This is a genomic window from Clostridium hydrogeniformans DSM 21757 (assembly GCF_000686705.1).
In the GTDB taxonomy this organism is placed as follows: Bacteria; Bacillota; Clostridia; order Clostridiales; family Clostridiaceae; genus Clostridium_Z; species Clostridium_Z hydrogeniformans.
Genome location: NZ_KK366004.1, coordinates 230,685 through 288,355 on the forward strand (window position 1 = coordinate 230,685; position 57,671 = coordinate 288,355).

Annotated in this window: 53 protein-coding genes (1 of these 53 only partly in view); 41 read left to right on the plus strand and 12 right to left on the minus strand. The window is 29.2% G+C overall.

Features of this window, described 5'->3' with window-relative positions; translation table 11 throughout:
* From BR69_RS0114360 to BR69_RS0114380, 5 genes are all read left to right on the plus strand, one after another.
* On the plus strand, positions 1-252 hold the 3' end of the coding sequence (locus tag BR69_RS0114360) for a transketolase family protein (protein ID WP_027633790.1). Its footprint begins 672 nt before the window's first position; only the last 252 of its 924 coding nucleotides appear in the window; the start codon falls outside the window, past its left edge; it ends in the stop codon at positions 250-252.
* A gap of 424 nt (positions 253-676) precedes the next feature.
* Positions 677-1,312 carry a pyrophosphatase PpaX gene (gene ppaX, locus BR69_RS0114365; RefSeq protein ID WP_027633791.1) on the plus strand — a complete coding sequence of 212 codons (636 nt, stop codon included), beginning with the start codon at positions 677-679 and terminating at the stop codon, positions 1,310-1,312.
* 282 nt (positions 1,313-1,594) lie between these two features.
* A complete protein-coding gene (locus tag BR69_RS20640; protein ID WP_051623633.1) occupies positions 1,595-1,939 on the plus strand; it encodes a hypothetical protein in 345 nt (114 codons plus the stop codon).
* A gap of 67 nt (positions 1,940-2,006) precedes the next feature.
* Positions 2,007-2,507, plus strand: a complete 501-nt coding sequence (locus tag BR69_RS0114375) for a GNAT family N-acetyltransferase (RefSeq protein WP_027633792.1) — start codon at positions 2,007-2,009, stop codon at positions 2,505-2,507.
* A gap of 135 nt (positions 2,508-2,642) precedes the next feature.
* A complete protein-coding gene (locus tag BR69_RS0114380; protein WP_027633793.1) occupies positions 2,643-3,179 on the plus strand; it encodes a GNAT family N-acetyltransferase in 537 nt (178 codons plus the stop codon).
* 43 nt (positions 3,180-3,222) lie between these two features.
* Here the strand turns inward: BR69_RS0114380 and BR69_RS0114385 are convergent, their stop codons facing one another.
* On the minus strand, positions 3,223-3,801 hold the full coding sequence (locus BR69_RS0114385) for a flavin reductase family protein (RefSeq protein WP_027633794.1): 579 nt from the start codon (positions 3,799-3,801) through the stop codon (positions 3,223-3,225).
* 259 nt (positions 3,802-4,060) lie between these two features.
* Here BR69_RS0114385 and BR69_RS0114390 point away from each other — a divergent pair, with 259 nt between their 5' ends.
* The 4 genes from BR69_RS0114390 (at position 4,061) to BR69_RS0114405 (ending at position 9,007) form a co-directional block, all read left to right on the plus strand.
* Positions 4,061-4,975, plus strand: coding sequence for a DMT family transporter (locus BR69_RS0114390; protein ID WP_027633795.1), 915 nt, complete (start codon positions 4,061-4,063; stop codon positions 4,973-4,975).
* Between the two features lie 406 nt (positions 4,976-5,381).
* Positions 5,382-6,863: a spore germination protein gene (locus tag BR69_RS20645; protein ID WP_160169957.1), complete on the plus strand. Its 1,482-nt coding sequence runs from the start codon at positions 5,382-5,384 to the stop codon at positions 6,861-6,863.
* A complete protein-coding gene (locus tag BR69_RS0114400; protein ID WP_027633796.1) occupies positions 6,847-7,935 on the plus strand; it encodes a GerAB/ArcD/ProY family transporter in 1,089 nt (362 codons plus the stop codon). Before BR69_RS20645 ends, BR69_RS0114400 begins: the two co-directional genes overlap by 17 nt.
* Positions 7,922-9,007 (plus strand): Ger(x)C family spore germination protein, encoded by a 1,086-nt coding sequence (locus BR69_RS0114405; RefSeq protein ID WP_027633797.1) that lies wholly within the window; start codon positions 7,922-7,924, stop codon positions 9,005-9,007. The genes BR69_RS0114400 and BR69_RS0114405 overlap by 14 nt, the downstream gene beginning before the upstream one ends.
* Before the next feature lie 119 nt (positions 9,008-9,126).
* On the opposite strand, the gene BR69_RS0114410 is transcribed toward BR69_RS0114405, so the two are convergent.
* A complete protein-coding gene (locus BR69_RS0114410; RefSeq protein WP_027633798.1) occupies positions 9,127-10,395 on the minus strand; it encodes a D-alanyl-D-alanine carboxypeptidase family protein in 1,269 nt (422 codons plus the stop codon).
* A 109-nt stretch (positions 10,396-10,504) separates the two neighbouring features.
* On the opposite strand from BR69_RS0114410, the gene BR69_RS0114415 reads away from it, so the two are divergent.
* The 8 genes from BR69_RS0114415 (at position 10,505) to BR69_RS0114450 (ending at position 19,021) form a co-directional block, all read left to right on the plus strand.
* Positions 10,505-11,107, plus strand: a complete 603-nt coding sequence (locus BR69_RS0114415) for an NUDIX hydrolase (protein ID WP_027633799.1) — start codon at positions 10,505-10,507, stop codon at positions 11,105-11,107.
* A gap of 135 nt (positions 11,108-11,242) precedes the next feature.
* The gene (locus tag BR69_RS0114420) at positions 11,243-11,932 is read left to right on the plus strand and encodes a Crp/Fnr family transcriptional regulator (RefSeq protein ID WP_027633800.1); all 690 of its coding nucleotides are present in this window, start codon (positions 11,243-11,245) and stop codon (positions 11,930-11,932) included.
* Positions 11,933-11,999: 67 nt separating this feature from the next.
* Positions 12,000-12,764, plus strand: coding sequence for a formate/nitrite transporter family protein (locus BR69_RS0114425; protein WP_027633801.1), 765 nt, complete (start codon positions 12,000-12,002; stop codon positions 12,762-12,764).
* Positions 12,765-12,776: 12 nt separating this feature from the next.
* Positions 12,777-13,796: an anaerobic sulfite reductase subunit AsrA gene (gene asrA, locus BR69_RS0114430; protein ID WP_027633802.1), complete on the plus strand. Its 1,020-nt coding sequence runs from the start codon at positions 12,777-12,779 to the stop codon at positions 13,794-13,796.
* A complete protein-coding gene (gene asrB, locus BR69_RS0114435) occupies positions 13,771-14,580 on the plus strand; it encodes an anaerobic sulfite reductase subunit AsrB (protein WP_034849959.1) in 810 nt (269 codons plus the stop codon). Before asrA ends, asrB begins: the two co-directional genes overlap by 26 nt.
* A gap of 16 nt (positions 14,581-14,596) precedes the next feature.
* Positions 14,597-15,559 (plus strand): sulfite reductase subunit C, encoded by a 963-nt coding sequence (gene asrC / locus BR69_RS0114440; RefSeq protein ID WP_027633804.1) that lies wholly within the window; start codon positions 14,597-14,599, stop codon positions 15,557-15,559.
* 441 nt (positions 15,560-16,000) lie between these two features.
* Positions 16,001-17,080 (plus strand): NADH:flavin oxidoreductase, encoded by a 1,080-nt coding sequence (locus tag BR69_RS0114445; RefSeq protein ID WP_242840700.1) that lies wholly within the window; start codon positions 16,001-16,003, stop codon positions 17,078-17,080.
* Positions 17,081-17,326: 246 nt separating this feature from the next.
* A complete protein-coding gene (locus tag BR69_RS0114450) occupies positions 17,327-19,021 on the plus strand; it encodes a M3 family oligoendopeptidase (protein ID WP_027633806.1) in 1,695 nt (564 codons plus the stop codon).
* Positions 19,022-19,407: 386 nt separating this feature from the next.
* Here the strand turns inward: BR69_RS0114450 and BR69_RS0114455 are convergent, their stop codons facing one another.
* Positions 19,408-20,313 (minus strand): DMT family transporter, encoded by a 906-nt coding sequence (locus tag BR69_RS0114455; RefSeq protein WP_027633807.1) that lies wholly within the window; start codon positions 20,311-20,313, stop codon positions 19,408-19,410.
* Positions 20,314-20,754: 441 nt separating this feature from the next.
* On the opposite strand from BR69_RS0114455, the gene BR69_RS0114460 reads away from it, so the two are divergent.
* A complete protein-coding gene (locus BR69_RS0114460) occupies positions 20,755-21,531 on the plus strand; it encodes a polysaccharide deacetylase family protein (protein WP_027633808.1) in 777 nt (258 codons plus the stop codon).
* 125 nt (positions 21,532-21,656) lie between these two features.
* On the opposite strand, the gene BR69_RS0114465 is transcribed toward BR69_RS0114460, so the two are convergent.
* Both BR69_RS0114465 and BR69_RS0114470 read right to left on the minus strand, forming a co-directional pair.
* Entirely contained in the window at positions 21,657-22,388 is a 732-nt protein-coding gene (locus BR69_RS0114465; RefSeq protein ID WP_027633809.1) for a type 1 glutamine amidotransferase, read from the minus strand.
* Positions 22,389-22,406: 18 nt separating this feature from the next.
* On the minus strand, positions 22,407-23,762 hold the full coding sequence (locus tag BR69_RS0114470; protein ID WP_034850060.1) for a Mur ligase family protein: 1,356 nt from the start codon (positions 23,760-23,762) through the stop codon (positions 22,407-22,409).
* Between the two features lie 304 nt (positions 23,763-24,066).
* Between BR69_RS0114470 and BR69_RS0114475 the strand changes: the two genes are divergently transcribed.
* From BR69_RS0114475 to BR69_RS0114490, 4 genes are all read left to right on the plus strand, one after another.
* Positions 24,067-25,857 (plus strand): tetratricopeptide repeat protein, encoded by a 1,791-nt coding sequence (locus BR69_RS0114475; RefSeq protein WP_027633811.1) that lies wholly within the window; start codon positions 24,067-24,069, stop codon positions 25,855-25,857.
* 443 nt (positions 25,858-26,300) lie between these two features.
* Positions 26,301-27,278, plus strand: coding sequence for a type I phosphomannose isomerase catalytic subunit (locus BR69_RS0114480; protein WP_027633812.1), 978 nt, complete (start codon positions 26,301-26,303; stop codon positions 27,276-27,278).
* A gap of 621 nt (positions 27,279-27,899) precedes the next feature.
* Entirely contained in the window at positions 27,900-29,489 is a 1,590-nt protein-coding gene (gene pckA, locus BR69_RS0114485) for a phosphoenolpyruvate carboxykinase (ATP) (protein WP_027633813.1), read from the plus strand.
* Between the two features lie 274 nt (positions 29,490-29,763).
* A complete protein-coding gene (locus BR69_RS0114490; RefSeq protein ID WP_084315515.1) occupies positions 29,764-30,477 on the plus strand; it encodes a superoxide dismutase in 714 nt (237 codons plus the stop codon).
* Between the two features lie 83 nt (positions 30,478-30,560).
* Here the strand turns inward: BR69_RS0114490 and BR69_RS0114495 are convergent, their stop codons facing one another.
* Positions 30,561-31,025 (minus strand): hypothetical protein, encoded by a 465-nt coding sequence (locus BR69_RS0114495; RefSeq protein ID WP_027633815.1) that lies wholly within the window; start codon positions 31,023-31,025, stop codon positions 30,561-30,563.
* A gap of 282 nt (positions 31,026-31,307) precedes the next feature.
* On the opposite strand from BR69_RS0114495, the gene BR69_RS0114500 reads away from it, so the two are divergent.
* The 10 genes from BR69_RS0114500 (at position 31,308) to BR69_RS0114545 (ending at position 39,880) form a co-directional block, all read left to right on the plus strand.
* The gene (locus BR69_RS0114500) at positions 31,308-32,144 is read left to right on the plus strand and encodes an undecaprenyl-diphosphate phosphatase (RefSeq protein WP_027633816.1); all 837 of its coding nucleotides are present in this window, start codon (positions 31,308-31,310) and stop codon (positions 32,142-32,144) included.
* Positions 32,145-32,506: 362 nt separating this feature from the next.
* Complete coding sequence (locus tag BR69_RS0114505) at positions 32,507-33,265, plus strand: serine hydrolase (protein WP_027633817.1); 759 nt, start codon at positions 32,507-32,509, stop codon at positions 33,263-33,265.
* A 341-nt stretch (positions 33,266-33,606) separates the two neighbouring features.
* Positions 33,607-34,530, plus strand: a complete 924-nt coding sequence (gene pyrB, locus BR69_RS0114510; RefSeq protein WP_027633818.1) for an aspartate carbamoyltransferase — start codon at positions 33,607-33,609, stop codon at positions 34,528-34,530.
* On the plus strand, positions 34,531-34,731 hold the full coding sequence (locus BR69_RS20650; RefSeq protein ID WP_027633819.1) for a hypothetical protein: 201 nt from the start codon (positions 34,531-34,533) through the stop codon (positions 34,729-34,731). It begins immediately after the preceding gene.
* An 11-nt stretch (positions 34,732-34,742) separates the two neighbouring features.
* Positions 34,743-35,945 carry a dihydroorotase gene (locus BR69_RS0114520; protein ID WP_027633820.1) on the plus strand — a complete coding sequence of 401 codons (1,203 nt, stop codon included), beginning with the start codon at positions 34,743-34,745 and terminating at the stop codon, positions 35,943-35,945.
* Position 35,946: 1 nt separating this feature from the next.
* A complete protein-coding gene (gene pyrF, locus BR69_RS0114525; protein WP_242840701.1) occupies positions 35,947-36,825 on the plus strand; it encodes an orotidine-5'-phosphate decarboxylase in 879 nt (292 codons plus the stop codon).
* Positions 36,826-36,860: 35 nt separating this feature from the next.
* The gene (locus tag BR69_RS0114530; RefSeq protein ID WP_027633822.1) at positions 36,861-37,619 is read left to right on the plus strand and encodes a dihydroorotate dehydrogenase electron transfer subunit; all 759 of its coding nucleotides are present in this window, start codon (positions 36,861-36,863) and stop codon (positions 37,617-37,619) included.
* Between the two features lie 10 nt (positions 37,620-37,629).
* A complete protein-coding gene (locus tag BR69_RS0114535; RefSeq protein WP_027633823.1) occupies positions 37,630-38,529 on the plus strand; it encodes a dihydroorotate dehydrogenase in 900 nt (299 codons plus the stop codon).
* A 66-nt stretch (positions 38,530-38,595) separates the two neighbouring features.
* Positions 38,596-39,153 (plus strand): orotate phosphoribosyltransferase, encoded by a 558-nt coding sequence (pyrE, locus tag BR69_RS0114540; protein ID WP_034849963.1) that lies wholly within the window; start codon positions 38,596-38,598, stop codon positions 39,151-39,153.
* Positions 39,154-39,373: 220 nt separating this feature from the next.
* Positions 39,374-39,880 (plus strand): GNAT family N-acetyltransferase, encoded by a 507-nt coding sequence (locus BR69_RS0114545; RefSeq protein ID WP_027633825.1) that lies wholly within the window; start codon positions 39,374-39,376, stop codon positions 39,878-39,880.
* A gap of 165 nt (positions 39,881-40,045) precedes the next feature.
* Here the strand turns inward: BR69_RS0114545 and BR69_RS0114550 are convergent, their stop codons facing one another.
* Positions 40,046-40,900, minus strand: a complete 855-nt coding sequence (locus BR69_RS0114550) for a formate/nitrite transporter family protein (RefSeq protein WP_027633826.1) — start codon at positions 40,898-40,900, stop codon at positions 40,046-40,048.
* Positions 40,901-41,397: 497 nt separating this feature from the next.
* Between BR69_RS0114550 and pflB the strand changes: the two genes are divergently transcribed.
* Together pflB and pflA are read left to right on the plus strand one after the other, a co-directional pair.
* Entirely contained in the window at positions 41,398-43,623 is a 2,226-nt protein-coding gene (pflB, locus tag BR69_RS0114560; RefSeq protein WP_027633827.1) for a formate C-acetyltransferase, read from the plus strand.
* Between the two features lie 62 nt (positions 43,624-43,685).
* On the plus strand, positions 43,686-44,423 hold the full coding sequence (gene pflA / locus BR69_RS0114565) for a pyruvate formate-lyase-activating protein (protein WP_027633828.1): 738 nt from the start codon (positions 43,686-43,688) through the stop codon (positions 44,421-44,423).
* Between the two features lie 264 nt (positions 44,424-44,687).
* On the opposite strand, the gene BR69_RS21590 is transcribed toward pflA, so the two are convergent.
* Positions 44,688-44,849 (minus strand): rubredoxin, encoded by a 162-nt coding sequence (locus tag BR69_RS21590; protein ID WP_084315518.1) that lies wholly within the window; start codon positions 44,847-44,849, stop codon positions 44,688-44,690.
* 519 nt (positions 44,850-45,368) lie between these two features.
* On the opposite strand from BR69_RS21590, the gene pdaA reads away from it, so the two are divergent.
* Positions 45,369-46,343, plus strand: a complete 975-nt coding sequence (pdaA, locus tag BR69_RS0114575) for a delta-lactam-biosynthetic de-N-acetylase (protein ID WP_027633829.1) — start codon at positions 45,369-45,371, stop codon at positions 46,341-46,343.
* 121 nt (positions 46,344-46,464) lie between these two features.
* On the opposite strand, the gene BR69_RS0114580 is transcribed toward pdaA, so the two are convergent.
* Both BR69_RS0114580 and rocF read right to left on the minus strand, forming a co-directional pair.
* Positions 46,465-47,079, minus strand: coding sequence for a 3'-5' exonuclease (locus BR69_RS0114580; RefSeq protein WP_027633830.1), 615 nt, complete (start codon positions 47,077-47,079; stop codon positions 46,465-46,467).
* Positions 47,080-47,181: 102 nt separating this feature from the next.
* Positions 47,182-48,084, minus strand: coding sequence for an arginase (gene rocF / locus BR69_RS0114585; protein WP_027633831.1), 903 nt, complete (start codon positions 48,082-48,084; stop codon positions 47,182-47,184).
* A gap of 423 nt (positions 48,085-48,507) precedes the next feature.
* Between rocF and BR69_RS0114590 the strand changes: the two genes are divergently transcribed.
* Entirely contained in the window at positions 48,508-49,455 is a 948-nt protein-coding gene (locus BR69_RS0114590; protein WP_027633832.1) for an L-lactate dehydrogenase, read from the plus strand.
* Between the two features lie 296 nt (positions 49,456-49,751).
* On the opposite strand, the gene BR69_RS0114595 is transcribed toward BR69_RS0114590, so the two are convergent.
* Positions 49,752-50,741, minus strand: coding sequence for a biotin--[acetyl-CoA-carboxylase] ligase (locus tag BR69_RS0114595; RefSeq protein ID WP_027633833.1), 990 nt, complete (start codon positions 50,739-50,741; stop codon positions 49,752-49,754).
* 108 nt (positions 50,742-50,849) lie between these two features.
* Positions 50,850-51,491, minus strand: a complete 642-nt coding sequence (locus BR69_RS0114600; protein ID WP_027633834.1) for a hypothetical protein — start codon at positions 51,489-51,491, stop codon at positions 50,850-50,852.
* A gap of 428 nt (positions 51,492-51,919) precedes the next feature.
* Here BR69_RS0114600 and BR69_RS0114605 point away from each other — a divergent pair, with 428 nt between their 5' ends.
* The 5 genes from BR69_RS0114605 to BR69_RS0114625 all read left to right on the plus strand — a co-directional run bounded on the left by BR69_RS0114605 (position 51,920) and on the right by BR69_RS0114625 (position 57,643).
* Complete coding sequence (locus tag BR69_RS0114605) at positions 51,920-52,114, plus strand: DUF1858 domain-containing protein (RefSeq protein WP_027633835.1); 195 nt, start codon at positions 51,920-51,922, stop codon at positions 52,112-52,114.
* A 294-nt stretch (positions 52,115-52,408) separates the two neighbouring features.
* A complete protein-coding gene (locus BR69_RS20655; protein ID WP_051623636.1) occupies positions 52,409-53,584 on the plus strand; it encodes an LCP family protein in 1,176 nt (391 codons plus the stop codon).
* 129 nt (positions 53,585-53,713) lie between these two features.
* Complete coding sequence (locus BR69_RS0114615) at positions 53,714-55,090, plus strand: PhoH family protein (RefSeq protein ID WP_027633836.1); 1,377 nt, start codon at positions 53,714-53,716, stop codon at positions 55,088-55,090.
* A 466-nt stretch (positions 55,091-55,556) separates the two neighbouring features.
* Complete coding sequence (locus BR69_RS0114620) at positions 55,557-56,609, plus strand: phosphodiester glycosidase family protein (RefSeq protein WP_084315520.1); 1,053 nt, start codon at positions 55,557-55,559, stop codon at positions 56,607-56,609.
* A 20-nt stretch (positions 56,610-56,629) separates the two neighbouring features.
* Complete coding sequence (locus BR69_RS0114625) at positions 56,630-57,643, plus strand: hypothetical protein (RefSeq protein ID WP_027633838.1); 1,014 nt, start codon at positions 56,630-56,632, stop codon at positions 57,641-57,643.
* Positions 57,644-57,671 lie beyond the last annotated feature (28 nt).

Consider the following 57,671-nt stretch of genomic DNA (forward strand, 5'->3'; position numbering starts at 1 on the left):
AAACCAATAGATAAGGAAATAATAATAAAAGCTGCAAAAGAAACTAAAGGAATAGTTACAGCTGAAGAGCATTCAATAATAGGTGGTCTTGGATCAATAGTTTCTCAAGTTGTAACAAGTAATCATCCTACAAGAGTTAAATCAGTTGGAATAAAAGATACATTTGGTGAATCAGGAACTCCTGATGAATTAATGAAAAAATATGGTTTAACAAGTGATGAAATAATAAAAGCTGTAAAAGAAATAATGTAACATATAATAAAATGGATATTTTCATTATGAAAATATCCATTTTGTCTACAGTCTGAGCTATGGATAAATCCATAGCCTTTTTTAAATTTATATTATATTTAGTAAAGATATTGAATAAAACAAAAACTATTATAACAATCATTAAAATACTGGGATTAAATGTAGGAACTACTAATTCTTCTAATATAATTATGGTTAGTATAGTTTGAATAATGGTATTTAATATAATATAATTAAAGCGTAATAAAGATAGGGAATAAAACTTAGAGTATTTAATATATTGCGTTATAAAATGTGACTTAGGTATCATGTTTATGAAATAAAAATAAGTGTAATTTACTATATTAAAAGTAGGGGAAACTATAAGTGATTTTTAGGAGTTATGGAATCATAAATAAAATGAGAATAATGGAGGAAATACAATATGATAAAAGCAGTTTTATTTGACTTAGATGGTACATTAATAGATACCAATAAATTAATAGCAGAAAGTTTTAAGTACACCTTTAAGATACATCACAATGAGGAAAAAAGTGATAAGGAAGTAAGTGTTTTCTTTGGACAACCTTTAGAGGAATCCTTTAAGGTTTATGGAGAAGAGTTATGTAATGATATGATTAAAACTTATAGAGAATATAATGAAAAAATTCATGATACTATGTGTATGGAGTTTGAAGGAACCACAGAGACTTTAAAAACTTTAAAATCAATGGGAATAAAAACAGCTATAGTAACCTCAAAAAGAAAGGTTCTTGCAGAAAGAGGAATGAAGATAAATGGAATTATAGAATATTTTGATGCTATAATAACACCTGAGGATACAAATGAGCATAAACCAAAGCCAGGTCCAGTAATTAAGGCATGTGAAATATTGGGTGTTAAGCCAGAAGAAGCATTAATGGTTGGAGATAGTCACTTTGATTTAATGTCAGGGAAATCTGCTGGGGCTAAAATCTGTGGAGTAAACTATACAGCACTTCCAATAGAGCTTTTAAAAGATTGTGAGCCAGATTATTTTATAGATTCAATAAAAGACATTATAACTATAGTAGATAAATAGATATTTATATCTATTTAAAAAATAATGGTTAAAATATAGCATATACAAGGGAACTCTTTTTTTAGGAGTTCCCTTAATTTATATCTTTAAAAGATTCTCAATAAAAATTATGAGTCAAAAACCATCACTGGTCATTCCACTTTTAATTTTTTACCATTTCTTTTTTATATGAACTTAAAAATCAGCTAGAATCAAGAGAGGTTATTGGATATTTATGTTAAATGTGATAAAATTAATGGTAATAAATTCAAGGGAATCCTTTTATAAAATTATAGGAGAGTTATGAAAAAATATAAAAGTATAGCATTATTATTTTTAATTGTAATTTCTATTATAGCCATTCATTTTATTACCTATGAAAGGGATTATAAAACAGTAATTAGGGGAGGAAGTCCAATATTTATATTGAAAAAAACAACAGTTAAGGATGGAGGAACTATTATTTATTATGGTCTTGGATATCAAATAATAAAATGGAAACAAATTTATATTGATGAAATCAATAATAAAGAAGGATATAAGGTGGGGATTGAAATATATAAGTTTTTTAATTATAGAGATTTAAAGGAAGATTGTAATCCAAGATGCCATCTTAAGTTTGTAGAAAAAAGTAATCTTATAGAGTGAAAATTTTAATTAAAACTTTACAAAGTAATAAAATTTATTTTCATGGTTTAGAGTTAGGAGAAGTTATATGGCAATAAAAAGTAATATTCAACCTAATATTATAGAGATAGATGATAGTTTAAGACTTATAAAACCAAATCATGATCAGTGGAAGGTAGCAATTTCTTGGTATGAAAATCCTAAGGTTTTGTATTATTCTGAAGGATTAGTAGATAAGGTTTATGATATGAAAATAATAGAAAGTATGTATAGATATTTGAGTAATAATGGGGAGCTTTATTTTATTGAAGTAAAAGAAGATAAGCAATGGAGTACCATTGGAGATGTGACCTTAAGTGAAGAGAACTTGCCTATAGTTTTAGGATATGAAAAGTACTTTGGACAAGGTATTGGTAAGAAGGTTATGAAAGTTTTAATAGAAAGAGCTAAAACTATAGGAATTAAAAAGTTAGTTGTACCAAAGGTTTATAGTTATAATAATAGGTCACAAAATTTGTTTGAATCCTTAGGATTTAAATTAATTAAGGAAAGTAAAAGTGAAAAATCTTATGAACTTATATTGGCTTAGCTTCAGATATTAGTTTTAGGGTTAATATTTTTGAGATAAGTTATATGAAAAATTTTATACTACATTGTTTATATGTAGTATATGTATAAAATATTATAAATAGTTATCTTAGTTATCTAACACATGAGATATAATATGGGGATTTTAGAAACAGAGAGATTAATAATAAGAAAGTTTTTTAGGGATGATTGGGAGGACTTATATGAATACTTGTCTAAAGAAAGTGTGGTAAAATACGAGCCTTATGATGTTTACACTGAAGAGCAATGCAAGGAAGAAGCAATAAACCGATCTAAGGAGGAGGAATTTTGGGCAGTTTGCTTAAAGGAAACTAATAAGTTAATAGGAAATTTATATTTTTATAATGGGGGACCTAAAGAATGCAGTACATGGGAAATAGGCTATGTATTTAATCCTATATATCATGGAAAAGGATATGCCATAGAAAGTGTAAGAAAAATTTTAGACTATGGATTTAAGGAATTAAATGCTCGTAGAGTAGTTGCAATGTGCAATCCTAAAAATACGGCCTCATGGAAACTTTTAGAATCATTAAATATGAGGCGAGAGGGTCATTTAAGAAAAAATATATTTTTTAAGTATGACAAGGAAGGTAATCCTATTTGGAATGACACCTATGAGTATGGAATACTAAAAGATGAATGGTTATAGATAATATTTTAAGTGTATAAAAATAAGGCTACTTATTATAGCCTTATTTTTTCTTTTTTTTCTTTTTTATAGAGTATCCAAAGGAGCCTAATGGTTTAGAATTTAATCCATAATATTCACCATGAGAATACGCAATAAGATTAGCTTTATCAAATCTTATTTTACCCTTTTCATCAATGATATCTTCATTAACTTTAACGTTTAATATATCAAGCAAAAACATATCATGAGTTCCTAATGGAGTAATAGATTTTACTCTACATTCCAATGCAACAGGAGAAATATCTAATGAAGGAGTATCTATTAAAGCACCAGAATCCAGTTTAAGCCCAAAATGTTTTATTTTATCAACTTTTCTTCCACTTTGAACACCGCAGAAATCAGTTATTTTCACCATATCTTTTGTAGTTAGGTTTACTACACATTCCATACTTTCTTTTATATATTCATAAGAAAGTCTTTCAGGTCTTATACCTACGGCTATTATAGGTGGTTTAGTGCATACAGTGCTTACCCACCCTATTGTAAAAATATTAACTTTACCTTCTTTATTTTTACATGTAACTAGTACAACGGGAGTAGGGTTTAACATCACACTGCCTTTAAAATTCTGTTTTTTCATAAAGTATCTTGTCCTTTCTTATACTGTAGTTATATAGACATACAGCTTCTATCCAAGAAATAATAAAAGTATTATTTTTTATTTATGTACTTCAGCAATTGTAAATATTACAAGAATAGAATTATACTATTTTTAAAATTAAATTAGTTATTATAACTTATTTAAAAATTACATTATATTATAACATTAACATAAGTATTCTTACCACATTTAATGTAGTATAATATTGTATATATTTTACTTTTTAGGGGGACTGATTATGAAGGGGAATTTAGGAAATCATTTATTGGCTCTTTTATGTATGGTAATATGGGGAGCATCTTATCTTGCAATAAAAATTGTAGTATCTGAAGTAGATCCAGCTTTAAGTGCATTTTATAGATTTGCATTAGCTAGTGTAATTTTATATATTATCCATAGGATTAAATTTAAAGATGTAAAAATACTAAAAGAAGACAGGATTAAATTTGTTTTAGGGGGATTTTTCGGAGTAGGCCTTTATTTTTTCTTGGAAAATTATGCAGTAACATTTACTACAGCATCTAATGTATCTATTCTAATTGCATCAATACCAATATTTACATTAATATCTCAAAGAATAATATTTAAAGAAAAGATTACATTAAATAAAACATTAGGGGTTATCCTTAGCTTCCTAGGTATAATCTTAGTGGTTACAGCAGAAGGAGGTATAGATTTATCTTCAAAACATACTTTAGGAAATATCCTCTCTATATTAGCAGCTTTAAGTTGGGTAGCTTATAATATTGTGACATCAAAGTTTAAAGGGAAATATAATAGTGTAACTATTACAACTTATCAAATGATTTGGGGAACCATATTTTTATCTCCAAGCTTAATATGGGCAGAGAAATCCATTCCATCAACCAAGGCTATAGTTGGGCTTTTATATTTAACTTTTTTCTGTTCCTTAGTAGCATATTTAATATATATACATGTGCTAGAAGCTTTAGGTGCAACGGTTTTAACTACATATATAAATATTCAACCTATAATAAGCTTAATTCTTGCATATATGGTTCTTAATGAAGATATAACATTAAAACAACTTCTAGGATCTACTATAATAATCCTTGGAGTTTTAGTTGTAAATTACACAAAGAAATCAGAAGAAGGTTATGAGGAAAATGCAGCTTTAGGTAGGGAGATTTAATATAAGATAAATTTTAAGAAAGTAAAGTTTAACTTATATTTAGTATTATATAAGTTGTAATAGTAAAACTTAATTAAATTCAGCTGAAACTTATTGATCTATTAATTAATGAAATGTAAATTATTTAATGAAGAATATATATTGTACATATATTTTAATTTAAGTAATTTAGAAATTTAGTAGCATTATTTTAAATAGGGGATTAAAATCACAAGGACTATAATAAAAACTTCATTATTAATTTTAATAGTAAAATCACTATACTTTTAAGAGTATAGTGATTTTTTATTATGTAGAATTCCATAAATATTATTTAGCTTTAAAAAAGCTATTCTATAGAAGTATTAAAAATCTTATTAAGTATAATTATTCTAGTAAGATTAATACTAATCCTAGGGTGATGCATGTGGAGAAGAGTTTATTAACAAAGAATTTTTTATATAACATAAATGAAATAGTTTTTAAATTTCAAGGTAATCCTAGTCTTATAAAAAAAGAGATTGTACTTAATGAAAATATTAAGGCTTTTGTTATATATATTGATCAAATAGCAGATTGTAAATATATAGAGGAAAGTATTATCCATCCACTTTTATTTTTTATTAAGAATCCATTAAATAAAGAGAAAGATTTAATTAGTAATATAATGAGCAGATATTTAGTATCTAGCAATTGCGAAGTAAATGATGATATAGAGATATTAAGTTCTAACATATTAAAAGGGAAAACTCTTATATTAATTGAAGGGTGTACTCAAGGAATATTATGTAATACGGTTAGCTCAAATTATAGAGCTATTCAAGAGTCTACCACAGAAAAGTCCATAAAAGCTTCTAGAGAAAGCTTTGTTGAAAATATTGAAATAAATTTAGCTATGATAGAGAGAAAAATTTCTAATAATAAGTTTAAGGTGGAAAGTTATGTGATAGGTGATATAACAAATACTTCGGTGTGTATCACTTATATAGATGGATTAGTTGAAGAAACTATATTAAATAATATTAAAAATAAAATAAGCACTATAAAGTCCCCATCTATGCTATCAATTGGGTTTATGGAGCAGTTTATTGAAGATTATAGTCTAAATATTTTTCCCACAGCTAAAAGTACAGAAAGACCAGATAAGGTTGCAGCAGATTTGCTTGAGGGAAAAGTAGCCATATTGGTAGCTGAAAATTCTTCAGCTCTCATAGTACCAACAACATTTGTAGAATTTTTTCAAGGGTTCGATGATTATTCTCAAAGAACAATTATAGCTTCTTTTTCAAGAATTTTAAGGTTTCTATCTCTTTTTCTAATTCTTTTTCTAGACTCTATTTATTTATTAGCACTAGCCTATAATTCTAATCTACTACCTTATAAATTAGTATTCCTTTTAATAGATTCTAGACTCAATATACCTCTTCCACCATTTTTAGAAATTCTATGTATGGAGCTAGCTGTAGAAACTTTAAGAGAAGGGGGACTAAGACTTCCAAGTCCCGTTGGAACTACATTAGCCATAGTAGGTGGCCTTGTTATAGGAGAAGCAGCCACAAGAGCAAACCTAGCTAGTTATACTACCTTATTAGTGGTAGCTGTAACTGTAATATGTAGCTTTTTAATACCTAATTATGAGATGGCTTTATCTATAAGAATATTGAGGTTTCCACTTCTTATATTAGCTCAGATATTTGGTTTCTTTGGAATTATATTTGGTTCTTATCTAATCCTTATTATACTTATAAAAACAGAATCATTTGGAGTACCTTACTTTTCACCATTGGCTCCCTTAAGAGAATCAGATTTGAAAGATTCCTTTATTAGGAGTCCTATAAAATATATACTTAGAAAACCTAATACATATAAAAAGAGTAGATGGGGGAAGAAAAATGAAAAAGATAAGTAATTCTATTACTAAAAACCAATATTTATTTTTAGTTCAAGGAGCCTTAATAGGAATAGGAATTTTATCTTTCTCTTCAAGTATCAGTGCTAAATCGAATAAGGCAGGATGGGTGGTCGTTTTAATTGGAGGATTATATCCCCTATTTATTGCTATAACTTCTCATTTAATTTATAAAAATTTAAAATATCCTAATTTTTACAATATGTGTGAAAAGCTATATGGAAAAGTTTTAGCTAAAATATTTACTACAATTTTTTTACTACATTATATTATTTTAGAGGCATCATTATTAGCTGGATTTGCTAATGTACTAGATTCATTTCTACTGTTTTTTATCCCATCATATTTTACTATAGGGATTACATTAATAATTATAGTTATAACTGCTAGTAATGGATTAAGGGATTTAGGACGACTAACAGAAATATTTTTTTATATAACTTTAGCTATACTTTTTATATTGCTTTTTTTTATAAATGAAATTAAGTCCAATAATATTTTTCCAATTTTTGATGGAATATATCCTATTTTAAAAGCTATACCAGGAAGTTTTGATTCATATATTGGTGCGGAAATAATATTTTTTTCTATTTACTGGGTAACAGATAAATCAAAGGTTCTAAAGGCTGGAATTATAGGGAGTCTTATTACTATATTTATATATGTGCTAACCACTTTTATTACTGTAGGATGCCTAGGATGGAATCTAGCTTCTAGATTAGAATATCCACTTATTTTTCTTATAGGAACAAGGGATTTCCCAGTTATATCTAACTTTGAGGCTATATTTATCTTCTTATGGAGTGGAATAATTATGAAAACTCTTGCATGTGAACAGTTTGTACTTGGATATTGTGTTTCAGAAGTTATAAATATACCTTATAATAAGGCATGCATTGTATCAATGATACCAGTGTTTATATTAACTATTTTTTTAACACCAGAGTTTAATAGAAGAGCTTTTCTTTCAAAAACTTTAAAATATGAAGTCTTATTTATTGTTACATGGAGTATTATAACTTTAATTTTAAGTTTTATAAAAAAGACAGGTGAAAAATATGAAGAAAATTAAAATTTTAATACCTTTAATACTAATGTTTTTTTTATCCTCATGTTATGATAGAGATCCTATTGAAAAGTTAACTTTAATATCAGGAGCAGGATATGATATTAATGAAACTGAATATACTAATTCAATAGAATACTTAATTTTTAAGGGAAATAAAGTAGTTAATAGGGAAGTTATTAAAAGTACAGGGGAGACCCTTTATGAAAGTAAAAATAGATTTTTATTAAAAACTTCTAAAGAGAACTTAATAGGAAATATTAGAACATATATAATAGGTGAGCAAAGGGCTAGAGAGGGAATTAAGGATTTAATAGATGTTTATATAAGAGATTACGATAGAAGGCTAACCCCTATATTAATTGTGTGTGAAGGAAGTGCAGATAATATATTAAGATTAATGCCTAAAAATAGTATAACTATGGGGGAAGTTATAGAAGGGTTACTTGAAACATCTGCTAATTCATATTTTTTTAATCATAAGGCAGAGCTTAAGGATATAATATATATGTATTTTCAAGAAGGAAGAAGAATGATAATACCTTATATAAGACAGGTAGAAGATAGGGTAGAAGTAGCTGGTCTTGGGGTGTTTGAAGAGGATAAACTAGTGAAGGTTGTACCTTTAAAGGAGGCGTTTTATACAAATCTTTTAAGAAATGATAAGGCAGTATCATATATAAACCAACTTCCAGTTACAAAGAACCAATATATAAGCCTTTATGGAAGGTCTAAAAGAAGGGTTAAGGTAACGAAAGAAAATGATAAAATAAAATATAATATAGAAGTTAAAATAAAAGGAGATATTAAAGTAGATTCAGAGCATGAAAAAATAGATATTGATAAGGCGAGTATAAAAGAAATAGAAGAACAGTTTAGTAGAGATTTAGAAGCAAATTTAAATAATATTATTTATAAATATCAAAAAGAAGATAATATGGATATATTCGATATAGAAAAATTTTCTCATGGAAAATTTAAGGAAAAAGAATTAAAGGAGTTAAACTCATCCTTTAAAGATGCCATTGTTAATGTAAATGTAAGGGTTAAGGTTAATTCTACGGGAAGGCTATATTAAATAAAAATGTCCTTATCATTTACTGTAGTTTTAAGTAAAGATAAGGACATTTTATTTTAAGCATATTAGCTTTAATTATGAATTTAAAGTTAGTTCATATATTAACTTTATGTAATATATTAGAAATATCTTCTTCTTCTTCTAATTTGTTTTCTTATAAGTAGTATTACAATAGTTATAGCTAAAATAATAAGTAAACCTAAGCCTACTAATACTGATATTCCCATTATACTAGCTTTTGTAAGGCTGCTTGTATCTACATTTGTGTATATATCATAAGATTTAGAAGAATCCCTTTGATTAACTTCTAAGGTTGCAATCTTAGAATCACCTTTAAGCTTCCATGGGTTTATACTACCTTCCTTAACTTCAAGGCTCGTATTATTCTTGTTAATCTCATTGTCATAGTACTTAATATCTTCGTGGGCAACTAATGGTACCTCTAAAGTTTTTTCAGAGCCGAAGAATCTAAAAGATTTATACTTTACTGGAACTGTTTTAATAGCTGTATCTTTTTGATAGGCAGTTATTTTTTCAGCACTATAACTGTAATCAATTATATCCTTCATGTCTTTAAACATTTGAGTGTCCTGTTGATCATATACAGACTTTAGTACTACTCCAACTAAGTGCCTTCCATCTCTTTCGTAGATATTTAGTAAAGACTTACCAGCAGGTTCTGTATAACCAGTTTTTCCACCAATACCACCATCTACACCTAAATTTTTGTTCCTGTTCTCTATTAAACCAATTATGTTACTAGAAGTACTTATCTTAGCATCTTTAAGTGCCATAGTTTCACGAACCCAAGGATTATTAAAGGCTGCCTTTCCAAGAAGAGCTAGGTCATAAGCAGTAGTATAATGATTCTCATCGTGAAGACCGTTAGGAGTTATAAAATGAGTGTTATTCATTCCAAGTTCCTTTGCCTTCTTATTCATAATATTAGAGAATTCAGTGGTATTTCCAGCCACAGAGTCTGCTATAGCATAAGCCCAGTCATTAGCTGAAAATAATAAAAGGGCTTTCATTGCATCATCTGCAGACATAGTATCTCCAACTTGAGTCTTACCCTTTGCAATATTTATGTCAAAGGAGTATTGTGGTTGACTTTTTGCAGAAGAGGTAAAGGCAATAGGATCAGATTTTCCTTTATTTTCTGCAAGGATTAATCCTGTTAAAAGCTTTGTTATACTAGCAGGAAATCTTTTTGTGTCAGCATCTTTTGAATAGATTATTTCTCCAGTGTCAGCATCCATAACTAGTGCTGATTTAGCTACTATATTTGGCACAGGTTTTCCCTCAGCCTTTGCTATACTACTAAAAGGAGCAGTAAAAGTTATTGCTAGTGCTACTGCGATTGATGATAAAAGTTTCTTCTTACTCAATGTTCACCTCTCCAATTTCTTTAAAAATCTCTTTCTATAGTCTATAATTAATATATCATTAATATATACTGATAACAAGGTTAAATATGAGGCTTAGAGGTGACAACTTATGTATATAGAAAAAATAGAGAATATTTTTAAAAGTAGAACAGGAAAACCTTTGGGTAAATATAAAAGATATGGAGTAATGATACTTTTATATAAGGAAAATGGAGAAGATTATATAATATTGGAAAAAAGGGCTTTAACTCTTAGAAGTCAACCAGGAGATATATGCTTACCAGGAGGTAAAATAGAGCAAGGAGAAACCCCTCTTGATACTGCAATAAGAGAAACTATGGAGGAGCTTAATGTTAAAACTCAGGATATTAATTATATGGGGGAAATGGATTATTTTATAAGTCCTTATGGTACTATTATGTATCCCTTTGTAGCTTCTATAAATTATATGCCAGATAATTTTAGTAAGGATGAAGTCCATAGTTTATTTAAGGTTCCAGTTAAATATTTTATAGAAAATCCTCCAATTTTATATGAAATGAAGATTGGTCCTATGGAGCTTAGCGGATTTCCTTTTCATCTAATAGAGGGTGGAGAAAAGTATAACTTCTCCAAAGGAAGTATGCCACAGTATTTTTATGCATATGATGATTATGTAATATGGGGATTTACTGCTAGAATAATAAAAGAATTTATTGAACTATTAAAGTAAGAAAAGTCATTAAGAATATATTATTACTCATAAAGGTTATAGGATTTTAATTAAAATCTTATAATCTTTATATAATTTTAAAAGTGTATAGGATAAAGAGGAAAGTATGAAATAAATATAAAAGGGGTTTTATTTTTGGATAGTTCTTTAAGAGAATTAGTGGGAAGTCTAGAAATATTTAATGGGGTAGATGAAAGTACTTTAGAGTATATTTTACCTAAATCAAAAGTTGTTAAATATAAGAAAAAAGATCATGTATTTTTTGATAAGGATGAAGTTAGTAGAATTTATATAGTATTACAAGGAAAAGTGTCTCTTTATAAGGTAAGTGAAAATCTTAAAAAGAAGATTATTTTTATACTGGGAAGAGGGGAGCTTATAAATGAGATAATAATAGATGATTTACCTGCCTCTATTAATTGTGAGATTTTTGAAGAAAGTAAGGTTTTAGTTATAAGTAAAGACATATTTAAAGAGGCAATGAAAATAGATTCTAATTTAAATGATAATGTAATAAGGTCAATGTCTAAAAAGATAAGAAGGCTTTATAGGCAAATGAAAAATACAGTTTCTTTAAAAATTGAGAAAAAGTTAGCAGCAAAACTATGGAAATTATCTAGAGACTATGGGGAGAAGGTAGAAGAAGGTATACTTATAAATTTAAATACTACAGTAACATATATTGCAGAATTATTTGGATGTGAAAGAGAAACCATATCCAGAGCAATGAAGGTTTTAGAAAAAGAAAATTTATTAATAATAAGGAATAAAAAAATTATAATTAAAAGCAGGGAAAATTTATTAAATTATTTTAAGGGATTGTGATTTTTATCACAGTCTTTTTTTTATTTTATTTTTATAATGAAATTATGAAACAAGGGGGGATTTTAAATTGTTTAGTGAAGAGATTAACAATGTATCAAAGGCAGCTAAAGGAAAAAGTGATCTATTAAAAAACAATGGACTTGGATATTTTTTAGCTTCAATTCTTGCAGGGTTATATATAGGGATAGGTATATTACTTATTTTTACAGCAGGTGGTTTTTTATCTGCATCTCAATCTCCTTTAACTAAGATAGTTATGGGATTATCCTTTGGAATTGCCTTATCCTTGGTAATATTTGCGGGGGCAGAGCTTTTTACAGGAAATAATTTTGTTATGTCCATAGGTTATTTAAAGAAAGCTGTTACTTTTAATGAGGCTTTAAAGGTATGGATAGTAAGCTTCTTAGGAAACTTAGTAGGATCTATTATTACAGCCTACTTATATTTTTTATCAGGACTTTCAAAGGGCGTTGTAGGGGAATTTATAGTTAAAACCAGCAACTTAAAGATAAGTGGGTCCCTAATAGAACTATTTATTAGAGGAATATTTTGTAATATCTTAGTGTGTTTAGCTGTATGGATGGCTATAAAAATGAAATCAGAAAGTGGAAAACTTATTATGATATTTTGGTGTCTATTTGCATTTATAACCATAGGATTTGAACATTCAGTTGCAAATATGACTTTATTATCTATAGGACATTTTATTTCAAGTGAGGGGGTTACTTTAGGTGGGGTTATATATAATTTAGCTGTGGTAACTTTAGGTAATTTTGTTGGGGGAGGAATTTTATTAGCACTTCCTTATTATATAATTTCAAAAGAAAGTTAAGAGGTGGATTTTATGGGTTACAAGTTTAATACTACAAATTTTAATGAATTTTTAAGGGAGTTAAAAAAAGAATATAGGATATTTGCGCCTAAGGTTTTTAAAGGAATGGGAACTTTCTCAGATACAGATGCCATAAGATATGGAGAGATAGATACTGTAGATGAAATAGAGTTTAAAGAAAAATCTAACTTTTCTTATAAGGAGGTATTACTTCCTATAACACAAACACTTTTTTATTTTACGGAAGAGAACCTAAGTGAATCTAAGGGGGAAGAAAAGGGAGCAGTAATAATACTTAGAAGTTGTGATATGCACTCTGTTAAAAGATTAGATGAGATATATTTAAGAAATGGATTTGAAGACACTTATTATAAAAAACTTAGAGAAAAGGCTAAATTTATAGTTATAGGATGTAAAGAAAGCTTTTCTAATTGTTTTTGTGTATCTATGGGAACCAATAAAACCAGTGATTTTAATGGTTATTTAGATGTAGATGGGGATAAAGTTTACTTTGAAGCAAAAGATAATATTTTTGAAGAATATTTAAAGGAGATACCAAAGGAAGAAGCTTACTTTACTAAAGATTTTGTGGAAAAGAATGAAGTGAAAGTCAATATATCACCAAATATTAGCCTAAAAGTTATGGATTCTAATATGTGGAAGGAATATTCGGAGAGATGTATAGCTTGTGGAAGATGTAATTTTGTATGTCCAACTTGTACATGCTTTACTATGCAGGATATATTTTACAAGGATAATAAAAACCTAGGAGAGAGAAGACGTGTTTGGGCATCATGCCAAGTTGATAGATATACAGATATGGCAGGAGGACATAGCTTTAGAAAAGATAAGGGGCAAAGAATGAGATTTAAAGTTCTTCATAAGGTACATGATTTTAATAAAAGGTTTGGATATCATATGTGCGTTGGCTGTGGAAGATGTGATGATATTTGTCCTGAGTATATATCTTTTTCTAATTGTGTAAATAAGCTTAGCATAGCAGTTGATGAGGTGGTTAACAGTGAAAAATAATGAATATATACCTTTTAAATCAGAGATATTAGGAATAAAAAAACATACTAATATAGAATATAGCTTTAAGATGGAGTATAAGGGAGAGGTAAAACCAGGACAGTTCTTCGAGGTTTCTATACCTAAATATGGGGAAGCACCTATAAGTGTTAGTGGAATAGGAAATGGATGGATTGAACTTACCATAAGAAAGGTAGGGGTGGTTACAGAAGAGATATTTAACTATAAGCCCCATGAAAATTTATTTCTAAGAGGTCCCTATGGTAATGGTTTTAATGTAGAAGATTATAGAAATAAAGAAGTAATAGTTGTAGCAGGAGGAACAGGATTATCTCCAGTTAAGGGAATAGTAGATTATTTTTCAGAAAACAATAGTGAGTGCACAGGATTTACTTTAATCTCAGGTTTTAAGTCTCCAAAGGATATATTATTTAAGGATGATATGAAGATTTGGGAGAAGAATATAAATTTTATTTTAACAGTAGATGGTGCAAAGGAAGAATATAAAGGAAATGTAGGGTTAGTTACAAAATACGTAGGGGATCTTTCTATTAAGGATATGGATAATGTACAAGTTATAGTAGTAGGACCTCCAATGATGATGAAATTTACTGTTATGGAATTTCTAAAAAGAGGAATTAAAGAAGAAAATATATGGATATCTCAGGAAAGAAAAATGTGTTGTGGACTTGGAAAATGTGGACACTGTAAGATTGATGATACTTATATATGTTTAGATGGTCCTGTATTTAATTACACTAAGGGTAAGGAACTTATAGACTAGTAAGGGGGAAGAGTTTATGGATATTAATACAAAAGTATTAAAAAAGAATGCTTTTAGGGTTACCAAAAGAAGAGGTTTTACTGCATCAAGAATAAGGGTTCCAGGGGGACATATAGAGGCTAAATATTTACCACTGCTTTCTCATATAGCAGAGGAGTATGGGGATGGTACCCTTCATTTAACTACAAGGCAAGGTTTTGAAATACCAGGTATAGATATGAATGATATACCAAAGGTTAATGAGCTTCTTCAGCCTATTATTGAGGGGCTAGAAATTAATCAAGAGATAAAAGGAAAAGGCTATACTGCAGCTGGGACAAGAAATGTATCTGCTTGTATAGGAAATAAAGTATGTCCTTTTGCTAACTATGATACCTCTAGCTTTGCTAAAAGAATAGAGAAGGCAATTTTCCCAAACGACCTTCACTTTAAGGTGGCTTTAACAGGGTGTCCAAATGATTGTATGAAAGTAAGGATGCATGACTTTGGAATAATAGGTATGACAGAGCCTCAATATGATTCTTATAGATGTGTAGGTTGCATGGCTTGCGTTAACAACTGTAAAAAAAGAGTGACTGGGGCATTAACATTTGAAAATTTCAAGGTAATTAGAGATCCTAATAAGTGCATAGGTTGTGGAGAATGTGTAGGAAAATGTCCTACAGGTGCATGGTCAAGAAGTAAAGAAAAGTTTTATAGGTTGGTTATAATGGGAAGAACAGGAAAGAAAAATCCAAGACTTGCTGAGGATTTTATACTATGGGTAGATGAAGATAGTATAGTTAAGGTTATTCTTAATACCTATGATTATGTAAAACAACATATAGACAAAGAAGCACCAGGAGGAAAAGAGCATATAGGATATATTATAGATAGGACAGGGTTTGAGGAATATAAAAAATGGGCACTTAAGGATGTTAATCTTTCCTCTAAAGCAGTGCTTAAGAATCATATTTACTGGAATGGAATTAAATATTAAATAGCCACTTAATTTTTTTATATATAGAGATAAGACTTAACTTAAAATATGAAGTTAAGTCTTATTTTATTTATAGGGTTTTAATATGAATTTTTAACTTATTTATGAAAAATATACTTGATTTATCTTGCTTTAGCAAGATGTATAAATTAATTTTTAAATTTAAAAACCTTAAGATAAAGATGTGAACCTCTTGTATTCATATATATATAAATGTGGGTTTATGGTTTTAAATAATGTGAATTAAATATATATACTTTTTATGTATTCTATAGAAGGACAAAATGCTTCAGGTTCAATAAGTTTCATAGGGGATAGGTTATATATATTGATATAATATAAATATATATAAATATATATAAATATTAATCTATGTTAAATAATAGACTAGTAAAATAAGTTCAATTAATTAAAGTTTTAAAATAAATAGGGGGAATTTTTATGTTATTTCAAGAATCAAACATAGGAAATTTAAAGCTTAAAAATAGGTTTGTAAGAAGTGCTACCTGGGAGAACATGGCCACAGAAAATGGGAAAGTTACTGATAAGCTTATAAAAATGTATGAAGATCTAGCCAAAGGGGGAGTTGGACTTATAATAACAGGTTATGCTTATATAACAAAGGAAGAGCAGCCAGCAGGAAAAATGCTAGGTATATATGATGATAGTTTTATTGAAGAGTATAAGCCTCTTGTAAAAGTAATAGAGGATAATGGGGCGAAGGGGATTATGCAAATTGTGTATGGGGGATCTCAAACCTCATTTAATTTAGGTGAAAGGGAGATATTAGGACCTTCAGCAGTACCAGATATACTAACTAAAGTTACTCCAAAAGAAATGACAAAGGAAGAGATTGATTATATAGTTAAATCCTTTGGAAAAGCTGCTAAAAGAGTTAAGGAAGCAGGTTTTCACGGTGTTCAAATTCATGGGGCTCATGGATATTTATTAAGTAAGTTTTTAGATCCATATCATAATAGACGTAGTGATGAATATGGAGGATCTATAGAAAATAGAGCTAAAATTGTTTTTCAGGTTTATGATGAAGTAAGGAATCAAGTTGGGAAGGATTATCCAGTACTTATAAAGATAAACTGCAAAGATTTTGGCTATGATGGGGTAAAGTTCAGTGAAGTATTATGGGTATGTAAGGAGCTTGAAAATAGAGGAATAGATGCTATAGAGCTTAGTGGAGGAGGATACAGGGAGAAAATAGAGCCGCAGGAAGAGGGCCTTTCAAAGCTAAATGGGGATGCATATTATAGTTCCTATGGACAAGAGTTATCTAAAGCTATTAATATTCCTGTTATATTGGTTGGAAATCTTAGAACTCTAGAAGAAATAGAGTCTCTTTATGAAAATACAAATATAAAGTTTTTTTCTATGTGTAGGCCATTTATAAGAGAAAGTGATATTGTGAATAGATGGGAAAATAAATCTAGGGATAAATCAAAGTGTATAGATTGCAATAAGTGTAGAAGTGATGAGGGCGTAATTTGTATATTTAATAGGAAGAAGTAATATATACCTTATAAAATGGAGAATAATAATATTGATTAAATATTCAAAAAATAATATAATTTTATTAGAAGGCTTTATTTAAAATTATGTAAGGTGAAAATTAATTCATAGGTGGTTTTTGCTTACTTTGAATTTTAACTTAAGTAATAAGGATGTTTTACAATTATTATATTTGAAGTAATAAAAGGTAATATTAGAGTTGTAAGTCTTTAAATAAAGTCAAATTTTAAGGGCTGGAGGGAATTTATGAAGTTTAAAGAATTTAGCTATGAAAGACCAGATATAATAGGCTTAAAAAAGGATTTTCAAAAGCTTATAAAGAGTTTAAAGGATTCAGAGTCTCTAGAAGCTCAAATATCTCAAATAAAACATATAAATCTTTTAAGAAATGAGATTGATACAGTGTATAGCATATGCTATGTAAGGCATAGCATAGATACAAATGATAAGTTTTATGAAGAAGAACAAAAATATTTTGATGAAGTTATGCCTATATATGATGGAATAATAAGCGACTACTATAAGGCATTAAGTGATTCAAAATTTAAAGTTGAATTAGAAAAAGAATTCGGTAAACAACTCTTTAATATTGCTAAATGTCATGTAAATACCTTTTCAGAAGAAATAATACCAGATCTTCAAGAAGAAAATAGATTGGTATCAGAATACACTAAGGTTTTAGCAGGAGCTAAGATTGAATTTCAGGGAGAAGTTTTAAATTTAGCAGGACTTACTCCACTTCAATTGGATAAAGATAGAAAAACTAGAAAAGAAGCCAATGAGGCTAAATATTCTTTCTTTGAAGAAAAGGAAGAAACCCTAGATAGAATTTTCGATGATTTAGTTAAAGTTAGAACAAGAATAGCGAAAAAACTAGGATTTAATAATTTTATAGATCTTGCTTATGCAAGGCTTTGTAGGACAGACTATGGTCCTTTAATGGTTAAGAATTTTAGAGAGCAGGTAAAGAAATATATAGTTCCAGTATGTGATAGCCTTTATGAAAGGCAAAGAAAGAGATTAGGACTAGATTCCCTTAACTATTATGATGAAAACTTTAAATTTTTAAGTGGTAATGCAACTCCAAAGGGGGATGCTCAATGGATTTTAGAAAGAGGACGTGAAATGTACTCTGATTTTTCAGCGGAAACTAAAGAGTTCTTTGACTTTATGATGGATAATGAACTTATGGATGTTATAAATAGGGAAGGAAAGGCTAGTGGCGGATATTGCACGTATATACCTAATTATAAAAGTCCGTTTATCTTTTCAAACTTTAATGGAACCTCTGGAGATATCGATGTATTAACTCATGAAGCAGGACATGCATTCCAAAGCTATTTAAGCAGAGATTATTCAGTACCAGAGTACTATTTTCCAACCCTTGAAGCTTGTGAGATTCACTCTATGAGTATGGAATTTTTTACTTGGCCTTGGATGGAATTATTTTTTAAAGAAGACAGTGATAAGTATAAATATTCTCATTTAAGCAAGGCATTAGAATTTATACCTTACGGGGTGGCAGTAGATGAGTTCCAACACTTTATTTATGAGAATCCAGAGGCTTCAAAAGAGGAGAGAAAAACTGCCTTTAGGAATATTGAAAAGAAATATCTTCCTCACAGGAACTATGAGGATAATAAATTCTTAGATAAAGGAACTTATTGGTATCAACAAAGACATATTTTCCAATCACCTTTTTATTATATAGATTATACCTTAGCTCAGATATGTGCTCTTCAATTCTTTAAAAAATCCTTAAGGAATAAAGAGAAGGCATGGGGAGAGTATTTAGACCTATGCAAAAAAGGTGGTTCTAAGAGCTTCTTAAAGCTTTTAAGAACTTGCCACTTAAATTCTCCATTCCAGCCGGGTACTATAGAGAAGGTTATAACAAAGTGTAAGTCTATATTAGATGGTATAGATGATAGTAAATTATAAAAGAATATTACAATAAAATTAAAACTATTTTTAAAATATAAACTTAATTTAAAGTGAGGCTATATTATAGTTTAATTATTTAAGGGAAATTATATATGTTTTTTGATTCAAAACTTATCTTATGCACTACTTAAGAGCTAAGGTTTTAAAGGATTTAAGTGCATGTATAAGTTAAGATTCAAGCTAAAAAACCCTATATATAGTATTACAATTATAAGTTATAGATAAAATAAAAAAATCATTATAAAATAAGGTTGTCTCATAATCCACATATATAGGAATTATGAGACAACCTATTTTTTATGTATATAATATGGGGAAGGGGAATTGACTTTTAATATAATATTCTTGCAGAAAAATTAAATCTCATAATTTAGTTTAATAGTTTAGATATCATTAGTTTTACTACTTAGTTTCTTTCTTTTTTTCTTCAAAAAGCTTAGTTTTGTTTCACTTATAATTATAGAAGAAAATATAACTATGCAGCCTATAAACATTTCAAAGGTAAAGCTTTCCTTTAAAAGTATAACTGAAAGAATACTACCAAAGACACATTCTGTGGATAGAATTATTGCAGTGTGGGTAGAAGAGGTATGTTTTTGAGCTATATTTTGAAGCAGAAAAGCAATTAATGTACTAAATATACCAAGATAAAATAAGGCAAAGGTACCACTTAAGGTAAAGTTACTTGGTATAGGTTCTGTAAAGATAGCTACAAAAAAAGATAAAACTGCAGAAGTCCCAAGTTGAATTATAGTTAATACAATAGGATTAGTTTTAGATGCAAAATATCCTACAGATACAATATGTAATGCAAAGAATAATGCACATACAAGAGTTAATATGTCCCCAATATTTATTCCACTTAAAGAATCCTGTAATGTAAGTATAGAAATACCTAGGAAGCATAGGAAAGCAGAAAATATTGAGTATATATCAGGTCTTTTTTTACATATTCCCCAATAAAGAAATGGAACTATAACTACATTTGTGGCAGTCAAAAAAGCTTGCTTGGCAGCACCAGTATATTGAAGTCCTACTGTTTGGATACCAAAAGCTAAGAATAAAAATATTCCAACTATAAGTCCATTTTTAAGATCCTGTTTATTCATGCTTTTTAAAGTTTTTCTAAAAACTAATGCCATAAGAAGTGTAGAAATCATAAATCTTATAGTCATCATATAAAAGGGTTTAGCAATAGTTAAGGCTTCTTTTGATGCAACAAAACCAGCCCCCCAAACAAATGCAACTATAACTAATGAAATATCTGCATAAATAAGTTTTTTATTCACTATAAGTCCTCCTTTAAGTTAAATTATGAATTATAAAAACTATAGGGTTTTTACATAAACACTTAACTTATCCCTTAAAAATATCCTTGATTTATCTTTCTTTGTATAGGTGTATAAATTAAGTTTAAAACTTAAAACCCTATATGGTTTTAATATCTTTGATTCACTTATACAAACATTGATTCATTAAAATTATTAGTTTTAAAAGGGTATAAATAAGTTTTAATTTAAAACCACATATTGTAGCTATGAATTCCTCTATTCTATGTAAATAAAATGCAGGAGTTTAAGCTATATATGTTAAACTTTAGCTCTACATATATCTTAATAGGTTAAAACATATTATTCAATGGAATTTCAACATATATAGAAAGAATTACCTTAATTAAAAATCTCCTAATTACATAACATAAAGTTAAAGATGAACAAAGGAGGATGAAAATGAGGAAGAGTTTAAATTTAGGAATTATATTATTATTTATTATGTGTTTTTTATATCTATCTTCATTTTATAAGGTGAATGCTTTAGAAAACCACAGTGGGGACAATGTAGCTAATGCAGATGAGAAAGTCGTATTTTTAACATTTGATGATGGACCCTCAAGAAATAATACCCCTAAAATTTTAAATATATTAAAAGAAAATAATGTTTATGGAACTTTTTTTGTTGTAGGATACAAAGCGGAGAGTAATCCTGAATTAGTGAAAAGGCTAAGAGATAACGGTATGTGTGTACTTCCTCATTCCTATAGTCATAATTATAAGAGTTTATATAGTAGTGTAGACGGGTTTATGAAAGATTTAGAAAGATGTACTAATGTTATAGAAGATGCCACTGGGGAAAGAATACTTAAGGTATTTAGGTTTCCAGGAGGGTCTGATAATAGAGTATCCAGCTTAGACACTATGAAAGATATAAGAGCTACTGTTAGGGATAAGGGATATAAATATGTAGATTGGAATATAAGTTCAGAAGATGCCACGGCCTATAGAGTTTCTGTATCTAAGATAGTAAATAGTGTGAAAAAAGATTCTAGGGGAGCTAAGGTTGGAGTAGTACTTATGCATGATGCTGAGGCAAAGGATACTACAGTAGAAGCATTACCATATATAATTAAAAATTTTAAGGAAAATGGCTATGTATTTAAGACCTTTGATGAAGCTACAGAGAGTGATATAAAAACAATGGAGTTATGTAGAATTATTAATAGGGAGTGAGGATTAATCCTCACTCCCTATTAATAATTAGTATAAGACTTTACAATACAAGTATCTCTTTATTTAGCCTAAGTGTAAATATAAAAATTCAAATTATAAAATCTGAGTATTTATAAAGTTAGGTTTTAATTTTTATGTTCTATTTTAGATAATATATGTTCTTTAGCTTTAAGTTCCATTATATCGTTAAGGTGCTCTAATTCTACATCATTATATTTACTATTAAGGGCGGTTTCTAACAATCTATCTGAAAGCTCAGGATTCTTAGATAAAAGGGATCCATGGAAATATGTACAATAAGTATTTTTATATATACATCCTTCATATCCATCCTCACCATTATTTCCAAAGCCAAGAAGACATTTACCAAGAGGTTTTAATCCTTCTCCTAAATATGTTCTACCAGAATGATTTTCAAAACCAACATAGCTTTCATTAAGCTCTTCATTTACTATGGCAGTATTTCCTATAAATCTAGTGTCCCCTGCCTTAGTATATAGTGGTAAAATATTAAGACCAGGAAGTTTTTCACCTTCTGGAGTTGTATAGTATTCTCCAAGGAGCTGATATCCACCGCATATAGCAAGGAGGACTCCACCTCGTTCTATATAATCTTCTATAGCATCTCTTTTGGTTTCCTTAAGGTCCTTAGACACTATGGATTGTTCATAGTCTTGACCACCACCAAAAAACACTATATCATAATCAGATTCATTAAATTCATCTCCTAAAGAAACATTATGTATATTAACTTTTATATCTCTTTCCTCTGCTCTCCATTTAAGTATTAATATATTTCCTAAATCACCATAAGAATTAAGCAAATCAGGATATAAATGGCAAATATTTAATTCCATTTTAAGTCCTCCTTTTAATTACCAAAGATTTTTTATATAACCTTTAGAATGAAGATATTTTCTGTAGTTAATCATGGCAGTATAGGTAGTTAATACATAAACCTTATCATTTTTACAATTTTTAATTTCTTCTGTAATCCTATCAAAAGTTTTACATAGTTGAAATTCCTTGTAGTTTAATCCACTTATTTTAAGCCTAACAGCCATATCATAAAGACGTTCACCACCAATTAGAACATCATCAACTTCTAAGTTACTAAGCTTTTCAAAATTTACATCCCAAAGCCAAGAAACATCACGACCATCTGCATAATTATCATTAAGTAAAAAAGCAAGGGACATGTTTTCTTTAGATAAACAAAGGGTATCTAAAGATTGGTTATATCCAGCTGGATTTTTTACTAGGAACATTTTAATTTCTTTTCCGTCAATATTTATAACTTCTTGTCTTCCAAAGGTAGCACTTTGGTTTTCAAGGGATTTTATTATAGTATCGGTAGGAACATTTAATTCCTTGGTTATTGCATAAGCACAAAGAGCATTATATATGTTATATAATCCAGATTGACTTAAGGATACCTTTGAACCATTTATTAAAACATTAGAACTATCAGGAGTAACCTCTATTATGGAGTCTACTGAGTACTGTAATTCTTCCCTTTTATATCCACAATTACTACAATAAAAATCTCCTAAGTGATTGTAGGTAATAAAGTTATATTGGTAAGGAGTCTTACAAACCTTACAAAACTTTGCATCAGCATTAAGTTCAGCTATTTTTGAATTATTTATGGATTCTTTAAAACCATAATATATTGTTTCATTTTCAACATCTAATTTTCCAAGTAGGGATTCATCTCCATTTAAAAGAAGTTTAGTCTTTGGAACCTTAACTACACCTTCCATTATTTTATTTAATGTGGTATAAACTTCCCCATATCTATCTAACTGATCTCTGAAAAGATTAGTTATAGTAATAATTTCTGGAGTTAAATGTTCAGTTATAAATTTAACGTTAGCTTCATCAACTTCAATAACTGCTATTTTTTCTTCTTTAGAGAAAAATGAGTAATTATCTGCAAAACAAGCTACTATTCCAGGAAGCATATTAGCTCCAGTATTATTAGTTATAACATTATTACCATTAGCTTTTAAAATATTATAAATCATGCTAGTAGTTGTTGTTTTACCATTGGTTCCTGTAACTAATACTACTTTATAACCCTTAGATAAAGGTTTTAATATGTTTTTACTAATCTTTAAGGCTACTTTTCCAGGAAAATTACTTCCTCCTTTAAAAAGGTGTTTTGCTAAAAATAGTGTAACTTTTGCACCTAATATACTTAAAAAATTCTTAATATTAATCTTGAACACCACCTTAGTTTTATATAGCTTTAGGCATCTTAAAAACAAATAATTCTTCAGTTAATTATTTTTATGTAATACTGATTTAGAAGAATATGCTACTATATAATATTATATAGTATATCTTTTTTATTTACATAAAATATATTTTATACCTTAGATTAGTTATTTTACTTAAGCTACCTTATAACTAGTCTACCTAAATTATATACAATAAAAATCAGGAATAATCAATAGATAATAAGGGGAACTATGGAGTTTATATTAAGTTTTTGATAAAATTAAGTTGTATAGTAAATGGTGGAGGGAATTTATGAATAAAGTTTTAAATTTGTTACACAAGGTTAAGAAAACATTTACAAAAGAAGATTCTACAGAAAACAATAAAAGTTTAATTATAAAAAATAAAAAATATATAAATATTCTTGGAATAATTATTTTAGCTGTTTTCATATTTTCTATGGGTATATATATATTTAAAAAAAATACCATTAAAGACAATGAAAAATTTTTTTCTAAGGCTTTAAATAAAGGAGAAATAGAGTATTATGATGGAAACTATGATAAGGCAGTAGAAAATTACTTGGAAATCTATGAAAAAGATAAAAATCCATTTTGGTATGGAAAGATAGCAGAAGTATACAGTGTAAGTGGGGATTTAGAAAACTCTAAAAAATATATAGATTTAACCAAGGAAGAAAGGGAAAAGTTTAAAAGTCATAAAGATATAACAGAGGTTGAAAGAAAAGATAAAGATATCTTAAATTTAATTGTTTTTAACACTTTTATGAATAAAGATTATAAAGAGGCCATGAATTTAGGAAAGGGTTATCTAAATAAGTATAAGGATAATAAGGAACTTATTAAAACCATGTATACTGTATATATGGTAAATGGAGAGGAAAATAATGCAAAAGAATTATTAAAGACATATCCACTAGATGATAAATCAGCCTATGATAAAGCAGAGTATGCTAGACTTTTAATGCTAGTTAATGAAGAGGAGTCGGCTTTTAGAAATCTTAAGGAAGCATGGTATTTAGATAAGGAAGAATATAAAACTTACGATATAATAGCTCAAATGTCAGTTTATAATAGGGATATTTTAATAGAAAAGATATCAAAGCTTATAGAAAAGGAACCAGAGGAGTTGAGCTATAAGTTATGGCTTGCTAAAATATATTCTATAAATAATGAAACTATAGTTAATGCTATGGATATATTAGAAAAGATAAAGGATAGAGATATAGGAAAGCTACAAGTAAATATTATGAGGGCTAATATGCTCTATGTTATGGAGAAAAAAGAAGAGGCAGATAATATTATCAAAGGTATAGTAGATGGCAATGGAGAGGATTACAGGGTACTTCATGGTGCAGGATGGTATTACTTTAATAAAGAAGATTATAAAGAAGCTTTAAATTATTGCTTAAAATCTATTGAGAAGAATAAAGAATACCCTGATAACTATGGGTTTCTTATGCCAGAAATTTTAAAGGCTATGAAAACTCCGGAAAAGGGAGAACCTTATTTTAGGACGGCCTTATATGTAGAACCATATAACTATAATATGCTTTTAAATTTAGCTGATGTTTATTTTAATACTACTAAGGATAATGAAAGAGCTCTTGAATATTTTTCTTTGGCATCTTTTATAAAGCCAAGGGATGGAAATATAAAATACAATATGGCTATGGTTAATATAGAAAAAGGAAATAAGGAAGAGGCAGAAAAATTATTAAAGGAATGTATAAAAATAGATGAAACCTCACCTAAATATCAGAGAACCATTGGTACCTTATATATGCTTAATGGAAATACTGAAGATGGGATAAATGCAACAAGAAATGCTTATGAAATTGATAAGTCTGATATACTTAATTTAAATAATGCAGGATGCTATTATTTAAATTTTACAGAAGACTTAGAAAGAGGAGTATATAACATAAAGAAAGCTTATGAGGGTATTTCTGATAACACTGATGATTATACAAAAAGGGTTATTAAAGAAAATTATGATAAGGCAGAGAAGTTTTTAAATGAATATAAGGAAAGTAAAGGTGGAGAAAAAATAGTACTTCCTGATTTTGAGCTTTTTTATTAATATTCTCTTTAAATTAAAGTATAGATTCAAAGAAGAAAAGGGAAGTAATTAAAAAGCAGATGAAGTTGCTTGGAGCCGTTATTATTCTAATAATCTATGCAAAGTAAGACTTTAGTTAGGTATAGAAAAGTATTATGTTATATATAATATAATTTAACATATAAATCTATAAAAGAATTAAGTTGTATTTTATAAATAATAGAAGAAGACTTTAAATTATCAATAATAACAATTATAATATAAATACAGAATGATAAATAAGTAAACATAAGAGTTTTAGACATTAGAATAAATGTATAGGTTATAGTAATAATAATTCAATTAGAAAGTTACTTATAACTTATATACAGTACTTTTTTAAATAGAACATAGTCTTAAGATAAAAATCACTTCATAGTTATAACAGAGTTAATAGAACTAAGTATACTAGGAGGAGATGAATTATGTATCCAATAAAATTTGAAAATCTTTACTATGATAAAATTTGGGGTGGCCGTGACCTAGAACTTTTTAGGACAAACCTTCCAGAAGGAAATATAGGAGAAAGTTGGGATATAGCTTGCCATCCAAATGGTACAGGGAAGATTAGTAATGGAAAGTTTAAAGGTATGTCTTTTAATGAGCTTATAGAAAGCTATAAGGATGAAGTTTTAGGTAAGGAAATAGATGAAAAGAGATTTCCGTTACTTATTAAGATTATAAATGCTAATGATAAGCTCTCAGTTCAAGTACATCCAAATGATGAATATGGATTTAGAATGGAAAATGAACCAGGAAAAACCGAGATATGGTATGTAGTTGAAGCCTTAGAAGGAGCAAATCTTGTTGTAGGAACAAAGGATTGTACAAGAGAAAAATTTATAGAAGCTCTAGATAAAGGAGAGTTAGATAAATATTTAAATAAGGTTCCAGTAAAAAAGGGAGAAGTTTATTTTGTAAAAAGTGGACTTGTTCATGCCATAGGGGAAGGGGTTATAATTGCAGAGATACAACAAAACTCAGATACCACCTATAGGGTATATGACTATAATAGGGGTAGAGATCTACATGTGGATAAAGCTTTAGATGTAATAGACTTTTCACTAAAAGGAGAAAAAAGCTTAGGAATTAAGGTGGAGAAGGTAGGATATACAAAGACATATTATGCCTTATGTGAGCATTTTTCCTTAGAGGAATATAATATAGAAGAAAAATTAGAAGAAACTAGCGATAAGGAAAGATTTTTTGTATTAACCTGTGTAGAAGGGGAAGGAAAAATTTTATATAAGGATGGAATAGAGGAAATTGAAAAGGGAGATAGCGTATTAATTCCAGCAAACCTTGGGAGGTATACTATTTTAGGGAGACTAAAACTTCTTAAGAGTTATGTTCCTAATGTAGCTAAAGTAGAGAAGGAGATATTAGAAGAAATAAAAAAATAATAATATCTATTAATAGCAATATATTTTAAATAATAGAATAGATTATTAACTTATGCAGAACATTATCTATAACCTACATGATTTTCTTAATAGAAGTACGTTAAGGTAAAATAAATAAGTTAAAATAAAAAACCCTCAGTGGAATATAAATCCGCTGAGGGTTTAAATTATTTTATAATAAAACCAAATTAATACCATTAGAAAAGTAGAGTAGTATGGTTAAATAAGATTATGAAGTTTGTATAATAAAATGAAGGAAAACATTCAATATGGTTTAAAGTACTATTATAATAAATTAAATCAGTAATAAAAAAATCATGAAATTATCATAAATTATAAAAATACACTGGGTTTAAACCTATATAGAAATAAAATTTGTAGTATTATACAAAAATATAAAACCCCTATAATAATTCTTGGTTTTAGGATATATAAGCTTTACTTTAAGTTTTAAAGGTATATAATATATTATATAAATACAATAGAGTATTCTAAATGACGAATAAAATACTATAATGAAAGTTAAAAGTAAAATTAAACTAATAAATAAAATAAATATTGCAATTAACAGAAAAATGCAATAAGATAAAATGTATAAGAAAAAGATATGGGGGATTTTATATGTATACAGATTTAAGTTATTTAAACTTAGAGTGTAAAGAGATTTTTAGGAACTTATCAGAAAGTCAATTAGTAACAAAAGCTTTAGAGAGAAAAGAAGGAAGACTAAGTAACAGTGGAGCACTAGTTATAAATACAGGAAAGTATACTGGAAGATCACCAAAGGATAGATTTATTGTAAAAGATGATATAACAAGGGAAAAAATAAATTGGGGAAGTGTGAATTTACCAATTAATGAGGATGTCTTTAATAATCTTTATTCTAAGGTAAACAGTTACCTAAAGGATAAAGAGCTATATGTGTTTGATGGATATGTGGGGGCAGAAGAGGAATTTTCTCTTCCTATAAAGGTAGTTTGTGAATATGCTTCTCAGGCCTTATTTGCAAATAGAATGTTTAGAAGAATGGATATTATAAAGGAAGATTTTGCACCAGAGTTTACTATAATATCAGCTCCAGGTTTTAAGGCTGAGGGTGAGAAGGATGGAATAAATTCTGAAGCATTTATATTAGTTAATTTTTCAAAGAAAATAGTTTTAATTGGGGGAACTCAGTATTCAGGAGAAATTAAAAAGTCTATGTTCTCCATAATGAATTTTTTACTTCCATTAAAGGGAGTATTCCCAATGCATTGTTCAGCTAATATAGGGAAAAATGATGATGTAGCTGTATTCTTCGGACTTTCAGGAACAGGTAAGACAACCTTATCTACTGATCCAAATAGAAGACTTATAGGTGATGATGAGCATGGCTGGCATGAAGGTGGAGTATTTAACTTTGAAGGTGGATGCTATGCTAAAACTATAAATCTTGACCCTGAAAAGGAAAAGGATATTTTTAATGCTATAAAATTTGGAAGTATATTAGAGAATGTAGTTTTAGATGAAAAAGGAGATCCTAATTATTATGATGATTCCTTAACAGAGAATACAAGAGGTGCCTATCCTCTGCATCATATAGATAATATAGAGGTAAGTGGAAAGGGAGGCAATCCAAATACTATAATATTTTTAACAGCAGATGCCTTTGGGGTTTTACCTCCAGTTTCAAAGCTTACTAAAGAGCAAGCAATGTATCATTTCATGTCTGGATACACAAGTAAGGTTGCGGGAACAGAGAGAGGTATAAAGGAACCACAAGCTACATTTTCAGCTTGCTTTGGAGAGCCATTTATGCTTATGAATCCAGCAGTTTATGCAAAGCTTTTGGGTGAAAGAATAGAAAAAACCAATGCAGATGTTTATTTAATTAACACCGGATGGATTGGTGGAGGATATGGGGTAGGATCTAGAATAAAGTTATCTTACACAAGACAAATGGTTACATCAGCAATAGAGGGTGGATTTGAAGATACCACTTGGATAAAGCATCCTATATTTAGTGTTTTAATGCCAGAAAAGTGCTTAGGGGTGCCAGAAGTTTTATTAAACCCTGAGAATTTATGGGAAGATAAGGATGCCTATAGAAAAAGTGCTATGAATTTATCATTAAAATTTAACCATAATTTTGAGAAGTTTAATAATGTTCCAGAAGAAATAAAAAAAGCTGCACCAAATTTACCTATAGATAATGATTTACTAGTGGTATAAAATTCTTTTAAATTTTATAAATTAATTAATTTCGAATAAAAGGTTATTAATTTACTTAGCTAGATTAATAATAAAGTTTTGGAAAGTAAGGCACTAAGGGTTTCTTAATATTAAGACATCCTTAGTGCCTTGTTTTAGTATAAAAATATTTTAAGGAATTCTAAAGTGTAAGGAGATAAATCATAGTGAGAAAGGAAATAATAGAAATAAGAATAGAATTTTAAAATAAGTACATAGTAAAATATATATTCTAAAAGTAGAAAGGAGCAAGGCAATGAAAAAGAAACTTTACATAATTACACTAGTTTTACTTACTATTTGTGCAATAACTATAATCGGAGAAAATAGATTTGATACTCAAAACGTATTTTCTGGGGGAGGAGAATTTACCCTGCCTCCATTACCATATGACTATAATGCACTAGAGCCTTATATAGATGAAGAGACCATGAGACTTCACCACGATAAGCACCATGCCGCATATGTTAATAATTTAAATAAGGCATTAGAAAAACATAAAAATTTAAAAGGAAAAACTATTGAAGAACTTTTAATGAATTTAGATTCAATACCAGAGGATATTAGAACTGCTGTTAGAAATAATGGAGGAGGACATTATAATCACAGTTTCTTTTGGGAAATCATGGGTCCAAATAAGGGAGGAGAGCCTAAGGGGGAACTTAAAAAGGCAATAGATAAGACCTATGGTTCCTTTGATAAATTTAAGGCAGAATTTGAAAAACAAGCTACAAGTGTTTTTGGAAGTGGATGGGTGTACCTGGTTAAGGATGGCAATAACAATTTAAGCATAGTAACAACTCCGAATCAAGACACACCAATTGCTAAAGGGCTTAATCCTGTAATTGCTCTAGATTTATGGGAGCATGCATATTATTTAAAATATAAAAATTTAAGGGCAGATTACATGAAAAATTGGTGGAATGTAGTTAATTGGGATAAGGGAGAAGAAAACTTTCAGGGGAAATAAAAGGATGGTATCATAATGAGTATTATACATTATGATACCATCCTTTTAACTTAAGACTTTCTTAAAACTTTTATATAATATATCTATTTAGAAACGGTGTTTTTAATTTTCTTTAAACATTGAAGCTCCATTCCTATAAAAGAACATACAGCGGGAATAAAAGCTATAACTATGCCTATAAGTATGTTTCCGATATTGGATGTTTCAATAAGGGGAAGTATGAATCCATTAAATATTAGAAAGGGTGTCCATACAGCATCACTAGATAAACTATTTATACCTGGTCTAAAAGCTATTAAAGTTATTAAGAAAAAAACTAATGATATAATGGGTATTAAAGAAAAGGTAATTACTTTTTTCTTAGTATTTTTTTCGTATTTCAAAAAACAGTAAGAAAAAGTTGTATATAATGCAATAGCCACTAAAAGCTCAATTACTGGTAATGCCTTGCTGTTAACCTTAAGCAAGGATATTAAAATAATGTGTCCGTAATAAATAAAATTCACTATAAATAAGTGATGAATTAAATTCAAAAAAGTATTTTTCATCTTTCCTCCTAAAATAATAAACTTATATATATTATATAGTAAATATATAATATATATGAAAAATAGAAAAAAATAAATAGCATGTCCTATAAAATATTATAGCTTCATAATTTTATTAGAACAACAAGTATATAATGGTTACAAAGTTATTACGAGAAAATGATGAATTGATTAAATTCTGTTAAAAAACCCTTAAATTATCATAGGTTATAGACAAAGAGAAAAATTGAACTTATAATTACTCTGTGCATAAAATTTAAAAATAGAAAGAGAGGTAACTCTATGCTTTTGGTTTTTAAGGCTATTATAATTGCCATAGTAGAAGGAATTACTGAATTTATTCCTGTTTCTTCAACAGGACATATGATTATAGTAGATGATATTATAGGATTTAAATCTACAGCTACACCTCACTTTGCAGCTATGTTTCAAGTTGTTATACAATTAGGGGCCATATTAGCTATTGTTGTTTTATACTGGAATAAGATTTGGACATCTGTTATAAGTTTCTTTAAGTTAGAAAAAGAAGGTCTGAAATTTTGGAGTACAATATTAGTAGGATGTATACCTGCTGCTGTACTAGGGTTATTATTAGATAATTGGATAGAGGCTAATTTATTTAATTCATTGACAGTTGCAGCTGGACTCATAATTGGAGCTATACTTCTTATATTTGTGGAAAACAAGTATAGAAAAAACTCCAAGACTAAGAGTATAGATGATGTAACATATGGTCAAGCTCTTACCATAGGAGCTTTTCAGTGTCTTGCTTTATGGCCAGGAATGTCAAGATCATCTTCCACAATTATGGGAGGATGGATTAGTGGACTGAATAATACGGCTGCTGCTGAATTTTCATTCTTTTTAGCTTTACCAGTTATGGTTGGAGCATCAGGACTTAAGCTTTATAAGTATGATTACTCATCTATTACAGGGGATCAAATTATAGCTTTAATAGTTGGTTCTTTAGTGGCGTTCTTAGTGGCTCTTGTTGTTGTAGATAGATTTATTGCCTTCCTTAAGAAGAAGCCTATGAGAATATTTGCAGTATATAGAATTTTAGTAGGTGTAATACTACTTATATTAATAGCATTAAAGGTAATTTCAATTTATGGATAATAAGTAATATAACATAAACTTAAGGTATATTATCTTTATAAAAGTGTATGAAATTAAGATAAACATATTATATAATGGGATGCATGAAAATGATTTTTAAAGTTATTTTTATACATCCCATATTACTATAAGAGAAAGTTACTTTTAATAATTATACTTAGACTATATTCATTTAAATAGAGTATATTAATTCACTGTATGAGAGAGAAAACAGAGATTATTTAAAGGGAATGCATCATATTTGTAATAACTACAGAAAATATAAAAATCTATTTTATAGTGTAAAATACAAAGATATAATATAAGTAGTAGCAGAATGTTCAGATTATTTTAAATATTTTAAAAGCTAGTGAGGGATGTAAATGAAGGAAGTAAAAAGATATTTAGAGTCCAGGTTAGGGGAGTATAGCTTTTATTTTGAGGATTTAGATGGTGGCTATGTATACGGTTTTAATGAAGGTCAACAAATTAAAGCTGGAGAGTGTATACACCTTCCGTTAATCATTGCACTATTTAATGAGGTGGAGGCATCAAACATATCATTAAGTCATAGAATTAAAGTGAGTTCAAGGGATAGTAAGAAAAACAATAGTTTATTAAAACGCTTAGGAGAAAAAGAATATAGTGTAAAAGAGCTTATTATCTTTATGATTATTGAGAATGATTGTGAGGCTTACGAGCATTTGGTCTCCTTAATAGGAGTAGATAATATTAATAATCATATTAAGGGTATGGGACTTAGAAATACATGTATAGTGGACAATGAAAGCTTTGATGGATTTACCACTGCTTATGATTTATCTAAATGTTGGAGAATTTTAAAGCATGGAGAATATATAAATAAAGAGAATAGAAACTTTTTAATAGATATATTAAAAGAGCAACCTATCAAAAATAAAATATCATTTTATTACACTAAAGAGGAAAGAGAAAATATAGCATCCAAGGGTGGAAGTAGTGATGAAGCTGAAAATGATACTTGTTATTTAGAATTGCCTAAGGGTAATTTTACATTTACAATATTATCAAGAAATACTCCAAGTGATGTATATAGTATTGTGACTATGGCTAAGAGCGGTAAAATGATAGTAGATACTATAAGAAATAATTGGAGAAAATAGAAGAAATCTTTCTTCTGATGATGTTGTTTCCACATCTTAGGTTAGATGGTTTAATCTAGGGGTGTAGCAACTGTTATCCAAAACCTTTTAAGGGTATGGAGGTGTTAAAGCGTATAGCTATAAGATAAAAATATGTTGACAAAGTTTCTTTAAAGTGATAATCTAATTTCTAAAGAAAATACCTTTAAATTTGATCCAGAGAGGTCAATAAGGAAGATGCAAGTAGTGTAATTGAATGTTAGACAATGTTTGTAAAAGTATGCCTTCCTTATAATTTAAGGAAGGCTTTTTTTTATAAAACCTTTAAATTAACACAGAGATGTTAAGAAGGAGTTGATATTATGTTAAAAGGAAGAAGTTTAATAGATCCTAGAGATTTTTCGGTAGAAGAATTAGAAGAAGTATTTGAATTAGCAGAAAAAATTATTAAAAGTCCAGAAGACTTTTCAAAAATGTGCAGTGGCAAAATATTGGCAACTCTTTTTTATGAGCCAAGCACAAGAACAAGACTTTCCTTTGAAAGTGCTATGCTAAGGCTTGGTGGAAATGTTATAGGATTTTCAGAAGCAAGCTCAAGCTCCGTATCTAAGGGAGAAACCATAGCAGATACAGTAAGGACAGTTTCATGTTACGCAGATGTTATAGCCATGAGACATCCCCTTGAGGGATCGGCTAAAATAGCCTCTCTTTACTCTCATATTCCTGTAATAAATGCAGGAGATGGAGGTCATCAACACCCAACTCAAACTTTAACAGATCTTTTGACTATAAGAACATTAAAAAAAGGTTTAAGTAATCATGTCATTGGATTATGTGGAGATCTTAAATATGGTAGAACGGTACATTCGTTAATAAAAGCCATGTCTAGATATAATAATAATAAATTCATATTGATATCCCCAGAAGAATTAAGTATACCAAAATATATTAAGAGAGAAGTACTAGAAAAAAATAATATTCCTTATGAAGAAGTAAGAACCTTAGAAGAAGCTATGGATAAGGTAGATATAATATACATGACCAGAATTCAGAGAGAAAGATTTGATAATAAAGAAGAGTATGAAAGACTTAAAAATAGTTATATATTAGATAATAAAAAGATGAGTATAGCAAAGGAAGATGCTATAGTAATGCATCCTCTACCAAGAGTAAATGAAATAGCTTATGAGGTAGATGATGATAATAGAGCATGCTATTTTAAACAAGCTAAGTTTGGTATGTATGTAAGAATGGCTTTAATAGCCAAGGTTTTAGGGGTGATTTAAATGGCCATATTTATGGATGTAATTAAAAGACATAGGGAGATACTACCTAGGAAAATAGAAAAGGTTATTGTTTGTAATAATAAAAATTGTGCAAGTTTAAAAGAAACCTATGTGAAACAAAGCTTTATATTAGTTGATGAAGAGAATATGGAATATAAGTGTGAGTATTGTGATAGTATTCAAACATTAAAGGCATTATAGGAGGAACATACATGAAACTTTTAATAAAAAACGCTAAGATAGTTGATTTTTCTCAAACTTCTGTTGGGGATATTTATATAGAGGACGGAATAATAAAAGAGGTTGGAAAAGAATTAAATAAAAACTGTGATGTTATAGATGCAAAGGGATATACAGTAATGCCTTCATTTATAGACCTACATGTTCACTTTAGAGAACCGGGGTTTACATATAAGGAAGACATAGAGAGTGGAAGCAGAGCTGCTGTTAGAGGAGGATATACCACTACTGTATTAATGGCGAATACAAGACCTTGCGTAAGTTCAAGAGAGGTATATGATTCAATAATAAAAAGAGGAAAAGAAGTAGGACTTGCAAATATTCATCAGTGTATAACAGTGACTAAGAATATGAGGGGAGAAAGTACTGAACACTTAGATGAACTTTTAAATATAGAGGGATTAAAGTTCATATCAGAAGATGGACGTGGAGTTATGGATTCAAAAGTAATGATAGAAGCTATGGAAAAGGCCAAGGAAAAAAACATAGTAGTTATTTCTCATGCAGAAACCCACGATTTATCTAAAATAGATATGAGACTTGCGGAAAACACAATGACATGGAGAGATATAACATTAAGTGAGTACACTGGAGCAAGACTTCATATGGCTCATGTAAGTACTAAAGAAGCTATGAAGTATGTTATAGAAAGCAAGGAAAGAGGGGGAAGGGTAACTTGTGAAGTAACTCCTCATCATATAGCATTGACTAGTGATACTGAATATAGGGTTAACCCACCTCTTAGAGAAGAAGAGGATAGAGAATTTTTAATAGAGGCTATAAAGAAAGGCTATGTAGATTGTATAGGTACTGATCATGCACCTCATAGCAAAGAGGATAAAGAGAAGGGAGCGCCGGGAATGATAGGCCTTGAATTTTCCTTCACAGTATGTAATACAAAGCTTGTAAAAGAAGGACATATAACTTTAAATAGACTTTCTGAAATAATGTCTTATGGGCCATCTAAGATAATGGATGATGAAGAAAGAGGTGGAATTTCTATAGGGAAAAAAGCTGATCTTGTACTCGTAGATCCTAATAGGGAAGTAACCCTAGATGAAAAGTTTATAAAGTCTAAAAGTAGCAACTCTCCACTTATAGGATTTAAAGGTTATGGAGAGGTACTTATGACCTTGAAGGATGGACAAATTGTCTATAAAGGGGGAGATGTTTAGTATGGATATTATAGATAAGTTATATAAAGCAGTAGAAGATAAAGGTGTTGTATGTGTTGGACTTGATACAAGTCTCAATTATATACCAGAGTTTTTTAAGGGGAAATTTCAGAATAATGTTGAAGAGATACTCTTTAACTTTAATAAAGAAATAATAGATAGCACATATGATGTAGCAGCTTGTTTTAAGGTTCAAATAGCATACTACGAAGCTTTAGGAATAGATGGATTAAAGGCTTATAGTAGGACAGTGAAATACTTAAAGGAAAAAGATTTAATATCCATAGGGGATATTAAAAGAGGAGATATAGCTGATACAGCAAAACAATATGCTAAGGCACATTTTAAAGGGGATTTTGAAGTAGACTTCATAACTTTAAGTCCATACATGGGTCTTGATAGTATAGAACCTTATATGCCTTATTTAGAGAGTGGGGAGAAGGGAGCTTTTGCTCTAGTTAGAACCTCAAATAAGGGAGCAGAAGATTTACAGTATGTAGATACTAAAAATGAAAATAAAGTATTTCATATGGTTGGAGAAAAAGTTAATACCATGGGAAAGAGTGCTTTAGGTAGCTTTGGATATAGTACCTTAGGAGCAGTAGTTGGATGTACTCATGTAGATGAGGCAAAGGAAATTAGAGAAAAAATGGATAGTACATTTTTCTTAATCCCTGGATATGGGGCTCAGGGAGGTAAGGCAGAGGATGTAGCCTTATATTTAAAAAATGGTAATGGGGGAGTAGTAAACTCTTCAAGAAAAATACTTCTAGCATATAAGAGAGAGAATAGGGAAAAAGAATTCGCCTTATGTGCAAGGGAAGAGGCAATAAGAATGAGAGATGAAATAAAAAGAGCATGTGATAACTTAAAGGCTTAAAAGATTTTATAGTATAGGTGAAAGGAAGATGCCAGGTGGAGTATATTAAAGGAATAATTTTAGAGAACAAAGAGGTTATTAAAGATATATATAAGATGGTGGTAAGGACCTCTTTAGATCATTGTAAAAGTATAAAGCCAGGTCAGTTCTATATGTTAAGGGGTGAATATATAGAACCTCTTCTTCCAAGACCTATAAGTGTATGTGAAGTTTTAGATGATACAATAACATTTATATATGCAAAAGTTGGACGAGGAACAAAGGAATTTTCAAAGCTTAAAAAAGAAGATTCTCTAATGCTAACAGGACCTTTAGGAAATGGATTTAATATTGAAGATGCAGAAGGCAGAGTAGGAATAGTTGCAGGGGGTATAGGAACTGCTCCTATGTTAGAACTAGTAAAGAAGATAAGAGAAAGTAAAGGTCAAAAGGTAGAGATAGATATACATTTTGGATTTAGAGATGATTATTATTTAATAGATGAGATAAAGGGTTATGTAGACAATATATATATATCAACGGATACAGGAAAGCATGGGCATAAGGGTTTTGTAACAGATCTTTTAAAGGTTTCAGATTATAATTTAATATATTGTTGTGGACCAGAACCAATGATGAACAAAGTAGTTTTAAAGGCCAGGGAAAATAATGTTAAGGTATATGTATCCACAGAAAAGCATATGGCTTGTGGAGTAGGAGCATGTCTTGTATGTACATGTAAAACTAAGAACGGAAACAAAAGAAGTTGTAAGGATGGCCCTGTATTTAATGGAGAAGATTTGGTTATAGAATAGGAGGAAGCTTATGAAGGTTAACATAAATGGAATTGAATTTAAAAATCCAGTTATAGCAGCATCAGGTACTTTTGGTTTTGGAGAAGAGTTTAATAACTTTTATGATGTAGGAAGACTTGGAGGTATAAGCTCCAAGGGATTGACTCTTGAAAAAAGAGAAGGTAATGACGGAATTAGGGTATCAGAAACACCTTCAGGAATGATGAATAGTGTGGGATTACAAAATCCAGGGGTGGACCACTTTATAAATCATGAGCTTAAAAAAATGAAAACCTATGGAAATATTGTTATAGCCAATCTTGGAGGAGCTACTGTTGAGGATTATATTCAGTCCGTAGAGAAGTTGAGTGCAAGTGATGTAGATATGATAGAGCTTAATATATCATGTCCTAATGTGAAATGTGGAGGAATGGCTCTTGGAATAAAGTCTGAGATAGCTTATGATGCAGTATCAAGAATAAAAGAAAAGTGCACAAAACCTCTTATGGTAAAACTTTCTCCTAATGCAGAAAACATTGTTGAAATGGCAAAGGCTTGTGAAAAAGCAGGAGCGGATAGTTTATCACTTATAAATACATTAAAGGGAATGGCAATAAATCTTAGAAAGAAGAAGCCTGTATTTAATAATACATTTGCAGGACTTTCAGGACCAGCAGTTAAGCCCATAGCACTTAGAATGGTTTATGAAGTGTGTAATGTTGTGGATGTACCAGTAATAGGACTTGGGGGCATAAGTAATTATGAGGATGCATTGGAGTTTATAATGGCAGGAGCTACTGCAATTCAGGTAGGAACAGCAATTTTTAGTAATCCCTATGCACCTATAGAGATAATGGATGGTATTGAAAAATATATGAAAGAAAATAACATAAAAGACTTAGGGGAAATTAGGGGAATAGCTTTAAGATAAAATTATATAGACTTGTTTTAAAATATTAAATATATTAAGGTTAACTTAGAAAGTGAGGAAATTGTTATGGTATTAGAAATATTAAAGGAAACTGAAGCTTTACTTGAGGGACATTTTTTACTATCATCAGGGAGACATAGTGATAGATATTGTCAATGTGCAAAATTACTACAACATCCAGATAAAGCAGAGAAGGTTTTAGGAGTTGTATGTGAAAAGCTTAAGGATGTTGAGTTTGATTTAGTAGTAGGACCTGCTATGGGAGGCGTAATAGTTGCCTATGAAGTAGGTAGACAAGTGAAAAAGCCAGCAATTTTCACAGAAAGAGAAAATGGAGAAATGACCTTAAGAAGAGGTTTTGAAATAAGAAAAGGTCAGAAGGTAGTTATAACAGAGGATGTAGTAACCACAGGAAAATCCTTTAAGGAGGCTGCTAAGGTAGTAGAAGAACATGGTGGAGAAGTGGTTGCAGTGGCTTGTATTGTAGATAGAAGCTCAAAGGAGATGGATTATCCATTATATAGCGCTATAAAGTTAAATGTGGAAAGCTTTGAAGCTGATGAATGTCCACTATGTAAAGAAAATATACCATATGTAAAGCCAGGAAGCAGAAAAATTAAGTAATCTTTATATAAGAGAAAAGTTTTAACGAAATATATAAGAAAAAAGATTATATATAACAAAGTGTTCTTTAAGGTAAGAGAAAATATTATAAAGAACAACATTAGAAGCAGTAATAATACTTTTAAGTATTATTACTGCTCTTTTTATAATTAATTGAAAAATTATAGATTTAAATAATATAAAGACAATATTGTTATATAATGGATTAAAAGGGGGAGTTATGGATATTAGAATAAAATTATTATCAAAGGAAACATTTTTAACTACAGTTAATATGATTACAGAATTAATGAATTATCATAGGAAATTAAATAATGCTCCTAAAGAATATTGGCAGACGGATGAAGAGTCTAAAGAAACTTTAGAGACTTGGAAAGAACAAGGGGAAATATATAATGTGTTTCTAGAAGACCAGCCAATAGGGTTTTTCTATGTAAGATTTGGGGGACAAAATGTAGCATGGTTAGAAGATTTATTTATACTTGAGGAGTATAGGGGAGATGGTATTGGTAAGCTTTCTCTTAAAATGTTAGATGAATTAATGATTGAAAAGAAGATAGTAGCAATGTTTGTGGATGTTATACCAAGGAATACAGAAGCTATGAGTCTATATAGAGAATGTGGCTTTGATCATTTAAACTTAATTCAACTACGAAAGAATTATGATAAGAGATTAAATAAAGAGGATAAAGTAGAATTATTAGGATTTGAATTTAAAAAATACTGATTTATATCATAAAAGTTAATTTTATGATATAAATATAATTATTTAAAGTTATATTTAAATAGATTTTAAGTGTAAAAATTATCAAGGACAAATAAAAAGCAACAATAATATTTTTAATATTATTGTTGCTTTTTTACTGTTTTTAAAATTAAAGCTTATAAAGTTTTATGCTGCAAAATCCCTTTTGATTTTTTTATTTCTAGGGATATATTTGTATAGTATCCAAAAAGTTAGTGATACAAATATTGCTCCACCTATGATATTTCCAAGAGTTACAGGTATTAGATTTTTAAACATGTGAGAAATATCTATATAAGATAACTTTTCAGAAGATAGATTTATAGAATTTACATAGTTTGGGTTATTCTTTGCTAAAAGACCAATGGTTAAATAATACATATTAGCAACACTATGTTCAAAGCCAGAGATTACAAATGTCATTATAATAAGCCAAACTGTAGTTAACTTAGATATGATATCCTTAGCCGCATATGAACACCATACTGCAAGGCAAACTAGAGTGTTACAAAGGACACCAGATAGCATAGCAGGTATAAACTCTACAGAGCTCTTAGTAGAAGCCATTTTTAAGGCATAGCCGCCTAAAGCGAAGTTATTAAAGTCTAAGGAACCAGAAAAATATATCATAGAAGATATAAAAATTGCTCCTAAGAAATTTGTGAAATATATTAAGAACCAATTAATGCATAACTGCTTAAAAGAAATTTTTCTTTCTAGTAAAGGTATGGTTAATAGGGTGTTTCCCGTAAATAAATCTGTTCCGCATAATACTATGAGAGTGAGGCCTATTGGAAAGATTAATGCTGCCATAAGTTTTGATAATGATGGATTAGAAATTCCGTGAGAAACAACGGTAGAGGCATAAGCCCCTAAGGCTATAAATGCACCAGATAAAAAGCCTAAGATAATGCTTTTTAGTCTTGGGTAATTTGCTTTAGTTTCATAGGCTAATAGAACATCATCTATGATTTCATTAGGTTTTAGCATAAACTTATCCATGGTTTACAACTCCTTTTATTATAAGATAGATAAAACATTTATAACAAATAAATGCTTTTTTTACATTTATTTTGCTATAAGCAAATATTATATCCATAGTATTTTATAATAAAATAATTGAAAATGTAACCCCTTTATAAAAGAAAAAATTCAAAATTTATGAAAAGGTTTAAAATAACAGGTAGAATTTATAAAAATATTATTAAATAATAACTTGCATTTTATAATACAACGTGTTATATTAATGGTGAACAAAGGGTGGTACAAAAATAAACAGTACCTTAAAACCTTTGGAAACAAAGGTTTTAGCTGTATTAATTTTAAGTTTTAACTGTTATAATTTAAAATTATACATTATAAGAATTTGTAATGATGTCGAAGGGAAAATATCTTAGTTTTAACAACTATATGCCAATAGATGTTAAAAACATAACGATACGTAAGGAAAATTAGAGAGTGCTTTTTTAGTTAAGCATTCATTTAAGGAGGAGTAGTAAATGTTTAAGCAATGGGATGGATTCAAGGGAGAATCATGGAAAGAAGACATAGACGTTAGAGGGTTTATACAAAAAAACTACACTTTATATGAAGGAGATAAGAACTTCTTAGCTCCAGTTACTGAAAAGACTAAGAAGGTTTGGGATAAATGTAGCCAGTTAATAATAGAAGAGATAGAAAAAGGAATATTAGGAGCAGCAACAGATAGAGTATCTGGAATAGATGCTTATGAGGCAGGATATATAGACAAGGATAATGAAGTAATAGTTGGACTTCAAACAGATGCACCTCTTAAAAGAATAGTTAACCCATGGGGTGGATGGAGAGTTGCTAAAAACTCTTTAGAAGCTTATGGATATGAAATTGATAAAGAAGTAGAGGAAACATTCCCTAATTATAGAAAGACTCATAATGATGGAGTATTTGATGCTTATACTGCTGAAATAAGAGCAGCAAGATCAGCGGGTCTTTTAACAGGGCTTCCAGATGCATATGGAAGAGGAAGAATAATTGGTGACTATAGAAGAGTAGCTCTTTATGGAGTAGATTTCTTAATAGAAAAGAAGAAAAGTGATTTAGCAGAACTTCAAGGAGACATGCTAGATGAACTTATAAGAAGAAGAGAAGAAGTTTCAGAGCAAATAAAGGCTTTAGAAGCTATGAAGAGTATGGCATCTAAGTATGGATACGATATATCTAAACCAGCAGAAAATGCAAAAGAGGCAGTTCAGCATCTTTACTTTGGATACTTAGCAGCAGTTAAAGAAAACAATGGAGCAGCAATGTCTCTTGGAAGAACTTCTACCTTCCTTGATATATATATAGAAAGAGATATAGAGAGTGGAAGTTTAACAGAAGAAGAAGCTCAAGAAATTATAGACCAGTTTATAATAAAGCTAAGACTTGTTAGACATTTAAGAGCACCAGAGTATAACGAGTTATTTGCAGGAGATCCAACTTGGGTAACTGAATCAATAGGTGGAGTTGGAATAAACAGTAAGCCACTTGTAACTAAGAACTCATTTAGATATCTTCATACTCTAATAAACCTAGGATCTGCTCCAGAACCTAATATGACAGTGCTTTGGTCAGAAAAACTGCCAAGAAACTTTAAGAAGTATTGCACAGAGATATCAATATTAACAGATTCTATACAGTATGAAAATGATGATATAATGAGACCTATATATGGAGACGATTATGCTATAGCTTGCTGTGTATCTGCAATGCAAGTTGGTAAGCAAATGCAATTCTTCGGAGCAAGATGTAACTTAGCTAAGGCTTTACTATACTCTATAAATGGTGGAGTTGATGAGAAGAAGGGCAAGCTTGTTATAGAAGGTATTGATCAAATAACAGATGAAGTTCTTGATTATGATAGAGTTAAAAAAGCATACTTTGAAGTTCTTGAGAAGGTTGCAAAACTTTATGTTGATACAATGAATATAATCCACTATATGCATGATAGATATGCATATGAGGCAGGACAAATGGCATTACATGATACTGAGGTAGGTAGATTAATGGCATTTGGTATAGCAGGACTATCAGTTGTTGCAGACTCATTAAGTGCTATAAAATATGCAAAGGTTAAACCAATAAGAGAAAATGGAATAACTGTAGACTTTGAAATAGAGGGAGATTTCCCTAAGTACGGAAATGATGATGAAAGAGCAGATGATATAGCAGTAGAGTTAGTTAACAAGTTCTCTAAAGAGCTTAAGAAGCATCCTTTATATAGAAATGCAAAGCATACATTATCAGTTCTTACAATAACATCTAATGTAGTTTATGGTAAGAAAACAGGAGCTACTCCAGATGGAAGAGCTGCAGGAGTTGCATTTGCTCCAGGAGCTAACCCAATGCATGGAAGAGATAGCCAAGGTGCTTTAGCATCATTAAACTCAGTAGCTAAGGTTCCATACAGCCCATGCTGTGAGGATGGAGTATCAAATACTTTCTCAATAGTTCCAGAAGCTTTAGGAAAAGAAAGAGATGCTCAAATAGATAACCTAGTTAATGTGTTAGATGGATATTTTGGACAAGGTGCTCACCACTTAAATGTTAATGTACTTCAAAGAGAGACTTTAATGGACGCAATGGAACATCCAGAAAAGTATCCAACACTTACAATAAGAGTTTCAGGTTATGCAGTTAACTTTAATAGATTAACAAAGGATCAACAAAAAGAAGTTATATCTAGAACATTCCACGTAAAAATGTAATAATATTAAAAGGGAGGGGGAGATACCCCTTCTCTTTAATATGTTAGAAAAGGAAGGATAACATGAAGGGAAGAATTCATTCTATAGAGAGTATGGGACTTGTAGATGGACCAGGAATAAGAACAGTAATATTTCTTCAAGGCTGTGCCATAAGATGTGCTTACTGCCATAACCCAGATACTTGGAAATGTCAGGGCGGAACTGAATACACACCTAAAGAAATTTATGAAAAGATATTAAAGTATAAGCCTTACTTCTCAAGGAGTGGTGGAGGAGTGACATTCTCAGGAGGAGATCCCCTTCTGCAACCAGAGTTTTTAATAGAGGTTTTAAAGCTTTGCAAAAATAGTGGAATCCATACAACTTTAGATACAGCAGGTTTTGGACTTGGCAATTATGAAGATATATTAGAATATGTGGATTTAGTTTTATTTGATATAAAACATGTATCTGATGAGGGGTATAAATCCTTAGTTGGTAGAGATGGTGAAGAGGCAAGAAATTTTTTAAAGGCTTGCAGGAAAACTTCTACAAAATTATGGATAAGACATGTGGTAGTTCCTGGAATCACTGATGGAGAAGAGCACATGGAGGCTTTAGCTAACATAATAAAAGATATAGAAAATGTTGAAAAAATAGAACTTCTTCCTTATCATACTATGGGAATAAATAAATATGATAGCATTGGATTAAAATATAGACTTCAAGGTATTGAAGATATGGATAGGGATTTATGCAAGACTATGGAAAATAAGCTGATTAATAGGGTAAATGAATTAAGAGATTCTAAGAATAGCTAGGGTTTATTCTAAGTATCCTTATATAATACTCTTTATTATAATTAGAATATTATAAAATAAGTATCTTATAATATGTAAATATTTATTTAAATAAACTTAATAAAAATTATATTCATGATAAACTACTACTATAGTTTTAGTAAAAATATATAAGTAGTTTTATATTATAAAGGCTTTCTAAACAAATACCTCCTAGAATTATTTTCTAGGAGGTATTGTTTAATTAAAGGTAAAAGAATAAATATTAAATATATATAAGAAGTTTTATTCTAAAGGAACAAAGTTATATTTAGAGAATCCACAAAATGGACATATCCAATTTTCAGATAAGGAGTTAAATTCTATATTATTAGGTATCCCTGAGTAACTATCTCCGTCCACTGGATTATAAACATATCCACAAACTACACAAACATAAGATTTCATAGCTATATCTCCTTTTAATAAATTTCTATTATATAAAATTTCTGTCACTTAAATATCTATTTAAGCTTCCATAAATCCAATATTATATAGAATAAATCATTTAAAATCATAACTTATATAAAATTTAGCATTAATATATTATTTGAAATTTATAATTAATATAAATTCACTTTTACTTGATGAAATGGTTTAATATTCACTTTATATGATATTTTATGAGTATTCCTAGAAAAATGTGAATGTAATGATTAGTATTTATTCATTATAAGAAATTTATACATAAAAATTAGTTGGAGTAAAAAATTGGTTAACTTTAGTTACTATAGTGTATAATATAGATATAAGAGTTTAGGAAAATAAATATATGTATTGAGAAGTTTTAATAAAATATGTCTAATTTTTCTAAATATAATCAAATATTAATTAGGTTATCAAATTTTACAGATAGAAAGTAGTAGAAAAGAGGTGAGATTTAGTGAGGAGTGGACACTTATTACACATTCTTGCTGAAGATAATTTATGAAAAAAAGAAAGAAGATATTATTGCCTTCAATATTTATAATTGGACTATTAACAATATCTATTTATATATACTATTCTTTTTATAATAAAGAAAATGTAGAAGAGAAGAAAGAAGAGATCCTTGTTAATAATTATAATAAAGAGAATAAGGAGGAATCTTTTAATAAAGACAAAGAGATAGTAGAGAACAAAGAGGAAAACAATAAAGAAGAAAAAAGAGAGGAAGTTAAGAAGGAGAAAACTGAGGGAAGCAAAGAAATAAAAGATAACAATATGTCTAATAAGAAAAATAGTTGGTATTTTATATCTAAGGGTGATGGACAAGCACCAACTCCACCTAAGGAGTCAGAAGGTTATTTAAGTAAGAATCAAGGTGTTTATTTAGGAGATAAAGATAAGAAATATATATATCTTACCTTTGATGAGGGATATGAGAATGGATATTCTAGTAAAATTCTAGATATATTAAAAAGAAATAATGTAAAGGCTGCATTCTTTGTAACAAAGCCTTATATAAAAGAAAATAAAGAGTTAGTAAAAAGAATGGTAAAAGAAGGGCATGTAGTTGGTAATCATAGTGTGACCCATAGATCTATGGATGATGTGGTTACTAAGGGAGTAGATGAATTTAAAAAGGAAATTTATCAAGTAGAAGAAGAGTATAAGTCTTTAATAGGCAAGGATATGATAAAGGTTTTTAGACCTCCTATGGGAAACTATAGTGAAAAATCTTTATATTACACTAAATCTTTAGGATATAAAAGTGTATTCTGGAGTTTTGCTTATGGAGACTATGATGTTAATAAACAACCAGATAAGGCCTATGCTAAAAATCATATCTTAAAGAATACTCACAATGGAGCTATATATCTTCTTCATGCTATTTCTAAGACAAATCTAGATATATTAGATGATGTTATAAAGGAGTGGAAGCTAAGAGGATATGAATTTAGATCCTTAGAGGAATTATAAAGGTAAGCTTTTATATAATTATTCAGACGTATGGGGGAATACAAATAAAAAATGAGTTATAATTACATAACTCATTTTTTATTGCCATTTTAATTTATAATAATCATACATTAGTAAAAAATTACTTCATCATAGAGGTAAAGTGCTGTCTAGGAATAAATCCTTTCTTAATACCTTCTGTAACAATAAGATATGTAGCTGCAGTATCAAACCTGGCATCGTGATAATTTCCACTGCCTTCAAAAAGTGCCTCAGATTTTTCAGCTATCATTTCCTTAGTTATACTAAGGAAGGCTATAACTTCTTCAAGTTTAGGATTTTTTATATCGCCTCTAACATTACATAACCTACATATATTTTTATAATAAGACATAGTACAAAAACTTAAGTTTGGTTCAAAAAACTCTCCTATACCAGAAAGTTCATGGCTTAAGAATTTTATATCAAAGGATACATTATGACCAATTAATATATCTGCAGTTAAAAAATCATTTATAAATGTTTCTACCTGATCCTCAAAGTAATTACCTTCACTTAATTCATATAACTTTTCTAAAGAAAATCCATGAACTGCTTCAGCAGAAGGAGACATATTATCTACAGTGAAGAAAAAATTACGACCAACAGTTGTATTAGGTTTTGTAGAGGTATCAACTAGTATATAGCTAAGCTGACATATGCTACCTAGTTCTGGCTTTATGTCAGTAGTTTCTGTGTCAAAAAATATAAGTTTCATAAAAACCTCCTATAGTTTATTAAATAGCAATAACCTTATTATATAAGAATAAATATAATATGTACATAATAAGCCTCTACTTTTTAAGTAGAGGCTTATTTGTTATTTTAAATTATAAGATATAAAGTCTAATAGCTCTAAGGCAACTTTTAATGTAGAATCATCCTTATCTATTTTGGTATTTAACTCCACAAAATCCATAGATTTTATAAGACCACTAGATAGAAGATATTTAAGAAGATATTTAACTTCATCCATACTAAGACCATTAGCTACTGGAGTTCCTGTACCAGGAACCAGTGATGCATCTAAGGAATCTATATCATAGCTAAGATGAACATTGTTAATTCCTTTTGAAGCAATATCCTTTAATATAGAATTTATGATATTTTCACATCCTTTTTCCTTTACATCTGAGGTTGTCCAGACACTAAGATTCAAATCCTCTATAAGCTTTAACTCACCTTCATCTAAATCTCTAGCACCTACTATATATACATTTTGTGGCTTTACTTTTTGACCCTTAAAGTAAAGATCAGTAAGGGAAGAAGGTCCTTCACCCATAGCAGAGGCTAAAGGCATTCCATGAACGTTACCAGAAGGAGAAGAGGTATGAGTATTAATATCTCCATGGGCATCTATCCAAATTACAGCCAAATCTTCTCCAAAGGCTTTACTACACCCACTTAAGCTTCCAAGACCAAGAGCGTGATCTCCACCTATAACTAAAGGAAAGGATCCAGAAGTTAATGAAGTGTAAACACTATGAGCTAAGTTTTTATTTACATTAACTATAGGGCTTAAATATTTCATAGATTTATGATGAGAAAATTTACTAGTTTCATGAGTAGATTCCACATAGATATTTCCAAGATCATAAACTTCTTCATGATTTTTTTCTAAGAGTTCAATTAAACCATGTTCCCTTAAGATATTAGGACTAAGGTCAACACCTTCCCTATCACATCCAAAATATAAAGGAACACCTATTACATTAATTTTCATTTTAGCACCTCCTATAACATATAAAAGTTATATTATCTGTACATTAAGCACAGTAAGAAATTTTAATTTTAAATTTCTTAATAATATTATGTGTATAGTGACATCCTATTATTAAGTATAACAATAGAACTTTATATATTTTATGGCATATTTATTAAGAAATTTTGAGATTTAAATACTATATTTGAAAATATTAGAGATTAATATATATTTTAAACTTTAATATGAATTATTTATATCATACTACTATAATTGTTTCAATAAAAAACCTAATAATAATAGTTAAAATATATAAAATAATAATTATTATTTATTGATAATAATTTCCTATTGATATAAAATTATTATAGAGCATTTAATCCAAAGGTTCTATTTTTATGCAATAAACGTACTATTAAGACAGAGCAAAAGGAGGTAATTGATATGATAAAAGGAACTACAAAGGTATCAATAATAGGAGCAGGATTTGTTGGTTCTACTACAGCCTATGCTTTAATGCTAGAGGGACTAGTATCAGACTTAGTTATAGTAGATATTAATAGGGAAAAGGCAGAGGCGGAGGCTATGGACCTGTCCCATGGAGCAGCATTTGTAAAGGCAACAGATGTAAAGGCAGGAGATTATGAAGATACTAAGAATTCAGATATAGTAATAATTACTGCAGGTGTTGGACCAAAGCCAGGAGAAACAAGGCTGGATATAGTTAAGAAGAATTATAATATATTTAAAAGTATAGTACCTCAGGTTGTTAAGTATAGTCCCAATGCTATATTACTTGTAGTGTCAAATCCAGTGGATGTTTTAACTTATATAACATATAAGTTATCAGGACTTCCAGCTAATAGAGTAATAGGATCAGGAACAGTACTTGACACTTCAAGGTTTAAATATTCATTAAGTGATAAGTTCTCAGTAGATGCAAGAAATATACACACTTATATAATAGGAGAGCATGGAGATTCAGAAATGGCAGCTTGGAGTTTAACTTCAATAGCTGGTATGGGTGCTAAGGAATTCTGCCTAGCTCAAGGTGGAGAATGTGATGATGAATTTAAAAAGGCTACCTTAGATGAGGTTAAAAATGCTGCCTATGAGATAATTAATAGAAAAGGATACACTAATTATGCAGTTGCTTTAGCAGTAAGAAGAATTGTAGAGGCAATAATAAGAGATGAGAAATCAATTCTTACAGTATCAAGTCTTTTTGAAGGCCAATATGGAATAGAGGATATGTATCTTGGAATTCCTACTGTAGTAGGAAGGGAAGGGGCAGAAAAATTATTAAATGTACCTTTAAACGAAGAAGAAATAAGTGGGTTAAAAAAGTCATCGGATGTATTAAAAGAAAGTATAAAAGACTTAGAGTTTTAAGTTTTTTATAGAGAGTAGGTAGATTCTTAGATCTTAGAAGTTTAGATTTTTATATTACAAAGGTTTAAGCTATTGTGTTAGATTAAACTCTTGTAATATCTATTAATAAGGGGAGGATATAAAAGTTATAGCTTTTATATCCTCCATTTTAGTATACTGATCTTAATTATCTAAAACCTTAAGAAAAATATTTATAAGAATGCCATAACTTAAATTTATATTGTTATATTTCTTTAGGTAGATGCGTAAATTAATTAATGCAACATATATAATATAAATTTAAAATGTAAGTAAATTTATTCTACATATCCATATAAGCCTCTAATAGATACCTCGCCAGAAATGATCTTTTTATAGGAGCCATCATTAAGAATTACTAAAAGCTCTCCATCTTCAGTTATATCTTCAGCTTTACATATAAAAGATTTATCCCTATTTATACACTGAATTTCTTTTCCTATAAGTATAGAAGCTTCCCTACTTATATCTAAGGTTTTATTAAGTTTTCCAGTGGCTAAAAAGTCATCATAGAGGTCTTCAAAATTATTTAGAATATAAGAAGTAAGTTTTTTTCTATTAAAGTCTTCTTTTAACTCTCTTTTTAAAGAAGTGGCTATAGGTTTAAGGTCTTCACTAAAGTCTTCTTTTAAGGTGTTTACATTAATACCTATTCCCATAACCATGTAGTTTATATTATTCATTTCTCCACTAATCTCAGTAAGAATTCCACAAAGTTTTTTATTATTTAAAATTATATCATTAGGCCATTTAATAGAGCTTTCTATGCCAAGTTCTTTAAGAGCTAAATATACTGCAGCTGAACCTATAAGGGTAGTTTTAGAAACTTCTAAGGGTGGTAAATCAGGGGTTAGAAGTATGCTTAACCATATTCCTTTATGTTTAGGAGAAATCCAAGTACGTCCAAGACGGCCTCTTCCACTTACTTGTTCCTCACTAATAAATACTGCTCCATTTATTAAATTATCCTTTGCAGCTTCTTTTGCCTTTGAGTTAGTAGAATCTATAGTATCAAAGTGATAATAACTTCTTCCTATATATTTAGTTTTTAAATAAGGACTTATCTCTATATAATTTAAAACATCTGCTTCTTTTATAAGTTTATATCCTACCTTAGTTGAAGACTCAAATTCATAGCCTTCTTCTTTTAATGCCTTTATATATTTCCATATGGATGCACGACTTACTCCGATATTTTTACTTATATCCTCTCCAGATATATATTGATCTTTATTGTTTTTAAATAGCTCTAAAACCTTGTATTTCAAAATTATCAGTCCCTTTATGTAAAATTAAAGCCCTAAAATATTATATTTTAGAGCTTAATTCCATTATATAATTTTAATATTTTTTAGTCTAGTTTAATCATAGAATATTTAATATTTTACTATTTGGTGATGAGAGTCTGAGGATTTTCTATAAATAAAATTAGGGTTTGATTCCTTTATAAAAGCTGTAGTAAAGGCTTCTCTTAAATTATAAAAAACATTAATATCTCCAGAAACCTCATCCCAGTATTTCTTATGTATACAGGTGGTGGTTTCCCATTCTACTAAATCCTCAGTTTTTGTTTTTAAACTATTAACATGATCACAAGGCATTCCATCTAAAACATAGTTATTAAAGTTTTTAAATAATGATAAGGCATTTTCATTATCTCCACTTACACTAACTTCAGTTCCACACTTTTTACCATGATTTTCATAAACTTTTAGAGCTATAGGAATAACATTTTCTCCAAAAGTTTTTATAGAATTAGTTATAAAGTAGGCCATTCTTCCTTCAGTTTTAGAAACCTTATCTTGAAGCCAACCATGAATATTGGAAGTATCTATCATTGATTCTAAAGGTTTATCTTCTATGAAGTTTCCATACTTAGATAGTCCTTCAGAAAATATTTTATAAACATCATCTCCAAATTCATTTGAAAAAGCTTCTTCTATATTTCTTTCAAGTTCCTCTGATAATTTTATTTTATTAAATAACCAAGAATGAATAGGTGCTAAATATAAGCTCATAGTTATATCTCCTTTATATATAAATTAATAGTTAATATCTTTACTAGGTAAAATCTTTATAATATAATTTTAGTTAAAATATACTTTTATGTCTGTAACCTATGTTACGTATAAATGGCTAAATATATATTATAATATCATTAAAGATAAGAGCTCTTCAATATTATAGTAAAGGGATTCTTATATAAAACTTCTATTATAAGATTTATTTTAAATTGTTTTTATAGGGATTTAAGAATAAAATTTAACTTATTCATTAAAGTTTTATTTATTTATCTTGATTCATCAAGGTGTATAAATTAACTTTTCAACTCAAAACCCTAGAAGAAAAGGATAAGTCTTATTAAAATAAAGGTTTTAAAGACTAAGGTTTAGAGAGAGAAAATAAATATTAAATATAATATTCAGTTAACAAGGAGGAAAATAATATGAAAATAACAGCTAAAACAATAATGGGAGATATATTAAAGATAAATCCAAAGGCAGCAGATATATTAATGAGCAGAGGTATGGGATGCATTGGATGTCCATCATCTCAAATGGAAGCGTTAGAAGATGCAGCTTTAATTCATGGACTAGATGTTAATGAATTATTAGAAGAATTAAATAAAGATTTAGAGTAGTTAGAAGTATGTTAGAGTAGTTAGAAGTATGTTAGAATAAAAATTCCCTAATGCATTATGCATTGGGGGATTTTTTTATTCTAAATTAGAAATACTAGTACTGGGATAAGATGTGCTGAATACATTAAAAGACAATATAAAAATTTATTTAGGAACTTTACAAATTTAATACTTATTTTATTAAGTGCATGGGAAAATATTACATGAAATTTATCTATAAATAAAATGAAGTGAAAATTCCATGTGGATAAGATTTTACTTTGTTTTAAAACTTAAACATGGAGATGATTAGAGTTGAGAAAGAAAAATAAAATTCTGCTTATAACATTAGGTATTTTAGCTGGGATTATTATAGCAGGAGGTATTTCTTATTATATTTATATTAGAAGTAAGATTTATAATAATTCTATATACGATATAAAAGGGATAACCTATGATGAGAATGAAAAAGAAGAGGAACCAGAAGTATCCTATAGTGAGGTTCAAGGAATAACAAATATTCTTTTAGTAGGTATAGATGCTAGAGATATTAATGAACCATCTAGGTCAGATGCTATACTTATAGCAACTATAGATAATAATAATAAAAACTTAAAATTTACATCTATTATGAGGGATAGCTATGTAGAGATTAAAGGACTTGGAGAAACTAAAATAAATGCTGCCTATGCAAAAGGTGGAATAGGATTATTAATTGACACCATAGAGAGGAACTTTAATTTAGAGCTTGATAAATATGTGGTAGTTAATTTTCTTGGATTTCAAGATATAGTGGATGCTCTAGGGGGAATAGAGGTAAATATTAAAGACTATGAAATAGATGAAATGAATAAATATATTGGGGAAGTTAATGAAAATAAATCTCCTAAGATAGAGAGTGCAGGGGTTAACCACTTAGATGGACAAAGGGCTCTTGCCTATACAAGAATAAGAAAGGTTGGAGATGGATCCTATGAAAGAACAAAAAGGCAAAGAGAGGTTATGAGACTTATTGCCTATAAGGTTATGGATTTAAATGTTATTCAGTATCCTAATATTTTAGGGAAAATAAGTGATTATATTAAAACTAATATAGAGCCTATAAATATAATTAATTATGGATATACAGTATCTAAGTTTCAACCATTAAATGTAGAAGAACTTCAAATTCCTTTAAATGAATTAAGTGAAGGAAGAGTATACAAAGGCTCTTGGGTACTACTTATGGACAAAAAACAAAATAGTAAGATACTTTTAAATTTTATATTAAATAATACTCTTCCAAGTGAAAAAGATATAAACAAGGACGAGTTTAAAAAAGAATTAGATAGGTACCTAAAAATTGATAAACCTTATAAGAAACCTAAAATAGAGAAAAATAAGGAGAAAAATAAGGAAAGTTTAGAAATCAAAACTTATAAGGACGATGATTCAATAGATGATGAAGAATATAATGATTATGATGTAGAAGAAACCACTGATTTTCAATAAGTAATAAGACTCATTTATAGAATACATAGGTTTAACATAAGGTATTTGTATTTTATAAGTGAGTTTTATAGTTTTTTAATATATTTATTTGAAAATCTTCATATTATAGTAAGGAGAGGAGGGTTAATGTTGAAGAAAACCTATGTACTTGACACAAACGTATTATTGTATTCTCCTACTGCACTACTTTCTTTTGGTGAAAATCATGTGGTTATACCAGAGGTGGTTTTAGAAGAGCTTGATAGATTTAAAAAGGATAAAAATGATTTAGGGGCTAATGCTAGGCATGCTGCTAGATTAATAGACAAGCTAAGAAAGGAAGGTAAACTTAATAAAGGGGTAAATTTAGATACTGGTGGAACTCTTAGGGTGGAAATGAATCATTATGATACAGAGATGCCACCGACATGGGACAAGTTAAAAGGTGATAATCGAATAATTCAAGTTTGTAAGGGGTTAAAAGAGAAGGGAGAAAATGTATATTTAATAACGAAAGATATATTTGAAAGAATAAAAGCTGATATAGTTGATATAGAAGTGGAAGATTTTAATGAAAAAGTTGTTCCAGAGCAGGATGATCAGTATACAGGAAGGATAGAAGTTTATGCATCAACAAAGGCTATAGATAGCTTTTATAAAGAAAAGAGATTAAGTATAAAAGAACTTACATGGTATAGTGAGGAGGAGGAAGAGTATAAAGATCCTCCTTTAGAGTTAAATCAGTTTCTTATAATTAGATCTAAAGATAATCAGAAACAAACAGCTGTAGGAAGATTTGACGGAGTTAATATAGTACCTCTTTATAATAAAGATATAACTTTGTTTGGAATAAATCCTAGAAATGTAGGTCAAAAGTTTATGATGGAGTGTCTATGTACAAATGCAACTTTAGCCCCATTAGTTATAATAAAGGGCCCAGCAGGTACTGCAAAAACTTTATTTTCTTTAGCAGCTGGCCTCCATCATATACTGGAAACGGGAGAAAATAAATATAGAAAAATATTAGTATGTAGACCTAATGTAACAATGGATGAAGACATTGGATTTCTTCCAGGTACTGAGGAGGAAAAGATAGCACCTTTTATGAGACCTATTTACGATAATCTTCAAATTTTAGTAGACTCTGATGACAAGGAAAGATATAAAGATGAAGGGGAGCTTAATGATAAAATAGAGGAACTTTTTGAAAGAAAGATTATTACCACTGAAGCAGTAGCTTATTTAAGAGGAAGGTCTATAGCTAAAAATTATGTAATAATAGATGAGGCACAAAACTTAAGCCCTAAACAAGTAAAATCTATAATAACAAGGGTAGGGGAAGGTACTAAATTAATACTAATTGGAGATCCAGAACAAATAGATCACCCGTTTTTAGATTCAAGATCTAATGGTCTTTGTTATGCATCAGAAAAGATGAAGGGAAGTAACCTTTGTTATCAAGTTACTCTTAAATATGATGAATGTGAAAGGTCTCCACTTGCTTTTGAAGCTGCTAAGAGATTATAACTGTATAGAATCACATCATATTCTATATCTTAAATAAGAAGCCATAGGTATAAAGGAAAAGATAATTTTAAATAAAATAATATAGAAAAAGACTTAGGTATATTAAACTTAGTTGGATTAATATACCTAAGTTCTTTACAATATACATTTGCATTACCTTAGGTTAAATTATATAATATCAAGGTAATGCAAAATAAGAGTAGATAAATCAGGTTTAAGGAAGAATTATAGGTAATTATAAAATATTAAGATAAAATTAATGATTAAAATATAAAAATTTTAGTATAATTTTTATATATATATTTAATAATAAGTCATTATTAATAAAATTGTAAAAACTTTAAGGTTAAAATGTAATAGAATAAGATTATTGTTTAAAAATACAATTAGAAAAACTTGGTTTTAATCATATAAAATTAGTAACATAGGAAGCAAAATAAATTTAATTTGGGGTGGTTTAAAGTCTATGAATAACGAACCAATTATAAAAAAGAAGGGTATGACTACAAAAAGTAGACAATATAAAAAAAGAAAGATTAAAGGTAAATCTAATAAAAAGAGATCATGGAAAAGCATACTTAAATTTTTAGCTTTTGAAATTGCATTTGTAGCTATAACATCTCCATTTTTAGTTTTTTATGGTCCTTTTGAGAATGTTAGGAATACAATAGTAGGGGCTGCTATGACTACCCTTAATCATCAATACATAGCCAAATGGTTTTTATCAGATGAAAAAATTAATGAAATTTTATCATCACATAAGATTGAGGACATTAAGCAAGGTTCTAGTAATGTTAGTATAGAGATTCCAAAGAGAGCTAGCAATGATATTGAAAGATATGATGTATCTACAGGTAAGTTTAAGGGATATATGTTAGTTATTCATGATCCTAAGCGTATTAAAGTTGGATATACTCAAAAGCTTGGAATTGAAGGACAACTTACAAGTAAGATCGCTAGGGATAATGGCGCAGTAGCTGCTATAAATGGTGGAGGTTTCCCAGATGAATCCACAGGATGGACAGGCACTGGTGCAACTCCAACAGGAGTTATAATTCATGAAGGAGAAATAAAGTTTGATGCTATAAAAAATGAGTCAACTAAGGTGGATACCATGGCACTTACTAAAGAAGGAAGACTTTTAGTTGGAAAGTATAGCATAGGTGAGCTTAAGAAGGCTAATGTCACAGAAGCTTTATCCTTTGGACCAGCCCTTGTAGTGGATGGGAAGCCAACCATAAAGCAAGGTGATGGAGGCTGGGGAGTTGCTCCAAGAACTGCAATAGGACAAAGAAAAGATGGTGCAATTGTTATGCTGGTTATAGATGGAAGACAAGTTTCCAGTATAGGAGCCTCTTTAAAGGAAGTCCAAGATACATTAATTGACAATGGAGTGGTAAATGCTACAAACTTAGATGGAGGATCATCTACTACAATGTACTATGATGGAGATGTAATAAATAATCCAGCTAATAGTTTAGGTGAAAGAGCGGTACCTTCTATAGTTTATGTAAAGTAACCTTTTAAGGAGAGAAATAAATGAAGAACAAATTTAAAATATTGAGTATATGGGTTTTAATTGCATTAATAGCTCAATTCCTAGGATTATTTTATGCCAACAATTATCTATTTAATAGCAATATAAAGGGAATGAAGGTAAAGAAGGTTAGTTCGGATAGTGAAAAGAAGGAAGACAAGAAAATAGATATTAATATACCAAAGGATGCAAAGAATATAAAGGTATCCTTTGATGGTAAATTTTTATCCTATACAGAAAATGATAAACTAAAGGTTGTTAATACAAGTACTGGAAAAGAAGAAACTTCAGAGTTTGATGAAGGATCTCATTATCAATGGTTAAATGATAGAAATAGAATGATACTTGGAGAAAAAGGTAAGGGTGGTATTATAAACCTATCTTATTATGATGTGGATAAAAATAATAAGGAAGAGATAAAGGAAATAAATACAAAGGATAGTACCTCTAAAGTTACAGATGTGAAGGCATCTACTCTTACTCAAGTTATATATGTAAAAACAACAACAAGTTCTTCAAAGAATAGTATATATAGGCTTAATATAATGAAAGAATTATCTAGGGTACCTATGAGAATCAATAGAATAGGAGAAATAGAAGTTATTAATAGAAAAGATGACTTTATATATGAGGATACTATGAATAAAACCGTATATCTTAATAGTAAGGGAAAAACCTTAGGAAATCCTTCTCAAAGTAGGCTTTTAAAAGTAGATGAAGAAGACTTTGCATATGTTGCCACTATGAATGGAACAGATATTGTAAAATCCATATCTTATGGAGTATATAACGAAGGAGATTGGAAAAAGGTAGATATTCCTAGTGGAACAAAGTATAATGATATATATATATCTAATGGTGGAAACATATATGTGAATGATAATTTAAGAGGAGTACTTAAGGATATAAAAAATAATAAGGAAATTTCCTATAGCGGAAGGATTCTATCCTTATATGAGGGTGGAATAGCTAGTATTAGTGAAGGAAAACTTGTTAAAACTAAAATTCAGCCTTAAGCTTTTGCTTGAGGCTGAAATTCTATAA

Bases quoted from the DNA above. Each gene is read 5' to 3' on its own strand.
- ppaX (WP_027633791.1), top strand. From the start codon at position 677: ATGATAAAAGCAGTTTTATTTGACTTAGATGGTACATTAATAGATACC.
- BR69_RS20640 (WP_051623633.1), top strand. From the start codon at position 1,595: ATGAAAAAATATAAAAGTATAGCATTATTATTTTTAATTGTAATTTCT.
- BR69_RS0114375 (WP_027633792.1), top strand. From the start codon at position 2,007: ATGGCAATAAAAAGTAATATTCAACCTAATATTATAGAGATAGATGAT.
- BR69_RS0114380 (WP_027633793.1), top strand. From the start codon at position 2,643: ATGGGGATTTTAGAAACAGAGAGATTAATAATAAGAAAGTTTTTTAGG.
- BR69_RS0114385 (WP_027633794.1), bottom strand. From the start codon at position 3,801: ATGAAAAAACAGAATTTTAAAGGCAGTGTGATGTTAAACCCTACTCCC.
- BR69_RS0114390 (WP_027633795.1), top strand. From the start codon at position 4,061: ATGAAGGGGAATTTAGGAAATCATTTATTGGCTCTTTTATGTATGGTA.
- BR69_RS0114400 (WP_027633796.1), top strand. From the start codon at position 6,847: ATGAAAAAGATAAGTAATTCTATTACTAAAAACCAATATTTATTTTTA.
- BR69_RS0114405 (WP_027633797.1), top strand. From the start codon at position 7,922: ATGAAGAAAATTAAAATTTTAATACCTTTAATACTAATGTTTTTTTTA.
- BR69_RS0114415 (WP_027633799.1), top strand. From the start codon at position 10,505: ATGTATATAGAAAAAATAGAGAATATTTTTAAAAGTAGAACAGGAAAA.
- asrA (WP_027633802.1), top strand. From the start codon at position 12,777: ATGGGTTACAAGTTTAATACTACAAATTTTAATGAATTTTTAAGGGAG.
- asrB (WP_034849959.1), top strand. From the start codon at position 13,771: ATGAGGTGGTTAACAGTGAAAAATAATGAATATATACCTTTTAAATCA.
- asrC (WP_027633804.1), top strand. From the start codon at position 14,597: ATGGATATTAATACAAAAGTATTAAAAAAGAATGCTTTTAGGGTTACC.
- BR69_RS0114445 (WP_242840700.1), top strand. From the start codon at position 16,001: ATGTTATTTCAAGAATCAAACATAGGAAATTTAAAGCTTAAAAATAGG.
- BR69_RS0114450 (WP_027633806.1), top strand. From the start codon at position 17,327: ATGAAGTTTAAAGAATTTAGCTATGAAAGACCAGATATAATAGGCTTA.
- BR69_RS0114460 (WP_027633808.1), top strand. From the start codon at position 20,755: ATGAGGAAGAGTTTAAATTTAGGAATTATATTATTATTTATTATGTGT.
- BR69_RS0114465 (WP_027633809.1), bottom strand. From the start codon at position 22,388: ATGGAATTAAATATTTGCCATTTATATCCTGATTTGCTTAATTCTTAT.
- BR69_RS0114475 (WP_027633811.1), top strand. From the start codon at position 24,067: ATGAATAAAGTTTTAAATTTGTTACACAAGGTTAAGAAAACATTTACA.
- BR69_RS0114480 (WP_027633812.1), top strand. From the start codon at position 26,301: ATGTATCCAATAAAATTTGAAAATCTTTACTATGATAAAATTTGGGGT.
- pckA (WP_027633813.1), top strand. From the start codon at position 27,900: ATGTATACAGATTTAAGTTATTTAAACTTAGAGTGTAAAGAGATTTTT.
- BR69_RS0114490 (WP_084315515.1), top strand. From the start codon at position 29,764: ATGAAAAAGAAACTTTACATAATTACACTAGTTTTACTTACTATTTGT.
- BR69_RS0114495 (WP_027633815.1), bottom strand. From the start codon at position 31,025: ATGAAAAATACTTTTTTGAATTTAATTCATCACTTATTTATAGTGAAT.
- BR69_RS0114500 (WP_027633816.1), top strand. From the start codon at position 31,308: ATGCTTTTGGTTTTTAAGGCTATTATAATTGCCATAGTAGAAGGAATT.
- BR69_RS0114505 (WP_027633817.1), top strand. From the start codon at position 32,507: ATGAAGGAAGTAAAAAGATATTTAGAGTCCAGGTTAGGGGAGTATAGC.
- pyrB (WP_027633818.1), top strand. From the start codon at position 33,607: ATGTTAAAAGGAAGAAGTTTAATAGATCCTAGAGATTTTTCGGTAGAA.
- BR69_RS20650 (WP_027633819.1), top strand. From the start codon at position 34,531: ATGGCCATATTTATGGATGTAATTAAAAGACATAGGGAGATACTACCT.
- BR69_RS0114520 (WP_027633820.1), top strand. From the start codon at position 34,743: ATGAAACTTTTAATAAAAAACGCTAAGATAGTTGATTTTTCTCAAACT.
- pyrF (WP_242840701.1), top strand. From the start codon at position 35,947: ATGGATATTATAGATAAGTTATATAAAGCAGTAGAAGATAAAGGTGTT.
- BR69_RS0114535 (WP_027633823.1), top strand. From the start codon at position 37,630: ATGAAGGTTAACATAAATGGAATTGAATTTAAAAATCCAGTTATAGCA.
- pyrE (WP_034849963.1), top strand. From the start codon at position 38,596: ATGGTATTAGAAATATTAAAGGAAACTGAAGCTTTACTTGAGGGACAT.
- BR69_RS0114545 (WP_027633825.1), top strand. From the start codon at position 39,374: ATGGATATTAGAATAAAATTATTATCAAAGGAAACATTTTTAACTACA.
- BR69_RS0114550 (WP_027633826.1), bottom strand. From the start codon at position 40,900: ATGGATAAGTTTATGCTAAAACCTAATGAAATCATAGATGATGTTCTA.
- pflB (WP_027633827.1), top strand. From the start codon at position 41,398: ATGTTTAAGCAATGGGATGGATTCAAGGGAGAATCATGGAAAGAAGAC.
- pflA (WP_027633828.1), top strand. From the start codon at position 43,686: ATGAAGGGAAGAATTCATTCTATAGAGAGTATGGGACTTGTAGATGGA.
- BR69_RS21590 (WP_084315518.1), bottom strand. From the start codon at position 44,849: ATGAAATCTTATGTTTGTGTAGTTTGTGGATATGTTTATAATCCAGTG.
- pdaA (WP_027633829.1), top strand. From the start codon at position 45,369: ATGAAAAAAAGAAAGAAGATATTATTGCCTTCAATATTTATAATTGGA.
- BR69_RS0114580 (WP_027633830.1), bottom strand. From the start codon at position 47,079: ATGAAACTTATATTTTTTGACACAGAAACTACTGACATAAAGCCAGAA.
- rocF (WP_027633831.1), bottom strand. From the start codon at position 48,084: ATGAAAATTAATGTAATAGGTGTTCCTTTATATTTTGGATGTGATAGG.
- BR69_RS0114590 (WP_027633832.1), top strand. From the start codon at position 48,508: ATGATAAAAGGAACTACAAAGGTATCAATAATAGGAGCAGGATTTGTT.
- BR69_RS0114600 (WP_027633834.1), bottom strand. From the start codon at position 51,491: ATGAGCTTATATTTAGCACCTATTCATTCTTGGTTATTTAATAAAATA.
- BR69_RS0114605 (WP_027633835.1), top strand. From the start codon at position 51,920: ATGAAAATAACAGCTAAAACAATAATGGGAGATATATTAAAGATAAAT.
- BR69_RS0114620 (WP_084315520.1), top strand. From the start codon at position 55,557: ATGAATAACGAACCAATTATAAAAAAGAAGGGTATGACTACAAAAAGT.
- BR69_RS0114625 (WP_027633838.1), top strand. From the start codon at position 56,630: ATGAAGAACAAATTTAAAATATTGAGTATATGGGTTTTAATTGCATTA.